A 55467-nucleotide genomic window follows, 5' to 3' on the forward strand; every position below is an offset into this window, starting at 1 on the left:
GTCGAGATGCGGGTCGCCTTCCCCGCGCTGGTCAACCGCTTCCCCACGCTGCGCCTGGCCGTACCGGCCGACGAGGTCGCCCTGCGCCCGGAGACCGCCGACATCTACGGGGTCAAGAGCCTGCCTGTCACCTGGGACGCGTGACCACGAACTGACGACAGGCGAGGGTTCGTACGGGCCGGACGCTTCACCGCCTCCATCGCTCGCGCGATGCTGACCAGCCCCTGTCCCATGTCGTGCCGCGCTCGAACAGGCGGAACATGCTTCATCGGCGGCCTCCCCCTGAGCGGCACCACCCGGTGCGAGCCGGAGCCAGACGATGGCCTGGGGCTGACGGCCGGGTCGCCTTTCGACAGGAACCGCTCGTGCTCCTCGCACCTCGCTCTTGCCGTGCCGATTCAGTTACGCGGACCGTCCCGGTCGATCAGAGCGCACGTCTTCTCCAGCTCTCTGAGTTTCAGCTCTCCAGAAAGGAATCCCAGCATGGCAGACACAACAGGCGGGACACCCGAACAGGGACACGTCGCGCGGCGGACCGTGTTGAGGGGCGTGCTGGGCGCCGGCGCGCTCGCCGGCGCACATGCCGCCCTCCCCGGCCGCGCCTACGCCTCCGTGAGCGGTGGTGGTGGCGATGGCGAGCGCGGTGTCGAGCACGGCTGGGGAAAGGTCGCCGACGTGTTCCGCGCGAACTTCAGAAACCCTGGCGAGGTCGGTGCGGCGTGCAGCGTCTACGTGGGCGGCCGCCCCGTGGTCAACCTGTGGGGCGGCCTCGCCGATCGCGAGGCGAATCGGCCGTGGCGCAGGAACACCATCGTCCAGGTGGCCTCCACCACGAAAGGTGCCACCGCCATCTGTGCCCACATGCTCGTCCAGCGCGGTGAGCTGGATCTGGACGCCCCGGTGGCCCGGTACTGGCCGGAGTTCGGCGCCGCCGGCAAGGAGCAGATCCCGGTGCGCTGGTTACTGTCGCACCAGGCCGGCCTGCCGATCGTCGACGGGCCGCTGACGTTCGAGCAGGCGTGCGCCTGGCACCCGGTCATCCGCGCGCTCGAGGCGCAGAAGCCGCTGTGGCAGCCGGGCACCGAGCACGTGTATCACAGCGTCACGTACGGGTTCCTGGTCGGGGAGGTCGTACGCCGGATCACCGGCAAGTCGCTCGGCACGTTCTTCGCCGAGGAGGTGGTCGCCCCTCTCGGGCTGAGCGCCTGGATCGGGCTGCCCGAGAAGGAAGAGAAGCGGGTGGCCCGGCTCCACGATGCCGCGCCGTTCAGCGTGGAGGAGCTGCTGGCCGGGCTGATCGCGACGACCGGGCTCGATGCGGAGACGGTCACCGCCTGGGTGAACGCCGTGTGGGCTCCGGGTTCGGTCCAGGCCCGCGCCGGCGAGCTCGGCGGCGCCTTGACCAACCCCGAGGTCTACGCCACGCGTGCCTGGCGCGCGGCCGAGTTCCCAGCCGCGAACATGCTCGCGGATGCCCGATCGGTGGCGCGGATGTATGCCGCCACGGTCAGCGACGTCGATGGGGTGCGGCTGCTCGAACCGTCGACGGTCGAGAGGATGACCGTCGTCCAGACCGACAGGACGCCGATGCACGGACTGCCGCCGGGGCTGAACCTCCCGGCCGACCGCTCCTTCTACATGTCGCTCGGGTTCTGGCGGGCCTGCCCGCCGATGCCGCTGACCGGGCCGGGGGCGTTCGGTCACCCGGGCTCCGGCGGATCGATCGGCTTCGCCGACCCCGACGCCGGTGTCGGCTTCGCCTACGTGACGAACCTCTGGAACTATCGGCCCGACGACCCGCGGGCAGCGAACCTGGCCAAGGCCGTCCGCTCCTGCCTCGGATGACGACAGCCCTCGTAGGGGCGGGCATCGGCACTGCTGCCCGGTCCCGTGATCCGGGCGCGAACCGGCCGCCGCAGGCCATCCGGCTCCCTTCCCGACGCACGTGGTCCTCGCCGGCGTCGACCGTGCTCTCGGCTGCTGCCGGCGACGGAGCACGACCTCACAAGCGCTGCTGCAATGGGCGACCGGCGAGTCGGCCTGGACTGAGGTCGGCTTAGGCCGGCAGGCGGGTGTGTTCGGCTCGGCTGGCGGCGATGCGCTGGGCGGCGAGCCCGCGGGCCCGCTCGGTGTCGTGGTCGGTGAGCCGGCCGAGGATCGTCGCGAGCGGCCTGACCTGCCCGTACCCGCCCCAGTGGCCCTCAGGGATCTCGGTGGGGAACACCCAGATCCGGCCGGCATCGCGCGGCCAGGCACCGTTCTCGGCGTCCAGGATCGCCTCGGTGACGTCCGCGATGACGCCCGCCCGCGTCTTCTCGTCGAGCTGCCCCTCAGGGACAGACGGGACGACCTTGTAGTGCGGCGCGTCCGCGGGCGATCCGCCGACGTAGACGGCGACCGGCCGGTGCAGGAAGACCCAGGAGACGGACCGGGTCACCGGGTCGGCGGGGTCGAATCCCTCGTGGCGGATCAGGATCTCGGTGATGTGGTTCAGCAGCGCTGCCTCGGCATCGGGCTGGAGCGCACCGTCGGGGATGTACACGTCGAGCATGGGCATGGCCCGCCTCCTCGGTTTATTTCTTCAACTCAGCGCCCGGAGCCTAGGAAGGCTGAGTGGAAATTGTCAACTCAGATCGGTACGATCCGCCCGTGGAGACACAGCGGATCGACCCCGTGAACTGTTCGGTGGCCCGTGCCCTCGCGATGGTGGGTGAACGCTGGTCGCTGCTGATCGTGCGCGAGGCACTGGACGGCGCACGCCGGTTCGGGGAGTTCCGGGCCCGCCTCGGCGTGGCGAGCAACCTTCTGGCCACCCGGCTCGACACCCTCGTGGCGGCAGGAGTGATGCGACGCGTCCCCTACCAGGAACCCGGCGACCGGCAGCGCTTCGAATATCACCTCACCGAGCAGGGCCAGGACCTGCGGCCCACGCTGGTTGCCCTCCTGGAGTGGGGCGACAAGTATCTCGCCGACCCGCAGGGGCCGTCGGTCATCGTCCGGCACCGACCCGCCGACGATGACACCGCCTGCGAGGAGCCGGTGAGGGTCGTTCTCGAATGCGCTGCGGGGCACACCCGTCTGGCACCGGAAGCCGTCTACCGCGCCCCCGGACCGGGCGCCCGCTTCCTGGACCCCGGAAAACCGAAACCGGCCACGCCAGGGGCAGGAACGTGATCGCCGTGAGGTCCTGACACGGACCCGGGCACCGACATCCGGCCGCCGGGCCAATACGATGACGCACTCGCAGGTCAAGCAGCGGGTGACGGAGTGGGCATGGAACTGATCAGGGTGCTGGTGGCCGAGGACATGCGCATCCTGCGCGAGGCGCTGGTCGGGCTGCTCGCGATGGAGGCCGACATCGAGGTCGTGGCCGAGCTCGGTTCCGGCGACGGCATCGTCGGCGCGGCGCTCGAGCACCGTCCGCACGTGGCCGTCCTCGACATCGAACTCCCCGGGCTGGACGGGATCGCCGCGGCGGCCCAGCTGCACGAGCGGCTGCCCGGCTGCCGGTCACTGGTGCTGACCGGGGTGGGGCGGCCGGGCAACCTGCGCAGGGCGGTCAACGCCGGCGTGGCCGGGTTCATGCTGAAGGACTCCAGGCCGCAGGACCTCGTCGCCGCCGTGCGCACCGTCGCGGCGGGCGGGCGGGTCATCGACCCGCAGCTCGCGTACGCGGCACTGGACGTCCCGGCCGGCCCGCTGACCGACCGCGAGCTGGACGTGCTCAGGCTGACCGCGTCCGGCTCCGAGCCGCGCGACGTGGCCCGGCTGCTCAACCTGTCGTACGGCACGGTGCGCAACTACCTCGCCTCAGCGGTGACCAAGCTCAACGCGCGTAACCGGGTGGACGCCATCCGCATCGCCACCGAGGCCGGCTGGCTCTGAGCAGGGCACCTCGGCGGTCAGCGTGAACCGGCCTCCGTCCCGCTCCACCGACAGGCGCCCGCCCGCCTCCTCCAGGCGCCGGGTCAGGTTGGCCAGGCCCGTACCCTCCCGCGGGGCGGAAGCGGTCGCGCCGTTGTTGGAGACGGTCAGGCGTACGGCGTCGCGCACGGTGATCGCGCACCAGGTGGCCTGCGCATGCCGTACCACGTTGGTCACCGCCTCGCGGAGGACGACGGCCAGGAGGGAGTCGGTCTCGGGCGGCAGCCGTACCGGTGGCAGATCCACCGTGACCTCGACCCCCGAGGCCGCGAGCATCGAGCGGGCCGTCGCCGCCTCCTCCCGCAGGGAGAGCGGCGCGGGGCCGCCGGTGATGGAGCGGACGTCCACCAGCGCCTGCTCGGCGAGTTCGCGCAGCTCGGAGGGGTCGGCCGAGTCCGGGCCCGCGATGAGCAGCTCGCCCTTGAGCACGATCGCGGAGAGCCGGAAGCCGAGCAGGTCGTGCAGGTCGCGGGCGACCCGCAGGCGTTCCTGGAGCACGGCCATCCTGGCCAGGTCGCGGCGGGCCTCCTCCAGCTGGAAGGCGGCGAGGGGCAGCGTGCTCAGCCCGTAGGCCATGGCGGTGAAGCCGATCATGACCATGGCGTATTCGGCGCCCCACAGGGGAACGCCGGTCTGGGCTATCCAGAGGGCCACACCACCCAGGAGCGGACCGAAGCCCAGCGCCCAGGCCCAGGCGGAGCGGACCAGGAACAAGGTGGTGCCCGCGGTCAGGCCGACATAGGAACCGGCGCGCTGCCCGATGATCGCCATGGCCGTGACCATGAGCACGATCTGCGCGCCCAGCGTCCAGCGCCAGGCGCGCGGCCGGGCGCCACGGCGGGGCAGGCCGTTGTAGAGCTGCAGGCCGCTCACCACGGGCAGGAACACGGCCACCGTCACGACCTGGAAAGCCGAGGACGACCCGAGCCTGATCATGTTGACCACGGTGCTGCCCAGGGTGTCCACCTCGAGGATCACCAGAGTGAACCAGGCCAGCCACGGCGCGCCCGCCAGCGGGCCGGACGCCGCGGCCTTCACCGGCGTCACGGGCAGGCGAACCTCCGTCCATCCGGCGCCGGAGGTGAGGCAGCCGCCCAGCTCGGCCGCTTCCTCGCCGAGCTCACCTAGTTCGTTGGGTTCATTGGGTTCGCTGGGTTCGGCGAGCTCGGTGGCCCGCCCTCCCGTACGGCCGGCGCGCAGCACGACGAACCGTGTGTCGGCCTCGAGCTCGACCAGGACCCGCTCCGGCGGATCGGTGCTCAGCCAGGCGAGCATGGTCCTGCGCAGCACCCTGGCCAGCAGGCCGTCGACCGGCAGGGGCAGCCGCGGCCGGTGCGTGGTGACCTCCGCGTCCACCCCGGCCGCCGTGAGCACGGAGCGCGTCGCCTCCAGCTCGGCGGCCAGCGTCCGGTCCCGGTGGTCGTCGGCGATGGATCGCACGTCGGTCAGTGCCTGGCGGGCGGCGCCCACGACCTCGACGAGGTCGGCGCGGTCGAAGCGGTGGACGAGCGCCGACAGCTTGTCGCCCAGCGCGTCGCACAGGTCGCGGGCCACGCGCAGCCGTTCGCGGGCCGCCTCCAACTGGCCGATCTCGGCACGGGCCGCGTCCGTCTGCCTGATCAGGTCATGGAGCCAGCAGACGGCGTACAGCCCGACGCCGGGCCCGAGTGTCGCCAGCGCCGACCAGTAGCTGAGCGAGCCCAGCTCGGGATAGAAAGCGGCCCTGACCGAGAACTCGCCCGCGAGGATCAGGACCACCAGCGGCCAGGCCGTTCTCGCCTTGAGCGTGAGCAGGAGCGAGGCGACGAGCATGGCCATCACCGGCGTCCACGGTGACTGGACCAGGTAGAAGGAGGAGGCCAGCAGCGCCTGAGCCACCAGGTTCCAGCGGGCCGTGGCGGGCGACGCCCGGCGGAACGCGATCGGGACGAACAGCGCTTCCAGGGCGACGACGATGAGCAGGCCAGGGACCAGGGCGACCTGCTCCTTCAGGAGCGACGCCTGCACCAGCTGGCTGACCTTGACGGCCAACTGGACGGCCAGGCAGATCAGGATGAGCGTCCTGGCGAGCCTCAGCTGAGGGGTCACAGGCCGTCCTTCCGTCTCATCCAAATAAATGTGCATTTTGCACGATTCATCAGGGTGAGTTGTAGGTGGGCCGCCGCCCCCTTTCGCGATTCCGCGCGGCTTGGCCGGACGTGAGCACGCGGCCGTCCGCGCCAACGCCGCGCGTGACCCAGAGGAGTACGCCAACCTCGCCATCATGGCGGGCATCCGCATGGGGCACGAGCACAAGCGAAGCGCAGGCCGCTCGTTCGGGCCGCTCACCGCGTCCCTCGTCCGCACCGAGAACGCGATGGTCGCCGGCGACCCCGGCAAGGCCGTCGAGCTGTTCGGCACGTTACCGCGCGGCGTCGGCAAGACGGACTCCAGCACGTGGAACCGGGCTCTGCTGGACGCCGCTCGAGCCAATGCCCGCATCGGTGACGTGGCACGGGCGACGGAGAGGCACGGCTGTCACCGGGGGCTGATCATGGTGGTCGCGGGAACGCCCCATCAGCGGTGACCGGCCAGGTCGAGGAAGGCCCGTACGGCAGGCCCGCAGTCGCTCGGTGACAGGACGGCCAGGGCCAGCGTCCGGGTGAGGCGGGGTTCGAGCGGCCTGGTCACGACTGCTGCGAGCTCGGCGGGCAGGCCGAGCGTGGGCACGATGCTGACGCCCAGGCCCGCGGCCACCATTTCGAGGATGGCCGACTGGCCGCCGGCCTCGTAGGCGATGTCGAGCTGGGCGTCGGCCTGGCGTGCCGCTTCGGTGATGAGTGGGCGGCAGCCTGCCGTGGTGAGGATGAACGGCTGTCCGGTCAGGTCGGCGATGTGGATGGTCTCCTGCCCGGCCAGGTGATGTCCGGCCGGAACCACGGCGACCATCTCGTGGGTGCTGAGCGGGATCGTGTGCAGGCCGGGGGCCGGGAGCGTGACCACGCCGACCTCGGCCGCGCCCCCCTGCAGCCAGCCGCGGACGTCGTGGTCCGCCCCCTCGAACAGGCGCACCTGGACCTGGGGGTAGCGATCGGTGAAGGCCCGCAGCAGGTGGGCGATGAGGGTGCCGGTGGCGCTCGGCAGGCTGGCCAGGCGTAGCGGCCCGGTGACCTCGCCGGCGGCGGCCGCCACCTCCGCGCGGATCAGGTCGAAGTGGCGCAGCGCCTCGCGGGCGCGGAGGTGGGCCCGCCGTCCGGCTTCGGTGAGCGCGATGCCGTCCGCGTGGCGGACGAACAGCGGGGCGCCGAGCTCGCGTTCGAGGCTGGCGATCGCGCGGCTGACAGCGGGCTGGGACATGCCGATCAGGTCCGCCGCCGCGGTGAATCCGCCGTGCTCGGCCACCGCGATCAGCACGCGGAGCTGCGTCAATGTCATGAGGCCATATCCTAAGTGGTATTTGACCCGTGTAGGCCCATTCCCTGATGGTTATGGCCATGTCCACACGCATGATGATCGAAGTTGACGGCCGCATGGCCAGCTATCTGACGGCGGGCGAGCACGGCCCGCAGGTGTTGCTGCTCCACGGCACGTATTGGAGCCGGGTCTGGCTGCCGGTGCTCGACGACCTGGCCGCGGCCGGGTTGCGGCCGGTCGCCGTCGACCTCCCCGGACTGGGCCGCTCGGAAGGGGAACTGACGCTGGAGACGGCCACCGTGCCCGCGCTGGCCGCCTGGGTGACGCGGTTCGCTGCGACGCTGGGCATGGGCGCGCCGGCGGGGGTGGCCGGGCATGACATCGGCGGTGCGATCGCCCAGCAGCTGCTGGCCGGCGGCGAGCTGGCGGTTCCCCGGCTGGCGTTGGTCAATTCGGTGAGCTACGACTCGTGGCCGGTGCCCGGCGTGGCGCGCTACCGCGATCCTGCCGTGGTCGCCGCCACCACCGTGGAGGAGTTGCTCGCCGCCCGGCGCGTGGCCGTTTCCACAGCCTTGGCGCGGCCTGTCTCCGAAGGGGAGATGGCCGACTATCTCGACCCGTGGCGTGATCGGCGAGTGGGTCGGTCCTGGATGGCGCTGGCCGGCGCCGCCGACAGCCGCTACACCTTCGACCTCATGCCCGCTCTGGTCGCCTCCGATGCGCCGAAGCTGCTGGTGTGGGGCGAGGACGACACCTTCCAGAAGGTCGGCTACGCGCAGCGGTTCGCCGATGAGGTGCCGAACACCACGCTGGTGCGGGTGCCCAAGGCCGGTCACATCCCGATGGAGAACGACCCCGCACTGGTCGCCCGCACACTGGCCGCGTTCTTCCTCGCCTGACGGGTTGATCCGTCCGGCGCCCTCCCTCTCGCGGTAGCGCGTGTCTCGCAGTTCGACCTCGTAGCCGCCTTCGTCCAACAGCGACACCGAGGCAAACCAGTCCTGTTCTTCACCGTCGGGCTGAACCACGACGAAATTGTTGTCGGTGTGGTTCAGCTTCTGGAACATCATGAACAGCCCGTCCTCGGAGGGGCTCGCGGTGCTGTCGCCGTTCTCGGCGTCGGCGATACAGCCGGGCATCGGGATCCCTTGCGGTTCAAGCAGTGCGCGGCCACCAGCATGGCAGGCGCCCGCTGGGGATCACAGCCACTCGGCCAGCGCGGCGATAGTGACAGCCGCGGCGAATCGGACGGCGAGCTTGTCATACCTGGTGGCAACGGCGCGGTATCGCTTGAGCCGGTTGATCCCGCACTCCACCGCGTGGCGCAGCTTGTAGTCCTCCTTGTCGAACACCGGCGGCCGGCCACCAGAGCTGCCGCGACGCATGCGCCCGGCGATCTGGTCACGGCGCTCCGGGATCGTGGCCCGGATCCCGCGTCGGCGCAGGTAGGCCCGATTGGCCTTCGAGCAGTACGCCTTGTCCGCGCGCACCCGATCCGGACGGCACCGCGGCCTGCCGGCACCGAGTCGGGGCACCCGGATCGCCTCCAGGACCGGCACGAACTGCCGGGAGTCCCCGCGCTGCCCCGCGGCGACGACCAGCGCGAGCAGCCGCTGACCGTGCTCACACGCAAGGTGAATCTTGCTGGTCAGCCCGCCACAGGACCGCCCCAGACCGTGATCGGCGGGCTCGGCCTGCACCCCGCCAGGCGGCTCCTTCTGCGCCGCGCCGTCCCGGCGGGCATCAGCCCTCGCGCTGCCAGCGCCGGAACAGCCCGTAGACCGTCTGCCGAGGCCCGTACTCCTCCGGCAGGTCACGCCACGGCAGACCGGTGCGGACTCGATACCGGACCCCGTCGATCAGCCTGCGCTGGCACAACGCAGGCCGTCCCGACACTGCCACCGGCAACAACGGCTCCAGCACCCCCACTGCGCATCACTCAAGTCCCCTCGCGCCACACCGAGATCATCCCGGCATAGCGCGATCACCACGACAGGGTTTAAGACGCCCTAGGACCCGAAGTCGATCTCGGCGGTCGGGTGCGCGGCGGTGATCCGGTCGCGGACCTCTTCGGGGAGCAGGTTGTATCCGAGGTGGACCGCCGCCAAGTCGGGGAGCGCGTCGAACTCGGCCGGCAGGTCTCTGAGCTTGTTGAAGGACAGGTCGATGGTCCGCAGTCGGCGGAACGTCCCGATCCCGGCGAGGTGTTCGGGCTTGAGCTCGCGGCCCTCGCCGTCCTCGTGCCACCGGTCGATCCGGAGCTCTTCCAGCCCGGTCAGCGCCATGCCGAACAGCTCCCGCAGGAAGATGTGCGCCGGCTCGCGGACGAGAGCGTGCCTGGTGCGCCACCCGCTGAGGCCGAGGACCCGCAGGGCGGGCAGGCGGCCGAGATCCGGCAGCGGGTCGCGCACCAGGCTGAGGCTGCCGCCGAGGTCGAGGTCTTCGAGCCGGGTCAGCCGAAGCAGGCTGTCGGGGACGGTGTCGAAGAAGTTATGGCTCAGGTCGAGCCGGCGCAGGTTCGGGAAGGTGGTGACGGCCTCGGGGAAAGTCCGCAGGTACAGGTAGCTGCCGCCGGACATGGACACCTCCTCGATGCTGGTCAGGCCGTGCGCGGAGTCGGGGAACACGACGTTGGTCCCGTCGGCGATCAGCTGCCGCAGCGCGACCAGGCCGCCGAAGGTGTCCGGCAGGACGAACCGCGTCACCTCGGGCGGGTTCGCCCTCGGCCAGGTCACCGCGCCGGAGGGGACGGACAGTCGGGAGATGTCGAGTTCCTCCAGGGCGGTGAGCCGGCCAACACCGGCCGGCAGGGTGAACCCGACCTTGTTGCCGGCGACCCGCAGCACTCGTAGCGCGGCCAGGTCGCCGATCGACTCGGGCAGGGCGGTCAGCCCGCACTCGCGCACCGACAGGTGCTCCAGCCGGGTGAGCGTCCCGAGCGTCTCGGGCAGCTCGTCGATCAGGTTGCCGTCCAGGATCAGGGTGCGCAGCCACGGCATCTGGAGCACCTCGGCGGGGAACGCCTGGAGTTTGCGCCCGGTCAGGTCGAGGTGCTCTGCCCGGTCGGCCAGAGCCCGGGACACGTGATCACTCGCCGACTCGGCCGCCGTCCGGGCTCCTGGCCGCAGGACCGGCAGCCCGGCCCGCAGCCGGTCCAGGAACTCGTCGACGTCCAGGCAGCGGTCCTCCGCGTCGACGACCTCGGGCACGAACGCCTCGACGATGCTGTCCCCGACGGCGAAGTCGGCGTCGTCGTCATCGTCGTAATTGTTCACCCAGCGCCCGCCGGGGGCGTACACGTCCATGGCGTGGTCGTAGTCGATCACCCAAGGGGTATCGACGATCCCGGTCCGCAAAGAGCCGTGGTTGTACCAGCCGTAGACCAGGTGGGTGAAGGCGCCGTCGTGGATGTAGATCTCCGCTTCGCCGCCTTCCAGGGTCTCGGCCTCGGTGTGACCGCCGACGTACAGGCCGGGCCGGTCCTCATAGAGCGCGATCGGGCCGTTGACCGTCAGATCGCCGGTGACCACGATCAACTCGACGTTGCCCTCGGCGTCGCCGCCGCGCAGTTCGTTGATGGCGTCCAGGAAATTCCCGTCGAGGGTGAGGTCGCCGTCGAAGAACAGCACCTCGTCGTAGCCGGGCGACGCTCCCGCACCCTCGAACACGGCGGACAATGCGCCGCCCAGGCGGGCATCGGCATCGGCATAGGACAGGGACGCGGGGATGGCGGATATCGGCATGGGGAAGAGCGTAGGTCCGTGTACAGACAATCCGGCGCGCGCGACAGGGTTCTGAAACACGGCCCTAGACCCTAGCGACCTGGTCAGGGGTCGTACGGGGGCTGTTTCCTGATCTCCCGATGCATCCGCTCATTCATCCGCTGCCTCCGCTTCCAGGACTTCCTGTCGACTCCAAACGGCGGGTTCTTGTCGTCGAAGCTCGGCTTCGGAATCCCTCGCCAGCCGGGATGCTCTTCGCTGTCCCCGTCCGAGCCGATCAGGTAGATGATCGCGATGACAACCGCTATGCCCGGCAGAAGTTCCATGGGTGACCCCCTCGCAGCCCTGGCTGCGTCTGTTGTGGCCATCGTGGTTCTGACTTCAGTTCAGAGTGTCGTTGTGCGTCGCGCCTGGCAACCCACCGCTCACGCGACGTTGTGATCCTCCTCATTCGTGGTCGGATTTGTGGAACCCTGCCTGAGCTGCGCTGGAGGGCCGTCCCGTTAGGCTTCCTCGTCCCGAACATGTCCCCAGCCCCAAGGTAGGCAGGTCTGCGCAGATCACCGGGTTTCCGGGAAGCCCCCGTTCTCGGAAGCGGATACGGCTTTTGTGATCACACTGCGCGTGTCATGGACGACGGAGCGCGACGTGGTGCTCCTCATCGCGTACGGCGGACTGGGCTACGACGAAGTGGCGGCGGCGCTCAGGATCGCCTCGGGGACGGTCGCGTCCCGGTTGATCAGGGCCAGGATCTCGCGCGGCCCGTCGTCGGGGAAGTCCCCAGCCGCCACGTAGGCCGATCACGATGATCAGGTACAGCTCTGTCTTGTGCGTCTGTCTTATGCGTCGGCGGGTTCGATGAGCTCGATCTCGAGGGCCGGCACATCGAGGGCTTCCTTGTCGGCAGGGCGTCGAAGCTGTCACCAGGTGCACGCGAAGTGCGTTACCCCTGGTCAGCGTCGATTGCTGTGGTGAATGCGATGGTGGCCCGTACGGTGCGCGTGGCCATCATGGTGGGGGACTAGTGAGTGAGCCCACCGGTGCACGCCGCATGCCGGGGGACCTTCATCTCGTGAGGGTGTCGGCACGCGGCGATCTGTCACAGCCGTGTGCCGTTGACGACCAACGCCACTTCGATGTTGCCGCGCGTGGCATTGGAGTACGGGCAGACCTGATGCGCCACCCGGACCAGGTCGACGGCCTGGGTGGGGTCGGCGATGGACGGCAGGCTGATCTCCAGTTCGACGCCCAGCTTGAAGCCGCCGTTGCCGGCGGGGATGAGCATGACCTTCGAGTCGATTGCCGCGTCGTCGGCGCGTAGGTGCTTGCGCTGGCCCACCAGGGCAAGTGAGGCGGCGAAACAGGCGGCGTAGCCGATGGCGAACAGTTGCTCGGGGTTCACCCCTTCGCCGTCCCCGCCCAGTTCCTTGGGCTGCCTGAGGTCAACCTCCAGCCTGCCGTCGGCGGTGCGTCCGTGACCGTCGGCCCGGCCTCCGACGACGTGGGCCTGTGCGGTGTAAAGGGCGTTCGTCATGATGATCTCCTTCGCGCGTCTGCTACTGGAAAAAGAATCATAAACTTCAAAAACAGGAAGTCAATGGTTATGATCCGGGAAGCTGTCATCGACGAGAGGGATCACATGGCCTCACTGAAGGTCGACTACCTGTTATCGACGCGCGATCAAGCCGTACGCGGCGATCACGACCTGGAGCAGTTGGTCGAACAGGCGCGGCGTGCCGAAGCGCTCGGTTTCGACTCCGTGTGGGCCGGCGACAGTCCTCTCGCCCGGCCCCGCGCCGACCCCTTGCTCCTGTTGTCGGCCGTAGCCGTCGCCACCCGGCGCATCACGCTCGGCACTGCCGTACTGCTGCCCGCGCTCCGTCATCCGATCCTGCTGGCGCACCAACTCGCCACCTTGGACAGGCTCGCCGGCGGGCGCCTGATCGTCGGCATGGGCGGCGGATTTCCCAACCCCGGCACCGAAGCTCAGTTCACCGCGATCGGTGTCGCCTTTGAGCGCCGCATCAGCCAACTGGAGGAATCGATCGAGGCGATGCGTCTCCTGTGGAGCGGCCAGGAGGTCGCCTTCACCGGCCGGCACTTCGACTTTCACGCTGTGACCCTGGCTCCCGCGCCCGCTCATCCAGCAGGCCCGCCGATCTGGCTGGCCGGAGGCGGCGCTGCGGCGCGTGGCCGGCCTCGCCGACGGCTGGCTGCCCTACCCGCCCCAGGCCCAGATCTACGCCCGCGAGCGGGCGGCCATCCAGCAGAGCGCGGCTCGGGCGGTCACTCCCGGCCTGTACGCGACCCTGTGCCTGGATGAGGACCCCGAGCGGGCGCGCCGGCGCCTGCGCGAGAGCGTCGAGCGCTACTACAACGCCCCCCTGGAGGCCGTCGAGGCCGTCAAAGCCATGTTCGCCGGTACGGCCCGCGCGGCCGCCGACTGGCTCACCTCCTACGCCGAGGCCGGCGCTGGCCATGTGGTGATCCGCCTGGCCGCCGACGACCACCACGCGGCCCTGGAGAACTTCGCCGGCCACGTCCTGCCCCTGCTTCGCCAGAAAGGAACAGCATGACCACCTTCGTTCTCGTACACGGCGCCTGGCACGGTCCCTCCGCCTGGGAGCGCCTCACCCCGCACCTGCACCAGGCAGGGGCGCGCACCCTGACCCCCTCCCTCACCCTGGAAGGCGACGTCGGCCTGGACGTCCACGTCGACGAGGTCCTCACCTGCCTGGACGGCGCCACGACCGCCGTTGACGACGTGGTGCTGGTCGGACACAGCTACGCGGGCCTGATCGTCCGGCAGGCCGCCGACCTGCGACCCGACATGGTGAAGCAGGTCATCCTGATCGACGGCTGGGCGGGCGGCGACGGCGCCAGCATGTTCAGCCTGGCCTCCGACGCCTTCGTCAACGCGATCCGCGCCGCCGCCCGGACGAGCGCGGACGGCCGTCACATCCCCGCCCCACCCCCGGCGAGATACGGCATCACCGACCCCGACGACACGCGCTGGCTCGTCCCACGCCTGCGCCCACAACCTCTGCGCACCTTCACCGACGCGACCCGGCTGAGCGGAGCCGTCGACCAGATCCCCGGCACGGCCATCTACTGCCGGCCGCAGGCCTACCCCTTCGACCGGTTCGCCGCGGCGATCGGGTACCGGACCATCGCCATGGACGCCCCGCACAACGTGATGCTCACCCATCCCGCGGCCTTGGCCAAGCTCCTCCTCGACTCCCAGGCGTTCCAATTCAACAACGAGAAGCTGGAGGATTAGAATATTGAAGTGGAACAGCGCACCTACAACCAGTACTGCGCCACCGCGCGCACCCTCGACCTCGTCGGTGAGCGCTGGACGCTGCTGCTGATCCGTGAACTCCTGACCGGGCCCAAACGCTTCGGCGACCTGCAACACAGCCTGCGCGGCCTGGGCACCGGACTGCTGGCAGCACGGATGAAGTATCTGGAACGCGAAGGGCTGATCCACAAGGTCACGCTCCCGCCGCCGGCTCGGACCCCCGCCTACGCCCTCACCCCGGCGGGTGAGGGCCTCGAGCCGGTGGTGCTGGCCCTGGCCCGGTGGGGGCAGACCTGGGCGATGGACGAACCCCGCGACCAGGAGAACTTCCACCCCGGCTGGGCGGTGCTCGGCCTGAAGGCATGCTTCGACGCCGAGGCCGCCACCGGCCTGCGGGCGCTGTACGAGTTCCGCGTGGAGGAGGAAGTCTTCCACGCCCGCATCGACGACGGCACCATCGAAACCGTGCACGGCCCGGCCCAGCACCCTGACGTGATCATCACGACCAGCAGGGAGACTTTCCGCGACATCGCCGCCAGCAGGTCGAGCCTCGATGAAGCGATCAGCAGCGGCGCCGCCTCAGCCTCCGGCGACCGGCAAGCCCTGAGCCGGCTCCCCCACCTGTTCCACCTGCCGCTCCCACGTGCGCGATCCACGGCTCCAGCCTCCACGTCATGAATCGAAGGGCGTCATCACGTCCACGCGTCGTTACGCTCCTCCAATCCGTCGAAATCGGCTGCCTCCCCTCTTCGGGGTGGCTGCCGATCTCGGCCTATTGTCGGTATGGCCTGCCAGCATGGCCCGCGTGACGGCAACTGATCCCTTGGCCCCGTTCCAGTGGCTCAACGTGTCCGAGAGAGCGAGGGCGGCGGCCCGCTGGGCGTGATCTTCAGCGTGGCCTTCTTCCGCGGGCTCGATCCGGCGGAGGTGGTGCGCCGCTTCAGCCGCGGCGAGGATGCCGGCCAGGAGTCGGACTTCGGCGGACTCGACGAGCAGGCCCACGAGTTCGTCGCGGAGACGGATGGCGGGCTTCCAGGCCGGCGAGTGGTGCGGATCTCTCGGGCCAGGCGCTCTGTTGACGCCCTGCCTCAGCCGGTCTTGCGCAGCGCCACCACCGCCATCACGGCGGCCAGCGCGATGCAGGTGGCCACCGCCACCGTCATCCCCGCGCCCCATCCGAACGCGCCGATGGCCAGCGCCACGCCGCCGGTCCCCAGGGACGAGCCGACGTAGCGCGCGGTGTTGTTGGCGCCGGAGCCCATGCTAACCCGGTGGGAGGGCACGCTCTCGACCGCCAGCTGTGTGATCGAGGCGTTGGTCAGGCCGGCCCCGACCCCGCTGACCGCGAGCCCGGCCAGCACGAGGCCACCGGAGAACGCCGACCCCACGCCGAGCAGCCCGGAGAACCCCAGTGCTGTCAGAGCCATGCCGAGTGCCAGACGTGACCGGGTGGCCAGCCGTACCCGCTTGGTCAGCAGGGCGGAAACGAAGGACAACCCCGACCAGAGGCAGAGAAGCAGCGCCGTGTGCAGCGGCGTCAGACCGTGCGCGGTCTGGAGGACGGTCGGCAGATAGCCCATCAAACCCACCACCGCCGCGCCCACGACCAGCGCACCACCCGTCGCCACCAGGAACGGTGGTCGCTTGAACAGGTCGAGATCGATGAGTGGATCCGCACGTCGCCGCTCCACCCGCACGAAGCAGGCAACCAGCGCGACCGCCGCCGCGATCGCCCCGAGCGCGGTCGGGCGCGACCAGCCGAGCCGTCCCTCGGTCACCCCGGCGAGCAGCGTGGCCACCCCCGAACCGAGCAGGATCACCCCGGGCACGTCGAAGCGCCGCGGCTCGGCTGAGCGTGACTCCTCCAACGCGCGCGCCGAGATCACAGTGAGCGCCAGGGCGCAGGCCGCCATCAGCCAGTAGACAATCCGCCAGCTCGCCGCCACGGCCAGCAGCCCCGACACCAGCGGCCCCACCGCGGTGCCGAGCCCGATCATCGCCCCGTAGCGTCCTGTCGCCCAGACCCGCTCGACCCCCGAAGGGTAGGCGTGGCCCACCAGGCCCAAACTGGCCGCCAGCATCGCCGCGCTCGCGCCGCCCTGCACCACCCTGGCCGCCACGAACATCGGCACCGCCGTACTCAGGGCGGCGAGCACGCTGGCCGCGGCGAGCACGGCCGTCCCCATCACCAGCACCCGCTTGCGTCCGTGGTCGTCGGCCAGTCCGCCGGATACCAGCAGGAGCGCCGACAGCCCCAAGGCGATCCCGCCCAGCATCCATACCGGTCCCGTGGCTCCCGCGCCCAGAGCCCGTGCGGTCTGGGGGAGGGTGACCATCGGCACCGTGTAGTTGGTCAGCACGAGCAAGGGCGCCATGGACGCCACAGTGAGTGTCCCCCGCCGCAATGTCGGTTCGGTCATTGAACTCATGCGGTCGCACGCTAGCACGGTTCATTCAATGAACTAAAGTGAGCCCATGGCGCTCGGCAAGAACTACGAAGGCCAGGACTGCTCGCTGGCCAAGGCGTTGGAAGTGGTCGGCGAGCGTTGGACGTTGCTCGTGATCCGTGACGCGATGTACGGCGTGCGCCGCTACGGCGACTTCCTGGCTCACCTTGATATCCCGAGGGCGGTGCTGTCGCAGCGGCTGACCGCGCTGGTCGCGGCCGGCATCCTGGACAAACGCCGCTATCAGGAATCTCCGCCGCGCGAGGAGTACGTGCTGACCCCGATGGGCCGCGAGCTCTGGGTCCCGCTGCTGGCCCTGGCTCAGTGGGGTGGGCGGCACCTGGCAGAGGCCGGCCCCTGCCGGCTCTTCTTCCACCAGACATGCGGCACCCTGCTGGATCAGGTCTCGTTCTGCTCCCATTGCGGTGTGCGCGTCCCAGTCGAGGACGCGGAAGTACGGCCAGGCCCTGGCCTGAAGGGCGTCAGGGGCGACCAGGTCAGCCGTGCCCTGGAGGAACCCCATCAGATGTTGGATCTGATCCCCTGACCAGATGGGGTCAACTCCGAAGGGAGATCACATGAGCTGCGCGGAGATCGAATCCGAGACGGATCTGCGCGACCTGCTTGCTTCTCATGCTCGGCGAGCGCCCGGTAGATGCCAGCCAGGCTCGGGCGGGCGGCCCGTGCGTTTGCCTGTGGGGATGATCAGGTCCGACTGGATGGCTTCGACGGATTCGCCGGTGGCGCGGCGACGGAGCACGGTGTGCAGCAGGTCATCAGCGATTCCTGTCCGTGGTTTTCAGCCCCCGAACTCCGATGCGTGCTCTTCGGCCCAGGCGGCGAAGGTGCGAGCCGGACGACCGAGGATCTTCTCCACGTCGCCCGTGGGGCGGGTCGGCCTGGCCAGGTCCCGGGCGTACCGTGCCATGAGCGCCGTGACGAAGGGCTCGGGCAGGCCGCGGGCGATCAGTCCCTGGGCTGCGGCCTCCGGCGAGATCTCCGTGTAGGTCAGCGGCCTGCCGATGGCCTCGCCGATGATCTCCACCATGTCCGTGTGGGTGAGCGCTTGCGGCCCGGTCAGGTACGTGCGCCGGTTCACCAGGTCGTCGGTCAGCAGGGCGTGGGCCGCCACCGCCGCGATGTCGTGCTCGTGGATCGGCGTCTCGGCGAAGCCTGCGTACGGGCCGCGGACCACGTCGCCCGCCGTGATCTGGCCGCCCCAACTGGTCAGGGCGTTGCCCGCGAAGCTCGACGCGCGCAGGCTCGTCCACTCCAGGCCGCCGGCGACGGCCGCATCCTCCGTCTCCTTGTTGCGGTCGCCGCGGAAACGCGACGGCTGGTGGTCGAGAGGCTCGTCGATGTTGATGGCCGACAGTGCCACCACGCGCCGCACCCTGTGCTCCTTGGCCAGCGCGACGAGCTCCGTCGCCGCGTCGCCCGCGGCCCGCGGGTGGAGGAACAGCGCGGTGACCCCGTCGAGGTGGCGGGCGAGGGTGCCGGGTTGTGCCGGGTCGCCGGTCACCACCTCGGCCGTGGCAGGCAGGGAGGTGGGCCCTGTGGTGCGGGTGACGGCGCGGACCTTGGCCTTCGCGCCGGTGAGCAGGTCGACGAGGGGGCGGCCGATGGTGCCTGTGGCTCCGGTGACGAGGATCATGTCAAATCCTTTCGTATGCCGTATAGTATGGAAACCATAGCATCTAGTTTGAAAGTCATATGATATGAGTTCCGCCACATCTGGGCATGTGGATGACGCGCGCCGCCGCAGGCGGGCCATGGTGGCGATCAAGGAGGCGCTGCGCGAGCTGCGCGGCCAGCTGTCCCTGCTCGACCGGCAGGTGAGCGCGCGGGCGGAGCTGAAGGATGTGGATCTTGACTGCCTCGACCTCATCGGGAGGTGCGGGCCGATCAGTCCGACGGCCTTGGCACGGCAGGCCGGGCTGCATCCCGCCACGCTGACCGGCATCCTGGACCGGCTGGAGAGGGCGGGGTGGGTGGCCCGCGAGCGCGACACCGCCGATCGCCGCGCCGTGCTGATCAAGGCGCTGCCCGAGCGTAACGCGGAGCTGTTCCGGCTCTACTCCGGCATGAACCACGCGATGGACGAGATCTGCGCGGAATACACCGAAGCCGAGCTGGACCTGCTGGTCGGCTTCCTGCGCCGCGCCACCGGCGCCGGCCGCGACGCCACCACCGCGCTGGCCGGCGACTGAGGTGTCCCGGTGGGCCGGGGTGGTGTCGGGCACGGGTGGGTCAGGCGGAGGGCGGCCGGCAGGCGGGGGCCGGGGCGGCGGCGTCTTGGACTGCCGGCAAGGCTGGTCCCGCCGACCGGCATCTGTGGCATTTCGCAAGCTAGGGCCTGTTGCGAAAGGACTCGTAGTGTCTCAGGCGCGGGCAACGTGTCCCTCGCCGGCCGGCCGTCACCTACCCGGGGAAAGGAGGTTTTCCAGCGGCCGTGGCAGTGGATACACCCGCTCTGCGGGGAACAGCCGCTGGGCTTTGGCAGCGTGCCCGGTTTGTGTCAATACCGCGGCCTTGCGGACCTGGGGGGTGAGGTCGGTGAGGCTGACGATCCAGTCGTCGGTGAATGCGCGGATCAGATTGCGGCCGATGCCGACCTGGATGCTGTAGTGGTTCAGTGCCGTTCCGCGCAACGAGCGTTCCGGGTCCCACTGGACATGTACGGCTGCCTGGGTCACAGCTGCCGGATCCGCGGTCGTGAGCACGGCCTGGGACAGAGCGTCCTCCCAGCCCTGCCGGGTCATCCGCACGGCGAGAACGCGCTCTTGACCGGGTTTGCGGGCCCAGTTGCTGCGATGCATGAGCCACAGGAATGAGGGCTTGATCCATGTCATCCTGTGGAATGAGAACGGCGCGACGAAGCGGCCCGCTCGTAGTGCTGCGTCGGCTATGGCAGGCGCGTATGCCTGGTAGACCACGATCGTGTCAGCATCGTAGTCTGCGCGAATCTGGTACTGGGGTGCCATGCGTTGCACCCTGCCATCCGGTGCACTCGCATCGCGAAGCCTTTTCCCCGCCCTCGGCCGAAGCGAATGTGCCGGTCACAGCCACTCGTTGATGGCCGCTACGAGGACGGTCGCCCTAGCGGACCGCGAGCTTGTCGTATCTGGTGGCCACGGCACGGTGCTTTTTGAGGCGGTTGATGCCGCACTCCACCGCCTGCCGAGCCTTGTAATCCTCCGGATCGAACTTCGGCGGACGACCGCCCCTGGATCCGAGTTTCTTGCGGTTGCGGGCCTGGTCGGCCTTGTCCAGGTGATCAGATCCTGAGCGTCTGCACGGCCTGAAGCTGCTCGAAAATGCGATGCCAAGGTGCCGTCCCGCTGCCGGCGCCGGAACAAGTCGTACACCCGACCCCACGGCCCATACTCCTCAGGCATGTCCCGCCACGGGATGCCGGTGCGGACCCGGAACCGTATGCCGTCGATCAACCCCTTTGTCAGCAGGAAGGGGAAGGACCAAGCGATTCGATCCAGGACGCGAAGTCCGCGGACACGACGTCGAAGTCCGCAGGCTCCAGGTCGCCCAGGCCGGAGGAGAACACGGCCGAGTCCGGGTCATCGGCACGCAGGAGGAATCCGCGGCCACCACTGTCATCGCCGACAAGGAGGAATCCTGGTGCATACTGCGCGACTTCGTAAGTGGCGTTGCGTTCACCGATGTCCCCTGCCGAGTACACCGCGACACCGGACTCTGTGTGAAGGCCGTTCCTCACGCTCCACAGTGCCACCAGCGGAGCTGGAAGGCTCATCGCCGTCTCGGCCCGCGCTCGCATCACATCGTCCGGCGTTGCCGCCGCCAGCCTCGAAACCGACCCCGCCACCCTGCACCCCTCCCAACAGACTCCGGCCGCCCTGACAAGCGGCGGCGCAGCCACTCCCACCGGGACCGCTCCCAAGCAAGCCACAACAACCGGCCGACGGCGGCCCCAACATGATCACGATCTACGGCTGAAGTACTACGGAGAACGCACGCTGGACACGTCCTCACCGTCACATGTGTCACTGCAGGCCATAATCGCGGCGAGCCGGGCAGACCACTCGCGTTCGGCGATGACGAGGCCGCCCTCCAGCGTCTCGACGAGCAACGTCCGGCTCAGCGACACCACCGTTGGCTCACGCCGGGCCTCGGTGCCCCACGCGGGACCGCCTCCAGCGCGTACCCGACAGGCGAGGTGCACCCGGTCCCCGTCAGGGAACGCGAACGCTGTCACCGCGTCGGTGCACTCACCCCACTCCAGGAACACACACTGTGCGAGTGCCGCCTCGGCCCCAGGTGAGGCCCCGGTACTGGCGTCGTCGTACATCCAGCTCTCGGCAATGCGGAAGGACTCAGACGGCGAGGTGAACCCCACCGGCGGCGCAGTCGACGTGCGAAAGCGGCTGAGCTCGTCCTTGAGCTTCTTGACCAGTAGTGGCGGATAGAACGCGTTGTCCCACGTGTTCACATGGAGCCCTCCGACGAAGACGTCGACGCACAGCAGCCCCGGGTCCTGTTCGACGTGGAACTCCAAACCGAATCCGGTCCGCGACCCGAACAACATGGCGACCTCCTCAGCCCTGGCGCGACACCCATCACGGCCCAACCCTATTGATCCACTTTCGATACACGGCCTTGAAGCTGCTTCTTAGATCTCCTGACGGTGAGCGCTGGTCTTGTCACTTTTGGCATATGGGTCGTGGCGATCTGACGAACGTCGAGTGGGAACGGCTGGTGCCGTTACTGCCGGCTGGCGGGATGCGCTGTGCCGGCGGCGGGCCGCCGGCCGGGCAGGTCGCTGAGATCGATAGGGGGTCGAACATGGGCCCGTCCTTGCGTGGTTTGCCGAGACGCCGATGCGAGCCCTCTCCGACGACGCCACGCCGGGGGAGGTCCCCCGGTCACCTCCGCTTCTTGGCGCAGTCCGCCGGTTCCTCGGGCCGCTCGTCGGTCCACCCGTCGCCGGGGGCATGCGCCGTGTAGTGCAGCACCGTTCCCTTCGGCAGTCCTTCGCGAGCCTCCAGCAGGACCGTCACCTCCGCGAGGATCCGGCCGGTCTCCGGGTCGAGGATCTGCTGGAACTCGGTCGGCACCTCCTCACCTCCCGGATAGGACATGCCCTTGCCGTCCCAGAAGGAGACCCTGATCCCGGGGCGTCCCAGCGGGTCGGTGGCCTGTCCCCGCACCCGGGTGGTCGGCAGATCGGCCAGGAGGTGAAGCAGCGCCGCTCTGGTGCCCGGCTTGAGCGGAAGGTTCAGCAGGGAGGCCGCCATGGGCAGCGCGTCCTCGAAGGACCTACCGGTCCTGCGGTCGTAGAGCGTCCGCAGGCGATCGCGCAGCCGTGCCGGGTCGGCCGGGAGGCGCTCCACCTCCGCGACGGTGAGCCCGGCGAACCGCCGGTCGGGCAGCAGGCCCTTCGCGCCGACCCCGAGGGTGTACTCGCAGGCGGACGGCTCGGAGCTGAGCTTCAGCCGGACGCAGTCCTCGCCGGGGGTTCCGCCCATGCACGCCTGCTCGACCTCCGCCGGCGAACCGGCCGCCCGCCAGGCCCTCTCGTCGGCCGCGGTGGCCGGGCGCGTGAACAGCCGCCGTGACTCCGTCATGAGCGGCCCGGTGGGGTCACGCGGCTGCCACCAGTCGAACCTCGCCTCCTCCTTGAGCCTGTAGACGGCCCCCGGCGCGCCCACCCTGATCAACGATCCGTTGGTCAGCGTGCGCCGCCAGTAGGCGCCCGTCCGTGCCGGGAGCTTCTCCACCCGATCGGCGATGTCATGGAGCGGCCGCGCGGCCTGGACGTCGTACGCCGCCACCGACCAGGCCCCGGGACGGCTGCCCAGCTCGGCGGCCAGCCGGTCGGCCGTCTCCGGTCCGGACAGCTCGTACGCGCCGTCGCACGAGCCCTGGGGCGGGCAGGCCTTGCGCCCACGCACGACGGGCGCGTCGGGCGGGAAGACCCAGAAGGTGATCTCGTGGTCGCGGCCGAGCCAGCCCGGCTCGTGCGCCTTGTCCGCCAGCATGCTGGGCGCGCCGTCCGGACCACACGTACCGCCGGCGCTGCTCCCACCCTCGTTGCTGAAGAAGATCGAGCCAGGCTTCTGGCAGAAGAGCACAATCGCGATCCTCTCGCTCGTGGGACGGAACCGGAGCGTCGTCTTCGTCGCCGACTGCGGCATCCTCGCCCCTGCGAGACGGTGCAGGCCCTGGTGGACGCGTGGTGCCTGCTGGAAGGCCGGAGGGGCCGCGGGCTGCGGTGCCGGCTCCGGAACGCCGCCCAGGTGCGACACCAGCATGATCACCGCCGTGACGACCGCGATGGTGGTGACGCCGGCGCCCGCCGTCCAGGCCCAGCGCCGGAGCGGGCGGGGCCGTCGAACCGGGTCATCGAGAGCTGCCAGCCGCGCCCGAGCCCTGGCCACGGTCTCGGCCGAGGGCTGCGGCACGTCCGGGATCGCCTGGGCGAGCAGCGTGACCTCATCCATCGTGCGCCTCCTTCAGCGGGTTGATGTCGCCCAGTGCCTTGCGAAGCTGCTTGCGCGCCCGGTTGAGCCGGGACGCGACGGTGCCGTAGGGGATCTCCAGCGCGGCGGCCACCTCCAGATGGGTCAGCCCGCCCAACGCCACCAGCAGCACCACGTCCCTGTCTCCGCGGTTCAGGCCGGCAAGCGCCCCCGCGAGCCTGCCGGTGAGCTCTCCGGCCGCGACACGGGTCAGCGTCGCGTCCTCGTGGTCCTCCGCCTCGCGTTCGGCTGTCCGGCTGAGCGCCTTCCACCTGCGGATCTCGGTACGGCGGTGCCGGGAGATGAGGTTGGTGGCGATGCCGTACAGCCAGGGCCTGACCTCGCCGCGCGAGGAGTCGTACCCTCCTCGGACAGCGACGAGGAAGACCTCGGCCGCCAGGTCGTCGGCGGCGTCCACGGACAGCCTCCGGGCGATGTAGCGGTGGATCTCGGCGAAATGCGCGTCGAAGACGCGATCGAAGTCGGTCCGCAGATGGGTTGAAACGCTCATGCCGACTGTCCCGTCGGTATCGGTGTCTGGCTCACGCACTGGTCTCCATCCGGTCAGGAACGGCGGTCACCCCTGTTTGCCCGACGGCCCGGAATGCTTTCACGAAGCATGTGCCGTCGCGGCACGGCGCCGGCCCGCGCCTGCGAGGGCGGCCCGTCCGGTCCGCCCCCCGGTCCGCCCCCGGCCCGGCCCGACTCGCTCTCGTCGGCCCGGTACGGCCCGCTCTTGCCGAGCCGGGACGGCGATGGGGGCTGGAGCCCGCCTCGGCGTGGGGCACTATGGAGGCGTGACGCAGGTGGTGCAGAACGGGTCGGCGCTCCGCTCCTTCGACAGACTGGTCGAACTGGTCGGCGACGGCGGCGTCGTGATCCTGAGCGGAGCGGGACTGTCCACGGAGTCGGGCATCCCCGACTACCGCGGCGAGACGGGACGGACGCGCAAGGCCGAGCCGATGACCTACCAGACGTTCGTCGGCAGCGCCGCCGCCCGCCGGCGCTACTGGGCCCGCAGCCACGTGGGCTGGCGGCACATCGCCCACGCGACCTCCAACGCGGGTCATCGCGCCGTCGCCGCGCTGCAGGCCCGCGGGCTGGTCGCCGGCATCATCACGCAGAACGTCGACGGCCTGCACCAGGCCGCGGGCGCGAGCCAGGTGGTCGAGTTGCACGGCAGCCTCCACCGCGTGCGGTGCCTGGCGTGCGGCGAGCGCACCCCGCGCGAGCGGCTTCACCAACGGCTGAGCGCTGCCAACCCCGGCTGGGACGACGGCGTGACGGGCACGATCAACCCGGACGGCGACGCGGTGCTCGCCGCCGACAGCATCGACTCGTTCACGATCGTCGACTGTGCCGCCTGCGGCGGCGTGCTCAAGCCGGACGTGATCTTCTTCGGCGAGAACGTGCCGCGACCGCGCGTCGCCGACTGCTTCGAGCTGACCGAGAGCGCGGGCCTGCTGCTGGTCCTCGGCTCCTCGCTGACCGTGATGTCCGGCTACCGGTTCGTCCGGCGGGCCGTCGAGCACGCCGTCCCCGTCGCGATCATCAACCAGGGCCCGACGAGGGGCGACGCGGACGCCCGGGTACGGCTCGACGCCCCGCTCGGGCCGACGCTCACCACGCTGCTGGACGCGCTCGGCCGGTGAGCTGCTGTCAGGTGGCGCCCGCGGTCGGGACGCTGGGCCGGTGAGCTGCTGTCAGGTGGTGCCCGCGGTCGGGACGCTGGGCCGGTGAGCTGCTGTCAGGTGGTGCCCGCGGTCAGGACGCTCGGCCGGTAGCGCGCGATCAGCCCCGTGGCCGATCATCCGGTATCAGGAAATGTCCCTGAAGCTGATCTCTCCGGGGCTGCTGTGCCGTTACGATCCTCAGCAACAGAGGAAGGGCGAGGGCGTGGAGCGCGACGGACAGCCGCCGGCGGTGATCGATCCCAGCACGCCGAGCGTGGCTCGCATGTACGACTACTACCTGGGCGGCAAGGACAACTTCCCCGCCGACAGGGCAGCCGCCGAGAAGATCATCGAGCTCGTGCCGAGCATCACCCGGATCGCCCGCGACAACCGCGACTTCCTCATCAGGGTCGTGCGCGTGCTGGCCGCGGCGGGTGTGCGGCAGTTCATCGACATCGGCGCCGGGCTGCCGACCAGGCAGAACGTCCACGAGGTCGCGCTGGAGGCCGCGCCCGACTCCAGGATCGTCTACGTCGACAACGATCCGATCGTGCTGGTGCACGCCAGGGCGCTGCTCGCCGAGACCCCGCGGACGATCGTGGTGCGGGCGGACCTGCGCGATCCCGCCTCGATCCTCGAGGATCCCTGGGTCCGCGCCCACATCGACTTCAGCCGCCCGGTGGCCGTGCTGCTGTTCGCCATCCTCCACTTCGTCCCCGGCGACAGGGAGGCGGCCGAGATCGTCGCCCGGCTGCGCGCCCCGCTGGTCTCCGGCAGCCATCTGGCGCTGTCGCACAGCTACGCGGGCGACCTGACGGGCGAGACGATCAGGAACGGCCGGTCGGTGTACCGCTCGGCCACCCCCGGATCCATCACGCCCCGCACGACCGAGCAGGTCGGCGCCCTCTTCACGGGCCTCGACCTGTTGGAGCCCGGTGTGGTGCCGATCGACGCCTGGCGCCCCTCGCGGCCCGGCGTCGCGGCCGACTTCGACAAGCCGGGCCTGCTCGGCGCCGTCGCCCGCCTCCCGTAGCGCGCCGGCCCTCTTCACAGGCGTCACCCGCCCCACCGCGCCTCCAGCCGTCTCTTCGGAGGCGTCACCGGCCCCACCGCGCCTCCAGCCGTCGCTTCGCAGGCGTCACCGGCCTCCCACGGGCCGTCAGCCGTCCCTGCGAAGGCCTCGCTCGCCTCGCCGGGCGCGGTCGGCCGTTTCTGTGAGGCGTCGCCCGTCTCCCACGGCGCGGTCGGCCGTCTACGCGGAGGCGTCACCGGCCTCCCACGGTGCACTTCGGCCGCTTCTTCGGAGGCGTCGCCCTCCTTCGTCGGCCAGCGTCTTCGAAGGCGTCGCCCGCCTTTTCGGGCGCGGTCAGCCGGTGGCCGGTTCCTCGGCGGCGGCCGGTGCGCCGAAGCCCGCCGCCACCCGGTGGCCCAGCGCGGGCGGCAGGGCCGGGAGCGCCTGTCTGACCTGCTCGGCGCCCAGCGGCCCGAACCGCCCGGCGTGTTTGAGCGCGAGCTGGGCGGCGCGGCCCTGCACCTCGTAGGAGCTGTGGTGGAAGGCGGTGCCGAGCGCCGCGGCGATCTCGTCCGGCTCGACGGCGCCCTGCCGTACGCTCTGGTCCAGCCAGGTCAGGCCGGTGCGGGCGAGACCGGCCTCGGCCCTGAACACCAGCCCCTCGACGGCCTCGGCCACGTGGCCGGGCTCGTGCCGGGGCAGCCGCCGCAGGTGACGCAGCGCGAGCTCGGCGACGGGCCCCGGCGCGGCGGGCAGCAGCCGCAGGTAGTCGCGGGCCCGCGCGGCCACCTCCGCCTCCTCGGGGGCGAGCAGCTCGTGCAGGCGGACGAAGAAGCGCAGGTCCTGGGCGGTGCCGCCGCGCAGGAAGCGGCGCACGCACCCGTCGAGCAGCACCTGCCTGTCGTCGGGTCTGCGCAGTCGGCGCAGCCACGGCGAGAGGGGTTCGATCCGCTCGTGCCGCAGCACCCTGCCGACCCCTTCGGCCTCGAACATCCGGGGCAGCAGCGCCGGCCACAGCGGATCGGCCCGCGGCCGCACCCCTTCCGACACCCAGGCGACGACCAGCGGATCGTGCTCGGGCGGCGGCGCCCCCGTGCTCCGCAGCAGCGCCAGCGCGAGCGGGGCGGCGACGTCCTGTGGGCCGCTCAGCCCGGCCGCCAGCCGTACGGCGAGGTCGGCCTGCCACGTGGCGGGCCGCTCGCCGAGCAGGCGGAGCAGGGGAGCCGGGTCGGCCGACACCACACGGCCGGAGAACGGCCGCCGGCGCGTCAGGTCGCGCCTGGTCAGCCAGGACGCCACCGCGGAGACGGCGCTGAGTGTGCCGGCCCCCGCCAGCCGCACCAGGTCGGGCCACCTCTCCCACGGCTCGACCGTGTCGTCCCAGACGTCGCTGGACCAGCGCGCCTCGTCCTTGGCCTCGCTGCGGGCGCGCATGACCGCGATGTGGCCGCGCAGCTCGCCGGCGACCCGCTTGCGCTCGCCGCCGTCGAGTGCGAGCAGGCGCCGGACGAGCGCGTCCGCGTTGCCCGCGTCGATGAGGTCGCGGATCTCGGCCCAGGCGGTGGAGGTGGTTCCCATGTCCTGCGTCATGGGTGGGAACCATAGAGATCGTCTCCGACAGAAACGGCGGGCGTGACACCCGTGTGAGGAGGGCCGGGACCGGTGTGAAGAGCGTGTGAAGAACGGGTCAGGCGGGCCGCCTGTTCGGCGCGGCGTTCGACGTCCTCGCCGAGGAGCCACTGCCGGAGGACTCCCGGTTGCCGCCCGCACCGGGTGTGGTGCCGACCCCGCAGGGCGAGCAAGGAGACGGCGCGGAAGGCGGCCCGGGGCCGGGGGGCGGAGCTCGCGCTACCCTTGCGGCAACCGGCCCGAGGAGGTAGACACCGTGACCCTGACCCTCTGCTCCGGCGCCAGGGTGGAACAGTGGTGAGAGCACCGGGACGGCCGCGCAGCCAGGAGGTCGACGCGGCCATCCTCGCCGCCGCGCTCGATCTGCTCATCGAGTGCGGTGCCAGCCTGACCAGCATCGAGCAGGTCGCCCAGCGGGCGGGGGTGACCAGGGCCACGGTCTACCGCAGGTTCGCCGACAAGACCGCGCTGCTGGTCCAGGCGATCGAGGCTCCCGTCCCGACACCGAGAGCACGGCCGACATCAAGGCCTACTTCGAGGCGGTGCTCAGGCAGCTGGGCTACCGGCCCTCCTCCTGAAGGACGCGCTGGGCGACGGCGAAGGCGGCGTTGGCCGCGGGCACACCGCAGTAGACGGCGCTCTGCAGCAGCACCTCGCCGATCTCGTCCGGCGTGAGCCCGTTGCGCAGCGCGCCCCGCACGTGCAGCGCCAGCTCCTCGGTGTGGCCGCGGGCCACCAGCGCGGTGAGCGTGACGCAGCTGCGGGTGCGCATGTCCAGCCCCGGCCTGGTCCAGATCTCGCCCCACGCGTACCGGGTGATGAGGTCCTGGAAGTCGCGGGTGAACGGGGTGGTGCGGGCGATGGCCCGCTCGACGTGCTCGTCGCCGAGTACGGCCCGCCGTACCTCCATGCCGCTCGCCCTGCCCAGGTGGGCCTCCAGCGCGGCGGTGACGGCCTCGGGACGGTCGAGGTTGGCCAGGTGGGCGGCGCGCGGCAGCTCGACCAGGGTGGCGTCGGGCAGCCCGTCGGCCAGTTCCCTGGCGTGCGCGGGCGGGGTCGCCGGATCGGCGCGCCCGGCGATGACCAGGACCGGCACGGCGATCCGCGCCAGCTCGGGCCGCAGGTCGTAGCCGGCCAGCGCGTCGCAGCAGGCGGCGTACGACTCGGGGTCGGTCGCGGCCAGGTCGTCGAGAAGCGCGCGGACGGGCGGGCCGGCGAACCAGCGGGCCGCCGCGCCCTCCAGCAGGGGAGCGGTGCCGTGCTCCCGCACCAGGGCCGCCCGCTCCCGCCAGCCGCCGGGCTCGCCGAACCTGGCCGACGAGCAGACCATGCTCAGCGTCGTCACCCTGCCGGGGTGGTGGAGGGCCAGGTATGCGCCGATCGCGCCGCCGAGCGAGATGCCCGCGTAGTGGAAGCGGTCCCAGCCGTGGTGGTCGGCCAGCCGCAGGACGAGGTCGGCCAGCCCCGCGACGGCGTCCACCCTGGCGGGCTCGCCGGCGCCGTGACCGGGAAGGTCGAAGCGCAGGACGCGGTGGCGGCGGGCGAGGGCGGCCACCTGGGGCTCCCAGACGCGCAGCGACGTGCCGAGAGAGGGACCGAGGATGATCGGGTGTCCGGCCGCGGGGCCGTCGAGCCGGTGGTGCGGCAGTGTCACGAGGTCTCCGGTGCCGGTGGCATGGCGGTACGGCGCGCGGTACGGCGCAGCGCCCTGTCGACGAGTTCGGGCGCCGAGCCGAGATAGGTCGCCGGATCGAGCAGGTCGGGGTCGGCCACCTGCCGCGGTTCCTGGCCCTCGGCCGGCTCCCTGCCGGCCATGGCGGCGACGCGCTCGGAGAGGATGCGGCCGCCGGTCGCCTCCAGATCGGCGCGCATGCGCTCGGGGTGGACGCGCAGGCCCTCGGCCAGCTCGGCGGCGTCGCGCGCGGCCCCGCCGACGACGCGCAGCAGCTCGCGCAGCGGCTGCCACTCGGCGTGCCAGGCCCCGGCCGGCCGCTCGTCCTCGGCGGCCAGCGAGCCGTACAGGACGGCCGCCAGCGGTGGCGCCTGGCGGGCGGCGGCGGCGATCCAGGTGGCGCGCACCGGGTTGTACTTGTGCGGCATGGCCGACGAGCCGCCGCCCGCCCCCTCCGACACCTCGCCGATCTCGGTGCGCGACAGGACCAGCACGTCCGCGGCGAGCTTGCCGAGCGCGCCGGCGGTGAAGGCCAGGGCGCCGCCCAGGTCGGCGACGGGGGTGCGCAGCACGTGCCACGGCAGCGCCGGCTCGGCCAGCCCCACCTCCTCGGCGAAGGCCGCGGCCAGCGCCATCCCGATGTCACCGGCGGGCGGCGCGGAGACGGAGGCGGCGGGGGATGCGGAGGCCGACGCGGCGGGGGACGCGGAGGGGGACAGGGCCAGCGCGTGCGCGTGGAAGGCGGCCATGGTCCCGGCCGCGCCGCCGAGCTGGGCGGGCAGCCCGGCGCGGACGGCCCGCAGGCGGTCGGCGGCGTCCAGCGCGAGCGCGCGCCAGCCCGCCGCCTTCAGCCCGAACGTCGTCGGCACCGCGTGCTGGGTGAGCGTGCGGCCGGGCATCGGCGTGGCGCGGTGCTCGGCGGCCAGCGTGGCGAGCGCGGCAGCCGTACGGGACAGGTCGGCGAGCACGTGCTCCAGCGCTCGGTGGGCGACGAGCATGAGCGCGGTGTCCATGATGTCCTGGCTCGTCGCGCCGAGGTGCACGTACGGCGCGCCCTGCGAACCGGCCGCCGATCTCAGGTCGGCGACCAGCGGGATCACCGGGTTGCCGCCCTCGCGGGCCCGCAGGACGAGCGCGTCCAGGTCGAACCGGCCGGCGCGGGCCGCCTCGGTCACCGCGCGGGCCGCCTCGGCGGGGACGGCGGGCAGCACCGACGCCCAGGCGCGGGCCAGCGCCGCCTCGGCGTCGAGCATCGCCCGCAGCACCGCCGCGTCGCCCGTCGCCGCCTCGGCGGGCGAGCCCGCGCGACCCGCCGACAGCAGCCCCCGATCAGCGGAAGTCAAGGAACACCGTCTCCCGCTCGCCCTGCAGCCGCACGTCGAACACGTAGACCCCCTGCCGCTCCTCCCGCGCCAGCAGCGTCTGCCGCCGCTGCGGCCCGAGCCCGGCCAGCAACCGGTCAGTCTCATCGAAGCGCAGGTAGGCGCGGGTGTACAGGTGGTGGCCGAGCCCGCGTGCGAAGACGCACACCGAGATGTACGGCAGGCCGGGAACCAGCGTGCGCAGCATCCAGTGGCCGTCGGCGTCGGTGGCGACCCGGCCGAAGCCGGTGAAGTCGAGCCCGTGCCTGCCGACGATCGCCCCGGTGACCGGATCGCGGCGCAGCGTGCCCGGCGCGCCGCGCAACCCGCCCGTGGGGTCGGCCTGCCAGAACTCCAGCAGCGCGTCGGGCACCGGCTCGCCCGCGCCGTCGTACACGTGGCCGTGGACGACGATGCCGCCGCTCGCCAGGTCGCCGCCGCCGGCGAACGGCAGCGCGTAGCCGTAGAAGGGGCCGACGGTCTGCGAGGGCGTGGGATGCGTCATGACTCCGTCCAGGTGGCAGAGGGACCGTCGAGCACGATGTCCCACCGGTAGCCGAGCGACCACTCCGGCACCGACAGGTCGTGGTCGTAGGCGGCGATCAGCCGCCGGCGCGCCCGCTCGTCCAGCACCGAGTTGAAGATCGGGTCGTAGGGGAACAGCGGGTCGCCGGGGAAGTACATCTGGGTGATCAGGCGCTGGGTGAAGGCCGTGCCGAACACCGAGAAGTGGATGTGCGCCGGCCGCCACGCGTTGACGTGATTGCGCCACGGGTAGGCGCCCGGCTTGATCGTGGTGAACGCGTACCGGCCGTCGTCGTCGGTCAGGCAGCGGCCCACGCCGGTGAAGTTGGGGTCCAGCGGGGCCGGATGGTCGTCGCGCTGGTGCGCGTAGCGGCCCGAGGCGTTGGCCTGCCACACCTCGACGAGCTGGCCGCGCACGGGACGGCCGGCCCGATCCAGCACCCGCCCGGTGATGGTGATGCGCTCGCCGAGCGGCTCGCCGCGGTGCTGGCGGGTCAGGTCGGCGTCCAGCGCGGTCACGTCGGTGACGCCGAAGACCGGCCCGGCCAGCTCGGCGGCTTCTGGGTCGTCGACCACGACCAGCGGCTGCCGCGGATGGCGCAGGGCGCTGCTGCGGTAGGGGGCGAAGTCGCGGGCGGCGTGGTGCAGCTCGGCGCCCTCCTTGAGATACGCCTCGTGCAGTTCGGCGATCTCCGCGGAGATCTGCTCTTGCGTCATGGGGGCTCCTCAGCGTTCCAGGACGACGGCCAGGCCCTGGCCGACGCCGATGCACAGGGCGGCGAGGCCGATGCCCGATCCCGCGGCGGCCAGCTGGTGCGCGACCGCGCCGGTGATCCTCGCGCCTGAGGCGCCCAGCGGGTGGCCGACGGCGATGGCGCCGCCGCGCGGATTGACGACCTCGGGGTCGAGCTCGGGCAGCTCGGCCAGGCAGCCGAGCACCTGGGCGGCGAACGCCTCGTTCAGCTCGACGACGGACGGCTCGCGGCCGCGCAGCGCCTTCCGCATCGCCTCGACCGGCGCCAGGCCGAAGTACTGGGGTTCGATCGCGCTGACCGCGCTCCCGGTGATCCTGGCCAGCGGTTCCCGGCCGATACGGGCCAGCCCCTGCCGATCGCACAGCAGCAGGGCGGCCGCGCCGTCGTTGAGCGGCGAGGAGTTACCCGCCGTGACCGTGCCGTCGTGCCGGAAGGCGGGCTTCAGCCTGGCCAGCGCCTCCATCGAGGTGTCGTCGCGGATCGACTCGTCACGTGTCACGTCGCCGACGGGCACGATCTCCCGCGTGAAGTCGGCCCGCGCCGCCTTCCGGTGGCTGGCCAGCGCGTAGGCGTCCTGGGCCGCCCTGGTGATCCCGTGCTTGTCGGCGATCAGCTCGGCGCCCTCCCCGAGCGGCACGGTCCATTCGGGCGCCATGCGCGGGTTGACCAGGCGCCAGCCGAGCGTGGTGGAGACCAGCTCCTGGTTGCCCGCGGGAAAGGCGCGCGACGGCTTGGGCAGCACCCAGGGGGCGCGGCTCATCGACTCCACACCGCCCGCCACCACCACCGACGCCTCACCGAGCGCGATGGCGCGGTAGGCCTGGATCACCGCCTCCATGCCCGAGCCGCACAGCCGGTTCACCGTCGCGCCCGGCACCCCGACCGGCAGGCCCGCCAGCAGGACGGCCATGCGGGCCACGTTGCGGTTGTCCTCTCCCGCGCCGTTGGCGTTGCCGAACACGACGTCGGCGATCGCGGCCGGGTCGAGGGCGGGGGAGCGGGCCAGCAACTCCCTGACGACGTGCGCCGCCAGGTCGTCGGGGCGGACGCCGGACAGCGCGCCGCCGTACTTGCCGATGGGCGTGCGGACCGCGTCGACGACGTAGACCTCGTTCACAGCCACGACGCTAGGGCGCCGGCCGCCTGACCGCACGCACCCGCTTCCGGTGAGCGGAAGCTGCCGCGCGCCCTCAGCCGCCATCGATCCGCAGGCGGAGCCGGCCGTCCTCCTCCCGCACCCGGGCATCGAGGACCGTGGGCCGGCCGTACGCGCCGACGGGGGTCACGGCGGCGCGGCAGAAGCCATGGGCGTGCCCTTCCCCGACGGCCTCGGGGGTCAGGTCTTGACCGCCCCGGCGGTGAGGCCGCCGGTGATGAAGCGCTGCAGGAACTGGAAGAGGACCAGCACCGGCAGTGCCCCGATCAGCGCGCCGGCCGAGAAGACGCCCCAGCTCTGCCCCAGCTGGTAGGAGACGAGCTGGTAGAGGCCGACGGCGAGCGTCTGCTGGTCGGGGTCGGTCAGCACCAGGCCGGCGATCACGAAGTCGTTCATGGTCGCCACGAACGAGAACAGCGCCACGACGACCAGGATGGGGCGCACCAGCGGCAGCAGGACCAGGAAGAAGACCTGGGCGTGGGAGGCGCCGTCGATCTGCGCCGAGTCGTCCAGGTCCTTGGGCACCGAGTCGAAGAAGCCCTTCATCAGGTAGGTGTTCACCCCGAGCGCACCCCCGAGGTAGACCATGACCAGGCCGAGCCTGCTCCCGAGGCCGAGCGGCGGGAACACCTCCTTGACGGCCGACAGCAGCAGGAAGATCGCGACATAGGCCAGGACCTGGGGGAACAGCTGGATGAACACCAGCCCGAGCAGCCCTGCCCTGCGCCCCCTGAACCGGAAGCGCGAGAAGGCGTAGGCGGCGCACGCCCCGAGGAACACCGACCCCGCCGCCGTGATCAGCCCGATCGCCATGGAGTTGGCGAACCAGCGGGGGAAGGGATGCAGCTCGTCGGTGAACAGCGTGGCGTAGTGATCCCACGTCACCGCCGCGAACAGGTCGTTCGACCCGGTCAGCGTGCCGCTGGGGTTGAGCGAGGCCGCGACCACGAAGACCAGCGGGAACAGCGCGACCGCCACGGCCGGCAGCCCGGCCAGATGCCTCCACGCTCTCATGCCGCCTCCAGCCGCCGTGCCCTGCGGAACCCGGCCAGCGAGACGGCGGCGATCACCATGAAGATCACGATGGAGACCGCGCACGCCAGGCCGTAGTTCCTGGAGGCGCCGCCGAAGGCCAGCTTGTACACCAGCGAGATCAGCAGGTCGGTCGATCCCACGTCGACCGGCGCGTTCGCGTCCCTCGGCCCGCCGCCGGTGAGCATGTAGATCACGTTGAAGTTGTTGAAGTTGAAGGCGAACGTCGCCACCAGCACAGGGGCGGTCGATGCCAGCAGCAACGGCAGCTTGATCGTCCGTAGCACCCGCCACGGCCCCGCCCCGTCCATCTGCGCGGCCTCCGACAGCGTGGGCGGGATCGCCTGCAGGGCGCCGGTGCAGATGAGGAACATGTAGGGGAAGGCGATCCATACGTTCACCAGCAGCACGCTCAGCTTGGCCAGCCACGGGTCGGACAGCCAGGGGACGCGGGCGCCGCCGAGCAGCACGTCGTTGACGAAGCCGTGGTCGGTGTTGAGGAGTCCCTGCCAGAGCAGCGCCGCCATGAACGCGGGGAACGCGTAGGGGAAGATCAGCAGCGAGCGGTAGATCCGGTGCCCGTCCAGGAGCAGCGCGAGCGCGAGCCCGAGGCCGAAACTGAGCGCCACCGACAGGGTCGCGAACACGAACGTCCAGGCGAGCACCTCCAGGAACGGCCCCCTGATCCCGGAGTCGGTCAGCACGCGGGTGAAGTTCTCATGGCCGACGAAGACCTTCCAGCCGGGGCTCAGGGCGCGCCCGTCGGCGGCGGTGAACGCGCCGCGCCCCGTGTCGCGGTACACGGTGGTCCCGTCGGTGATGCTTCCGGTGGCCGCGTCGTAGGTGAGCGTGGCCCGGTACAGCGTGGCCGTCATGCCGTCGGCGGTCTTGAGCGTGCCGCCGTCCGCCGGCTCGCGCAGCGCCGTGATCTCCGCCTGCCTGGCGACGATCTCGCCGTACGTCAGCGGCCGCCATCCGGCCGCCGGCCGGCCCTGCACCAGGAGTCCGAGGCGCCCGTCCCGCTCCATGACCCTGATCGGGTACGGCACGGCCCCCGCCACCTTCACCTCGCTGCCGGCCAGGATCGCCGCGACCGCGTCCGCCTTGCTCCCGTTGTGGCCGTCGCCGTAGTTGGTGAACGCCGCGTAGCCGGTGTAGAGGACCACGTACACCTGGTACACGAGAAGCAGCACGACGCCGGGCGCCAGGTACTTGGCGGGCACGGCCCGCCTGCTCAGGTAGATCCAGTTGATCGCCGCCGTCCCCGCCAGCAGGCCCGCGAACATCCACCACGACCGTTGCGCGCCGAGCGCCACCAGCCCGTACAGGGCCAGCGCGTCAGCGACCGCGAGCGGCAGCAGCCTCAGCGCGCGCTTCACGAGGAGCCGATCTTGGCGCGGATCTTGTCCCCGGCCTTCCTGGTCAGCTCCGCGGGGTCGCCCTCGCCGGCGATGATCGCCAGCTGGGACAGCCCCCAGTCGGCCCACACCGCGTCCATCTGGGGGACGTTGGGCGTGGGCACGCCTTCGGCGGCGGCCTTGGCGAACCCCGTCATGACCAGGTCGCCCGCGAGCTCGTCGCGCACCGACGTCATCGCGGGCGGGCGCCCTCCGGCCGCGTGCAGCGCCTTCTGCGCCTCCGGTGTGGCCAGGTAGTTGAGGAGCAGGTCGTTGGCCAGGATCGGGTTGGCGCTCTTGGCGCTGATGTAGAACCCCTGCACGCCCACGAACGGCCTGGCCGGCTCGTCTCCCGCCGGAGGCAGGGCATCCACCGAGAACGGCACGCCCGCCTTGACGACGGCCGGCGCGTCCCACGGCCCCGTGACCAGGAAAGGCGTCTCACCCCTGAGGAAGGCACTGGTCGCGATGTCCCCGGTCAGCGAGGTGGACACCGCCTTCCGCTGGGCCAGCTTCCGCAGGTACGCGGCGAACCGCAGCCCGCCCGCGTTGTCGATCTCCAGGTCGCCGCCCTCACCGAAGACCCGCGAGCCGAAGGAGGTCTGCAGGGCGTAGAGGTGGAACGGCGAGCCCGCCTTCGGATCGACGGGCAGGCCGACCGGGTGGACGGCCCTCCCCGCGGCCACCAGCGCCTTCCCCTTGGCCACCAGCTCGTCGAAGGTCCGTGGGGCGACGGGGACCAGCGTGTTGTTGCGCAGGACCGCCACGCTCTCGACCGCGTACGGCAGGCCGTAGGTCTGCCCCTGGTAGGTCATGCCGTCCAGCGCCACCTTCGAGAAGAGCGAGGCCTTGGCTGAGAGGTCGAGCGGGCTGACGACGCCGTTCTGGACGAGCTTGCCCAGCCAGTCGTGCGGGCCGACGATCACGTCAGGCCCCTGGCCCGAGGGCGCCTGCGAGACGAAGTCGTCACGCAGGTTCCCCATCGCCTTCTGCACGATCTTGACCTTGACACCGCGCTCCTTCTCGAACCGGGCGGCGATCCGCGTCAGCGGGGCGGCCCTGTCGTCGTCGGCCCACACGGTCAGTGTCGGTGTGGCCGCGGGCTTGTGCTCGGCCGCGCGTTCGTCCTGCGCGCAGCCGGCCAGAGCGCATCCGGACAGCAGGAGGGCGGTGAGGATGGGAAGGGTACGCATCGGGGTTCTCCTCAGGATCCGGCGTGCGGATCGACCTGGGCGGGATCGCTCCAGCCCGCGACGCGCACCCACACGCGCCGGTCACCGTCGTGCCGTAGGGGGGTTCGGATGGGCAGGCCGTCGGCGCCCAACCCGTCGCGGCGCCAGCCCCGGCCGACGGTGCCGTTGAGGCCGACGCCGCGGGGCAGCCGCCACGCGCCGTGGTGGACGCCGGGCGCGACCTGGGTGGTGACCAGGCCGGAGAAGTAGACGGGGGAGTCGGCAGGGGTGTCCACCGGGACGACGACGGTGACGTCGAGCAGCGCGTCGGGCGCGCCGTCGACGACCGTGACCCGCTCGGTCACCTGCAGCTCGCCTGTCCTGACGACGACCTCGGCGGTGCCGGCCCCGGCGCCGGTCAGCAGGCCGTGGCCCGCGGGCACCAGCACGTGAGACGGCCGCCACGTCACCTCCGCGCTCAACACCGAGTAGACGCAGCCGTCCGCCCGCACGCCGACGGGCGCGACGTCGACCGCCTGGCCCACGGCGACCGGGCCGTCCGCGCCGTTCGTGCCGTCCGCGACGTCCGCGACGGACAGCGTCACGGGCGGCCCTTCCGTTCCGAACAGGTGCAGCAGCGCACTGCCCGCGCGCGCCGCCCAGGCGTCCTCGTGGTGCGGCGCGGCCGGCTCGTGGTGGTAGCGCAGCTCCGTGTCGGGCTCGTACCCCACGTCGATGAGATGCTCGACCAGCTCGCGGACCGGCCTGACCATGATCAGGCCCTCCATGCCGCCGATGTCGATCCAGATCCTGCGCGGCCCGCGCCCCGGGAAACGGCGGAAGACCGGGGTCTCCTCGAGCGTCGTCGGATCCACGAAGACGAGGAACGGCGACAGCACGGCCGACAGCCCGAACACGTCGGGACGGCGGAAGGCCAGGTGGTAGCTGACCAGGCCGCCCATGGAGGAGCCCATCACCGCGGTGGCGCCCGGATCGTCGGTGACCGCGTAGCGTCCGCGCACCAGCGGCAGCAGCTCCGTGACGAGGAAGCGCTCGTACAGCTCGCCGCGGCAGATCCCGTTCGGGTCACGCGGGTAGGGCACCTCGTGGGAGTACTCGTTGCCGCGCTGGTCACCGGCGTTGGCGACGGCCACGGCGACCAGCGGCGGCAGCAGTCCCGCGCCGATGAGCCCGTCGAGCGTCTCGTCCACCCGCCAGCTCGGCGCGAGGCCCGCTCCCGCGAACACGTGCTGCCCGTCGTGCAGGACGACGAGCGGGTACGGCCCGGCCGCAGGGTCGTAGCCGGGCGGCAGGTAGACGAACACGTCCCTCGAGTTGCCGAGCGCCTCGGAACGCACACCGGTCAGAATCTCGATCATCGGGCGACCTCCCAGACGTGGAAGGCCGGTCCATCGGCGGGCATCGGCTCACCGGGACGCAGGTCGGGGCCGCCGGTGAGGCAGGACAGCGCGGCAGGGGCCGCAGCCGGCGCGTGGTTCGCCCTGCTGACCTGGACGAGTATCGTCTCGCCCGGCAGTGCCCGCTCGAAGAGCAGGACGTCGTCGTCGGCGCGCAGCCATCGCAGGCCGCCACGGCGCAGCGCCTGCCTGCTCCTGCGCAGTGCCACCAGCTCCCTGTACGTCGCGTAGGTCCGCCGGTCCCAGGTCTCGCCATCCCACGGGAAGGGTCGGCGGCCGTCCTCCAGATGGACCCCTTCCACGCCGACCTCGTCACCGGCGAAGACCATGGGCAGGCCGGGCAGCGTGAACAGGAGCGCGGCGCCGAGAAGCTGGCGGTCGCGGCCCGCGATCGACCGGAACCTGGCCGTGTCGTGGGAGTCGAGCAGCGTGAGGTTGTGGGTGTAGGAGCGCCACGGGATCCGGGCGGCGTGGTCGCGCATCACCTCGACGACGTCCTGCCCGCCGTACAGGGGGATGGGGCCGGGGGTGCCCCAGAACTCGGTGGCACGTTCCAGCGCCAGCCACGACCAGACAGGCCGGGCGAACCCGGCGTAGGACATGGTGCCGTGCCAGCCGCCGCCGCGCAGCGCGGCGGCGGCGTCGAACTGGTGCTCGGCCAGCAGCAGCCTGCCCTCTCCCAGCGCCGCCCTGGTGTCCGCGGCCACCCGGTCGTTGAGTTCGACGCCGCCGTGGCGGCCCGCCGACTGGGCGACGTCCACGCGCCATCCGTCGAGCCCGAACTCGTCGGGGTAGCGGGCGATCACCCTGTCCAGGCGCCGGCGCAGCTCGGCCGAGCGGTGGTCGAACTTGGGCAGCGTCTTCACCCCGGCGAACGTGGCGTAGTCGTCGCCGTCGACATAGTAGAAGTCGCGCTCGGGGCTGCCCGGGTCACCCATGGCGCTGACGAACCAGTCGTGCGCGTCGCCCGAATGGTTGAGCGTGATGTCGCCGATCACCCGCATGCCGCGGGCGTGCGCCCGCGCGGTGAGCGCCTTGAGCGCCTCGTCCCCGCCGAGCAGCGGATCCACCCGGTCGAAGGTGGTGGCGTCGTAGCGGTGGTTGGACCTGGCGGGGAAGAAGGGCGTCAGGTAGATCAGGTCGGCGCCGAGCTCGGCGATGTGGTCCAGGCGGTCGGCCACCCCCCACAGGTCGCCGCCGTAGATCTGCTGCAGCGCCTCGGGCCTGCCGTAGGGGATCGGCTCGTCCCAGTCCGCGGGCCTGGCCCACCCGGGCAGCGGGCCGTACGGCCGGCCGGAGCGGGCGAACCGGTCGGGGAAGATCTGGTAGATCACCGCGTCCGCCGCCCAGGCGGGCGGCGGCGGGTAGGCGGTGAGCGTGAAGTCGGCCGCGTCGGTGACCTCGGTACGGCGCAGCCCCGACGCGTTCAGCCAGAGCGGCCCGCGGGCCGTGCGCAGCAGGAAGCGGTAGCCGCACTCCGGGTTGACGATCTCGACCGGCACCCGCCACCACGTCTCGTCCTCGCAGGCGCGGTCGATCTTCGCCTCGGTGAACCTGGGCTCGCCGTCAGGGGCGGTGCGCACGTACACCTGCTCGGCACCCAGCGCCGCGGCGGTGCGCACGAACACCTCCACCCGCTCGCCCAGCCCCGGAGAAGGGTCGGACACGTAGAGCGGCGAACCGTCGTGGTGCGCGCTCGTGTTGCAAAGTGTTTCGGGTTGCCACATGCTGTCAGTGCTCCGCAATTCGCTCATCACCTGCGTTTCTGGCCGGGAGCCTAGGTCGCTCCCGAATACCGCCGCAACAGCTGGCAACATGTTTCAATGCTTTCTGGAGGGTCGATGTCAAGGCTGTCGGTCCGGACGATCGCCAAGCGTGTCGGGGTCAGCGCGGCCACGGTCAGCCGCGTGCTCAACGACCGCCCGGGTGTGGCCGAGGAGACCCGCGACCGCGTGCTGCGCGCCATGCGCGAGCAAGGCATGGTCGCGCCGGCGCCCGTCTCCGACCCCTTCGTGGGCATCATCGTCCCCGAGCTGGACAACCCCGTCTTCCCGCTGCTGGCCGGCGCGATCGAGACGAAGCTCGGCGCTCTCGGCGTGACGGCGATGATCGGCAGCTCCACCAAGAAGGGGCCGACGGAGCTGGACTACATCGCCTCCCTGGTACGGCAGCGCATCCAGGGTCTGGTCCTGATCTCAGGACGGCACGCCAACCCTTCGGCCGACCACGGCTTCTACTGGCAGCTGCACCAGCGGCACCTGCCGATGGTTCTGGTCGGCGGGCACGTCCCCGACCTGCCGGTCTCCACCGTGACCACCGACGAGGCGGCCGGCGCCGCGATGGCCGTCGCCCACCTGCGATCCCTCGGCCACACCCGCATCGGCCTGGCCGGCGGCCAGGGCTACCTGCGGCCCTCGCAGAACCGGCTGAACGGCTACCGCAGGGAGATGCGCAAGTGGTTCGGCTCCGTCGACGACGCGCTCTACGCCGAGACCGACTACTCGCTGACAGGCGGGCACGCCGCCGCCCAACGGCTCCTGGCGGCCGGCGCGACCGCGATCGTCGCAGGCAGCGACCTCATGGCGCTCGGCGCGCTCGCCGCGGCCCGCCAGGCGGGTCTGTCCGTGCCGGGCGACCTCTCGGTGATCGGGTACGACGACTCCTACCTCGCCTCGCACAGCAACCCGCCCCTGTCGACCGTCCATCAGCCCATCGAGCAGATGGCCGGCGCCGCGGCCAACGCGCTGTGGGAGCGCCTGCAGGGCTACCACACGCCCCACGTCGACCACGTCTTCCCGCCCACCCTCATCGCCCGGGGCTCGACCGGCCGCGTCAGGAGTTGACCCACCCTGGCGGCGTCCGGGCTTCCGAGCCGGGCACCGCTCAGGCCTGCCGTGGGCTGCCGGCCTTCCGGCCGGTGTCGGTCACGCCCCGCGGAGCTCGGCGACGACGGCGACCGCCTGGTCGAGCAGCTCGGCTGGGCAGCCCCAGTAGTCGTAGACGCCGCCGCGCTCCCGGTTGCTTCCGCACACCACGAACACCCCCGTCCCCAGGCTCGCCTTGAGACGGGTGGCCAGCCAGCCGACGAAGCCGCTGTTGTCCAGCCCGGCGGGGAAGTGGAAGGAGAAGATCCCGAACCGCTCGACGTCCTCCCGGTCGCGGGTGAGCGGTATCAGGCGGCTCCAGCTGTCCTCGTCGCGGACCACGGCCAGCGTGTCGCCGGTGAGCGCGGGCGGACGGTCGGCGGGTGACTCCTCGAAGAACCAGACGCCCTCGTGCACGACGAGTTCGGCGCCGGCGATCACCCGGCGCAGGCGTTCCTCTGTCTGCTCGGGGGTCTCCGTGCTGACACTGACCATCGGCGGCCTCTTCTCCGTTGGGGTCGTCGATGAGCGGCAACACCGGGGTGCGCGCCGGTTGTTCCGGCGCGCCGCGACCTCACGGCGTGCGGCGGGCGATCCCGGCCAGCTGCTCCAGCTGCTCCAGCTGGTCGTGGAGCGTGGTGGCCGCGAAACGGCACACCAGGTGCTCGGCGCCGGCCGCCACGTAGCCGGCCAGCGTGGCGGCCACGTGCTCGGCCGGGCCCGCGACCATGGCCTGGATCGTCCGCGCCGTCTCGTACGGCACGCCGTAGGTGGCCCTGCAGAAGGCGTCGAGCTCACGCTCGCCGGCGGCCTCGCCGATCAGCACCGTGACGAACAACGCCGGGGTGACCGCCTCGACGGGCCGCCCCGCCGCGCCCGCCGCGTGCCGTACACCCTCGAGGCCCGCCCGGTAGGCGGCGGGGTCGGGCGGGTAGGGCAGCCACCCGTCGTAGAGCCGCCCGGCGCGTTCCAGCGCCGACGGTGTCGCGCCGGCCAGCCAGATCGGCGGCCCGCCCGGCCGGAACGACGGCGTCGGCTCGGGCAGCTCGTCGAAGCGCAGCACCTTGCCGTGGAAGGCGCGCTCGCCCGCCCACAGCGCCCGCCACAGGGCGACCGTCTCGTCCAGCCGCTCGAAGCGCCGCGGCCACGGCACCTCCGAGACCGCGTACTCGATCTCCGACCGGCCGGGGAAGCCGGCGCCCACGGTGACGACCAGCCGCCCGGCCGACAGGTGGTCGACGGCGGCCAGCTCCTGGGCGGCCGTGACCGGGCGGCGGAAGGCCGGCAGCAGCGCCGCGGTGCCGAGGGTGACCCGCTCGGTCGCCGGGGCCAGCGCGGCCAGCATGGCCAGCGGCTCGATGCGGGCGCCGAGCAGGGTGTCGTTGGCCCAGAGGGAGTCGAAGCCGAGCCGCTCGGCGCGGACGCCGAAGTCCACCAGCCCTCGGGCGTCGGTCCACTGGTTCTTGTCGGTGGGGAGCAGGACTCCCAGTCGCGTGTTCACGCAGGGAATCGTGCCGCCGCGAGGGAATGACGACAATTCCCTTGAAGGAATGGGTGGCATCCGCACAATGGGAGCGTGGACTTCTCCCAGACCCTGCGCACGACCCGCCGCCGCCACGGCCTCAGCCAGCTCGACCTCGCCCTGCGGACGGGCACGACCCAGCGCCACCTCAGCTTCATGGAGAGCGGCCGGTCCCGGCCCGGCAGGAGCATGGTCGTCCGGCTCGGCGAGTCGATGGAGCTGCCGCTCAGGGAGCGCAACGACCTCCTGCTCGCGGCCGGGTACGCGCCCGTCTACCCGCAGACCCCGCTTGACGACCCGGGCCTGGCCCACGTGCGGACCGCGCTCGGCCACATCCTGACCGGACACCTGCCCTACCCCGCGATCGTCGTCGACGCCCGTCACGAGCTGGTACTGGCCAACGACGCCTTCGGCCTGCTCACCGAGGGCGTCGCCGGCCACCTGCTGCGCCCCCCGGTCAACGTGCTGCGCCTGTCCCTGCATCCGGAGGGCCTGGCGCCGCGGATCGCCAACCTGGCCCAGTGGGCCCAGCACATCCTCGACCGCATCCCGCGCGACGAGCTGTACGACGAGCTGTCCGGCTACGTGCCGCACGAGCCGCCGGGGCCCGACCACGTCGGCTTCGCCGTGCCCGTACGGCTGCGCTCGCCGCGCGGGGAACTGCGGCTCACCACCACGATCACGACGTTCGCGACCGCGCTCGACGTGACCGTGGCGGAGCTGAAGCTGGAGGCGTTCTTGCCCGCCGACGCCGAAACGGCGGCGCTGCTGGCGGCTGACCCCGGCGATCAGGACGGGAACATGTAGTCGGTGACGATGCGGCCGTCCTCGTCCAGCATGAGGACCTCGAGGCCGCCGCCCGTCACCGCGCCTCCGCCGCCGACGTTCACCGATTCCCAGTGGAAGGTGACGACGTCGCGCAGCCGTACGGCGTCGCCCTTGGCCCTGAAGACGAACTGCCCGCCGGCGACGAACCGCTCGTAGCTGCGGGTCACCCGGGTCTCGATCGCCTCGTGGCCGCGCGCTTCGAGCGTCGTGGCGTCGAAGCCCAGGTCGTAGCCGATCTGCCGGATCTCCTGCGGCGGCTGGAGCACGTGCTCGCCGTCTTCGGCCCACAGTTCCTGGACGGCCTTGCGGCGCAGCTCGGCGTCCGGCTCGAGCCAGAGCGCGATGTAGCGGTCGGCCAGCTCCTGGGCACGGATATCGGTCACTGCTTCTCCTCGTGTCGGTGTTCCCCTCGATCCTGCGGATCGCGGGGAACACCGACAATTCCTCACAGGGAATCGCGGACGTTCAGCCGCCCGGTGTGCAGGTAGCCGGCCCGCCCGCCGTCGCCGTCGCCGACGAACGCGACGGCCGCGTGCACCCCGCCCCTGGCCTCCGCGAACACGAACGTGTCGCCGCGCAGCCTGGCCAGCTCGAAGGTCTGCGGCGCGCCGTGCTCGGCCATCACGCCGAGCGGCGTGACGGTCACCCACAGCCGGCCCTCGGCGTCGCCGGTGACCTCCCACGCCGTCACGTCCGAGACGTAGCGCCCGGCGTAGCGGTCGACGTCGAAGGGGAGCGGCGGCACGGGCGGCTTCACCGGCGGCGGCGCGCTCACCCCGGCCAGGCGGCCGAGCACGGGTGTCAGCAGCTCGGCCACCAGCGGGTCGGGGTCGCCGCCGTTGGTCAGCAGCACCGCGGCCACCCCCGCCTCCGGCACGAGCTTCAGCGTGGCGGCCTGGCCGGGGGTGGAGCCGTCGTGCCCGACGACCGTGCCGCCCGCCCATTCCTGCAGTTCCCAGCCGAGCCCCCAGCTGGAGGGCCGGCCGAGGTCGGGAAGGGCGACCTGCGGCTCCCGCATCATCCTGGACAGCTTCGCGGGCAGCACCTGCGCGCCGTCGGCCAGATGCGCGCGGGCGAAGGTCAGCAGATCTCCCGCGGTCATCGCCAGGCTCGCCCCCGCCGGGTCGTTCGAGCGCATCAGCGACCAGGTCGAGACCGGCTCGCCGGCGGCGTGCCCGACCGCCGTGCCGTACAGGATGGCCTCGTCGGCGCTGGTGGCGGTGTGCGTCAGGCCCAGCGGGCCGATCAGGTGCGCGCGCAGCGCCGCGTTGAACGGCAGGCCGCGCAGGACCTCGACGACACGTCCGAGGACGACGTACCCAGCGTTGTTGTAGGACCAGATCGCGCCGGGCGGCGACAGCTGCGGCACCTCGCCGAGCAGCGCGACCAGCTTCTCGATCGCGTCGTCACCCCGGCCGGTGTCGACGAAGACATCCCCCTCGAACCCGCCGGTGTGCGCCAGCAACTGCCGGATCGTCACCGGCTCGGGCAGCACGAGCGCGGGCAGCACCGACTGCGCGGTCTGGTCGAGGTCGAGCCGCCCCTCGCCGACGAGCTGGAGCACCAGGGTCGCCGTCCACGCCTTGGTGACCGAGCCGATCTGGAACAGCGAGCCGGTCGTGACGGGCTGGCCCGTGCGGGTGTTGAGGACTCCCGTCGCGGCCGCGGCCACCTCCTGGCCGTCGGTGAAGGCGAGCACCGCGCCGGTGACGCCGTGCTCGCCGGCCAGCGCGTCGAGGTCGGCCTGCAGGTCGGGGAGCAGGTCAGGAAGGGCGGTGCTCATGCGGCGGCTCCGAAGGTCGGGTCGATGCGGTATCCGGCGGGCGGCTCCGCGCCGATCAGGTGGCGGGTAAGGAAGTCCCAGGTACGGCGCAGCACGTGCGCCTCGGCGTGCAGGTAGCCGTGGGCGGCGTTGGGCACCATGAGCATCTCGAAGTCGGCATCGGCCTCGACCAGCGCGTTGACCAGCCGCAGCGACAGGCCGGGGTGGCAGTTGTCGTCCATCTCGCCGAAGACGATCAGCAGCTTGCCGGCGAGCGCGCCGGCGTGCGGCAGCATCGAGCCCGCGGCGTAGTCCTGGGGCGGCGGCCCCTGGTAGGTCTCGCCCCAGATGGCGTAGTAGCCGTCGTGCTCGTAGTCGCCCGCCGAGGCGACGCCCACGCGGAAGAAACCGGGATGGGTCAGCATCGCCCTGGCCGTGGCCGCGCCGCCGCCTGAGTGCCCGGTGATCCCCACCCGCTCCAGATCGAGGTAAGGCCGCTCGGCGGCGAGCTGGGTGATCGCCGCCACGTGGTCCTCCAGCCCGGCCGTCACCGCCGGGTCGCCGTGGGAGACGTCCTGGAAGGCCTTGCCCCGGTACGGCGTGCCGCGCCCGTCGAGCACCACGACCGCCATGCCGAGCGCGGCCAGCGACGGCGCGCCGCCCGCCGGGTCGAGCAGCCACGGGTCGAGCGTGTAGCCCCGCAGGGTGGTGCGCAGCTGCCGGGTGATCTGCGGCCCGTTGTAGATCGAGTCCAGGATGGGGTACCGCTTGCCCGGGTCGAAGTCGCCCGGCAGGAACAGCAGCCCGTGGACGTCGGTGACGCCGTCGGCGGCCTTGGCGGTGAACCGTTCGGGCGCCCGCCAGCCGGCCTTCTCCAGCAGGCTCAGGTCGGCCTGCTCCAGCTCCATGACGAGCGCTCCGGCGGCGTCGCGCAGCACGGTGACGCTCGGCGTGCCGGGCGTGGCGTAGGTGTCGACCAGCCAGCGGCCGTCGGGGGAGACGTGGACCTGGTGGTCGGCGTCCTCGGGGGTGAGCACGGTGACCCCGCCCCCGTCCAGGTCCGCCCGGCACAGGCGGCGGTCGTAGGGGTTCGACCCGTGCCCGCCCGACAGGAACAGCACCTGCCTGGCCGTCCAGTCGACCTCGAGCAGCTCGCGGACGAGCCATTCGCCGGTGGTGACGGCGCTGGCGAGCTCGCCGCCCCGGTACAGGTAGAGGTGGCCCCAGCCCGACCGGTCGGAGTACCACAGCACCTCGTCGCCGCGGGTGCGCACGAGGGTCGGCACGACGATCGTCGGGGCGGTGGCCATCACCGTCTCGGCGTGCTCCTCGAGGACGACCTGCGCCCGGCCGGTCCTGGCGTCGATGCGGTGGAGCACGGCGCCCCGGTTGCCGCGGGTGCAGTGCAGCAGCCACAGCGTGTCGTCGTCCTCCCACCAGATCCGGTCGAGGTTGAGCGGGGCGTCGTGAGTGAAGGGCAGCGGCTCGAGCGCGACGTCGACCCGCTCGCCCGTCTCCGCGTCGAAGATCGCGTGCGTGACCGTCGGCAGCGGGTCGCCGGGCATCTCGTAGTGCATCGTGTGCGCCAGCGGGCGGCCGCCGCCCGGGGGGCACGACTGCGTGATCGTCAGCGTGGGCACGTGCCGCTGGTCGACGCGGTGGGTGACGAACCGGCGGCCGTCGGGCGCCCAGACCAGCAGCGGGGGAGTGGTCATGCCCTGCTGGGTGGCGACGATCGGCATCCGGTTCTGGTCGCTCGGCAGGCCGTAGGCATGGCCAGGCTCGCCGTCACCGGTGACGCGCGTACCGTTCACCAGCAGGTCGCCGGCCTCGCAGGTCACCGTGAAGCGGCCGTCGGGCGAGGTCTGGGCACCGGTGAGCTCGGGCGGGAGCACCGGCTCGCCGGCCGGGGCCGGCGCCGGGCCCTCCACCCGCTCCTTCCGCTCGGGGAAGACCCTGACCTGGCGGGGGCCTTCGGGGGTGGTCACCAGGTACCAGAAGGAGTCCTCCTCCCAGACGGGCGTCACGGCCGAGCGGTGCACGAGCTTCGCCTCCCGCGAGACGTGCAGCGCCTCGGCGCGGCGATAGGCGTCGATCATGTGGTTTCTCCGATCGCATGGTCGATGAGGGCGTCGAGATCGCCCATGAGGGTCTTGCGGATGGTCGCGATGAACCACGACCCGAGGACCGCGGGGACGAGCAGCAACAGCAGCGCGCCGCGCAGGTCGAGGAAGGCGGTCGCCAGGGCCAGCAGCCCCGCGCCCACCAGGCCGCCGGCCGCGATGATCAGGCCGAGCGCGGCCATGGCGTGCGGGCGGTCGGCGGGCCGTACGACCGAGAGGGCGCCGATGAACAGGCACGGCCCGATCACCGCGAGGAAGGCCTGGCCCAGCGCCAGCAGGGCCAGCATCACCCACAGCACGGGCACGACCGCGGACAGGGCGAACGCCGTGGCCGCCGCGGCCAGCGCCGCGCCCGACAGCGCCATGAACCGCGCAGGACCCGCCCGGTAGGCCGCCTCCGCCCTGGCCCCGAAGGCGGCCAGCGCCGCGATCGACACCGCCGCGGCGGCGCCGGTGAACAGCCCGCGCTGGCCGGGCGTGAGCGCGTACTCCTGCTCCAGCAGGGTCGAGACCACCACCCCGTACGGCGCGGCCAGCGCCCCTACCGCGGTGAAGCCGACGCACATCCGGCGGACGGTCGGGATGCGCAGAGTCCGCACGAACGCCGCCCCGAAGCCGCCGAACTCCGGCGTCGCCGCGTCCGCGGCCGGTACGGCGTTGCCCGACCTGGCCTGAAGCTCGGCCACGTCCCAGCGGCCCAGCACCGGCTCGCGCAGCCGCAGCGCGTACAGACAGGCCGCCAGCGACAGCCCGCCGAGCGTCGCGAACACCGCCCGCCAGTCCATGCCGAGCCACGACACCAGCCCCGCCACGACCAGCGGTGCCAGGACGCCGGCCAGCGGCGACGAGGCCGAGTACAGCGACATGATCCGCATGCGGGCGGGCGGCGGGTAGGCGTCCACGAGCAGCGGCGGATGCAGCACCGCCACCGTGCCGGTGGTGGCCCCGTTGACCAGCATGAGCGCGGCCAGCGAGACGGGCCCGGCCACCGACCCGGTGAACAGCGTGGTCAGGCTCCAGGCGAACCCGGTGCCCACCGCCAGCCGTACCCGATGGGGGTAGCGGCGCAGCAGCGCCGCCACCGCGAACGGGGCGAGCCCCGTCGCCACGCCCTGGGCGGCCACGATTCCCGACAGCGAGCCCGCGTCCATCCCGAGCGAGGCGGCGATCTCGGGCGCGAGCACGCCGAACACCTGGGTCTGGAAGTTGTCCACCACGGCCAGCACGGTCAGCGCGACCAGGAACGACAGGCCGACGCCGTGCTCCCTGAGCGTGCGCAGCAGGGGAGCGGTGTCGCCCTCCTTGCCGGTGACGCCCAGGATCGCGCGTGCGTCCTGCCTGGTCAGGGAGGCGTGTTCGCCTGGAAGATCGTTCACGTATCGAGGATCACGCGACACGGCAGGCCCGCACGAGCGCCGAAGGGGGGCTGCCCCGTGGGGATCGTAGGCGCCGGCATCCTACTTTCGTCGGATCCGGCCGGCCTGCGCGGATCGGTAGCGTGGCGGTATGAACGCGCGGGTCAGAAGGCTGTCGGGGGACGTCGCGCTCGCCGCGGCCGTGGGTGTGGTGGGCGTCGGCAGCGATCTGGCCATCAGCGGCGCGGTGCCGATGGCGCTGGTGCCCGACGTGCCCTGGCAGGGGCTGTGGGTGCAGGCCGTGGCCGCGGCGGCGCTGCTGGGCCGTCGGCACTTCCCCCTCGCCGTCGCGCTGGCGATGATCCCGCTCGGCTTCATCGAGGTGCCGGTGGCGATGCCGTTCGCGCTGTACTCGCTCGGCGCCCACCGCGGCGACCGGCGGCTGCTCGTGGCCGTGGCCGGGCTGGCACTGCTCGTCCTGACCCACCTGTGGGAGGCGCCCGACCTCGCCACGGCCCTGAACCTCGTCGCGATCTGCGGCCTGGTGGTGATCCCCGCGACGCTGCTCGGCCTCTACGCCGACACCCAGCGGCGGCTCAACACCGCGCTGGCCGAACGGGCCGAACGCGCCGAACGCGAGCAGCGGCTGCTGGTCGAGCAGGCCAGGCTGGAGGAACGCACGCGGCTGGCCCGCGAGATGCACGACGTGGTCACCCACCACGTCAGCCTCATGGTGCTGCAGGCCGGCTCCCTGCGGATGGCCGCGCCCTCGCCCGAGGTGCGCGCGGCCGCCGAGGAACTGCGCGCCACCGGCCGGCGCGCGCTCGGCGAATTGCGCGAGGTCGTCGGGGTGCTGCACGACCGGCAGCCGGCCGACCTCGCCCCGCCGCCGACCCTGCTCGACGTGTCCCGCCTGGTCGCCGAGTCGGGGCTGCCGGTGTCGCTGAGCCAGGACGAGCAGATCGAGCTGTCGGCACCGCTCGGCCGTACCGCCTACCGGGTGGTGCAGGAGGCGCTGACGAACGCGCGCAAGCACGCGCCGGGCGCGCCGGTCTCCGTCTGGCTGAGCCCCCGGGACGGCGGGGTCCGCGTCGAGGTGCGCAACCACCCGGCCGACCCGGCGCGCGCCGAGCCGATGCGCCTCGGCCTGCCGTCGTCCGGCACCGGGCTGCTCGGCCTGCGGCAGCGGGTGGAACTGGTCGGCGGCGCGTTCGCCGCGGGGCCGACCGAGACAGGCGGATTCGAGGTGCTGGCGACACTGCCGGCCAAACTGCCGGGAAATCTCCCGGGAAACCTGCCGGCAGAACTGCCGGGAAAGGGGAGGGGAAGCGCCCGATGATCAGGGTCCTGCTCGTGGACGACGAGCGGATGGTGTGCGCCCACCTGCGGGCGATCCTGTCCCGCGCCGCCGACCTCGAGGTGGTCGGCGAGGCGCACGACGGCGCCGAGGCCGTCGAGGCGATCGTCCGGCTGGCGCCGGACGTCGTGCTGATGGACATCAGGATGCCCGGCGTCGACGGCCTGACCGCGACCGAGCGCGCCTGCCGGCTCCCGCGCCCGCCGAAGATCATCATGCTGACCACGTTCGACCTGGACGAGTACGCGGTCCGGGCGCTGCGCGCGGGCGCGGTCGGCTTCCTGCTCAAGGACACCGACCCCGAGGACCTGACCGGCATCGTCAGGGTCGCCGCCGACGGGCACGCCGTCGTCTCGCCCGACCTGACCAGGCGGTTGGTGGCGGCCTTCGCCCCCGGCGAGCCCGCCAGACGGGCCGCCAGGCGACTGGTGGACGGCCTGACCGAGCGCGAGACCGAGGTGCTGGTCTGCCTGGCCGAAGGGCTGTCCAACTCCCAGACGGGCAGCCGGCTCTACCTCAGCGAGACGACGGTCAAGGGTTACGTGTCACGGCTGCTCGGCAAGCTCGGCTGCGCCAACCGCACCCAGGCCGCGCTGCTGGCCCACGACGCCGGGCTGGTCAGCCGAGCCTGAGCTCACCCGATCCGGCGGGCTGGCCAGCCGGGCCTGAGCTCACGCGATCGGGCGGGCTGGTCAGCCGAGGCTGAGCTCACGCGATCCGGCGGGCGGCGAAACCGCCGCTGACCAGGCGCGCCGCCCGGCCGTCCCGGACCACGAACGCCAGATCCCAGCCCCGCCCGCCGGACAGATCCTGCTCGGGCAGGAACCGGTGCTCGTCCAGCGGCAGCAGCGCCACCGGCGGGCTGACGGCGCCCGAGGCCACGTCCTCCAGCGTGACCGTCAGCACCCCCTCCACCGAGGTCACCTCGTAGCGCAGGTCGCAGGCGGCGTACCGGCCCTCGTACGGGCCCGCGTCGGCGGTGAGCCGCGTCACCGGCTCCACGTCGGCGGGACCGGCTCCCAGCAGTTCGGCGGTCACGGCGGCCGCCAGCGGGTAACCCGCATGCGGGCTGTTGCACACCACCGCGACGACCACGCCGGTGGACGGCACCCACAGCAGCGTCGAGGAACCGCCCAGATTGGTCCCGCTGTGGCCGAGCACGGTCGCCCCGCCGAAATCGCGCTGGTAGGGCCCCAGACACCAGCGGTCGGCGAACCGCCTGGTCGGCAGCGACACCTGCGGCACCTGCATGGCGGCGCACGCCTCCGCCGACAGCACGCCGGCCCCCGCCCGCACGAACAGCTCGCCGAACCTGGCCAGATCGGCGGCCGTCGAGCACAGCGTGCTCCCCGCGGGCCCCGAGGCGCGCGAGAACGTCCACGGCCGCACCACCGAACCGTCGGGCGCGTGCCCGACCGCGACCCGGTGATACGGCAGCTCCTCCCACAACGTCAGGCACTCGCGCAGCCCCAGCGGCTCGAACACCCTGCGCCGCAACGCCTCGTCCCAGCTCGACCCGGTCAGCCGGGCGACCAGCGCGCCCGAGACGACGGTGGAGGCGTTGCTGTAGGAGTAGCCGTCGCCCGGGGCGAACAGCATCCGCATCCCGGACAGCGTCGCCAGGTAGTCGGCCGGGTCGTCGTAGAACCCGTTGTCGATCCCGCTGGTCATGGACAGCAGGTGACGCGCCGTCACCGACGCGGTGGCGGCGGCGTCGGACAGCCGCAGTTCCGGCAGATGGCGCACCACCGGCGTGTCCAGGTCCAGCACGCCCTCGTCGACCAGCGTCATCACCAGCACCGCGGTGTGCAGCTTGGTCGTCGAACCGATCTGGATCAGCGTGCGGGCGTCCATCGGCGTGCCCAGCTCGGCGTTGGCGACCCCGGTGGCGGCCTCACGCAACTCGCCGTCGGCGAGCACGGCGACCTGCGCGCCGGTGACACCCAGCCGGCGGGCGGCCTCGGTCAGCATCTCTTCCATGGCGACCGAGTCTCAGCCGCCGTCCCGTGCCTGATCAAGGCGATGACGGGCGAAGCCGACCTTCGGCACGGCAGGACCGTACTTTGGTGGGGCCTTCGAGCGGCGGCCTGCTGCCGAAGGCCTGTCTCCGGAGTTCCGCCCGGGGTTCGCCCGCATGCGCGGCTGCCCCTCCCTTCAGCAGCCGGGCCGGTTTCAGAAAGCACGCCAGGTTGAAAGCCGAGCCAGTTCGAGAAGCCGAGCCTGTTCCAGCGGCCGGGCCGGTTTGAGAAAGCACGCCAGGTTGAAAAGCCGCGCCTGTTTCAGCGGCCGGGCCGGTTTCAGAGATCGCCCGGTTTTGGAGACCGAGCTGGTTTCAGAAGCCGAACTGGGCGAAAGGCCGGCCGTCGCCGATCGCCGCCAGCGCGGCCGCCGGGTAGGCCACCATGCCGTCGGGCAGCCGGTCGAGCGGATGCCACTCCAGCGCGCCGCACTTGCCCGGCTCGGCGTTGTACGGCTCGCCGTGCCACCGCTCGGCGCGGAAGAACAGCCCCACCCGATCGGGCGCACGATGCATGGCGTGGACGAAGGTCAGATCGCCGGGATCGACGATGACACCGACCTCCTCCCGCGCCTCCCTGGCCGCCGCCTCGACCGCCGACTCGCCGGCCTCGAGGTGGCCCGAGGGCAGATGCCAGCGGCCGTCGGCGTAGCCGGTGTTGGCCCTGCGCCCCAGCAGCACCTTCCCGTCACGGACGAACAGCACGTGCACGTCCACGATCGCTTTGAACCTGGCCCGCTTCACCTGGTGGGGAAGCGTCGCACCGCGGCCGCCGAGCGCCTGGGCCCACTTGACCGCCACCGCCGCGACCTGGATCAGCTCCGCGCGCAGCCGGTCGGGGTCGCTCTCGGCGAAGGCCTCCAGCACCTCCTCGTGCAGGATGTGCCGCCAGGTCACCGCACCGGCCCGCTTGGCCGTCTCCAGGTCGGCCTTCGCCCGGTCGGCGGCGGCCGTGCGTTCGGGACCCGTGCCGTCGGCGGGGTCCTGGACGCCGAACATGACGTCCTGCGCGACCCGCTCGGCGGCCACGTCGGCCAGCACCTCGGCGAGCGAGCCCGGCCGCCCGTAGTCGCCGTCCACCGCCTCGCCCCGCACCTCGGCGAGGGGACTCGGTCGGTGGTCATCGCCGTCCGCGTGCTCGCCCTGCGCCTCGGTGCGGGAAGTCCGCCGGTCGTCATGGCCCTCCGCGTGCTCGTTCCGCACCTCCACATGCACGCTCCGCACCTCGGCGGGCGAGCGCGGCGGGTCGTCATCGCCGCCGGCCGCGCCGCCCAGCGGGAACGACGCCTCCTGCCGCCACGCCGTACCGTCGTAGGCCAGGAGCACGACCTCGCTCACGCGGGAGACGAACGGCAGCCGCGCGACCAGGTCCGCCTCGATCTCAGCGCAGGCGTCGGGTGGCGGGCCGTCGGCGACCGTCAGGTGCGGGACGACGTCCGGATAGCGCCCGCCGTACGGCGGCACCTCGGGCCAGCGCCGCCACACGGCCAGGGTGAGCGCGCGCAACGGCTCGTCCGGCTCAGGGGCGAGATAGAGCACTCCCGGAAACCGGCCGGTGGCGTGAAAGGTGATCTCGAACGGGGCGAAAGCGGCGAACAGCCGCCCGAGCTCGGCCTCCACCCGCGCGTCCACGAGGTCGCGGGGCAGGAACGGGGTGAGCACGGTCACGTGCGCCGGCACGCCGTAGGCCGCGGAGGGGTCGTGGCGCTCCCGCCAGCGCCCGACGACGGGTTCGGCCGCCGGAACCGTGACCACCAATGCCGTCTCGCCTATCCGAAAGCGCTCCACACGACGATCTTCGCATGTCAGGCGACCGTGTGGCCGCCCTTGACCGCGATCCGCTCGCCGGTGACGAAGCGGGCGGCGGGGGAGTGAAGGAACGCGTCGGGGCCCCGGCGAGGAGGCCCGCGACCGCCGACTCGTCGGTGACGTCCGCCGGAAACGCCGCGGCACGCCACCCCCGCCCGGATCTCGCCGACCATGGCTCAGCCCGCTCGGCCCCCAACAGTGTTTGTCGGTGACCGCCCGGCTGTCGGTGACCGTCGAGCCGTTGCTGACCGCCCGGCCGTCGGCGACCGTCGAGCCGTTGCCGATCGCCGAGTCGCTGGCGGCCAGTTGCCGCGCGATGGCGGCGCCCAAGCCGCGGGAAGCGCCGGTGACGAGCGGGACAGGCCGAGCGGGACAGAGAGAGGGCGCGGGACGATCACCGGCGAATCATGTGCCGACGTCTCGGCTACCCTGGGGGCGCGATGAACGAGCTTCACCTGACCCGCTACCCGGACAACCCGCGCGACCAGCTGCGCGCCTGGGACGCCGCCGACGAGTACCTGCTGCGGCACCTCGGCGGCGACGTCCACGGCAGCCTGGTCGTGGTCGGCGACAGGTGGGGCGCGCTCACCACGGCGCTGGCCGCCCACCGGCCCACCCAGATCACCGACTCCTACCTCACCCAGGAAGCCACCAGGGCCAACCTGGGGCGCAACGGCGTCGACCCCGACCAGGTACGCCTGCTGTCCACCAGGGACACCCCGCCCAGCCGGATCGACGTGCTGCTGGTCCGCGTGCCCAAGAGTCTCGCGCTCCTGGAGGACCAGTTGCACCGCCTGGCCCCCTCCGTCCACGCGGACACCGTCGTCGTCGGCGCCGGCATGGTCACCGAGATCCACACCTCCACGCTGAAGACCTTCGAGCGCCTCCTCGGCCCCACCAGGACCTCGCTGGCCGAGCGGAAGGCCAGACTCATCTTCTGCACGCCAGACCCCGCGCTGCCCAGGCCCCCGAGCCCGTGGCCGCTGAGCTACGCCCTCCCCGACGACGTCGGCGATCTCTCGCGGCGCACGGTCACCAACCACGCGGGCATCTTCTGCGCCGACCGCCTCGACATCGGCACCAGGTTCTTCCTGCGCAACCTGCCGGAGAGCCGGGGGCCGGAACGGATCGTCGACCTCGGCTGCGGCAACGGCGTGGTCGGCCTGGCCATGGCGCTGCGCAACCCGGCGGCCGAGGTGCTGTTCGTCGACGAGTCGTACCAGGCGGTCGCCTCCGCGGAGGCGACCTTCGCCGCCAACGCCTCCTCGCCCGCCCGCTTCGTTGTCTCCGACGCCCTCACGGGGGCCGAGGCAGGCTCGGCCGACCTCGTGCTCACCAATCCGCCCTTCCACAGCCACCGTGCGACCACCGACGGCACCGCCTGGCGGATGTTCACCGGATCCCGTACGGCGCTGCGCCGCGGCGGCGAGCTATGGGTGATCGGCAACCGGCACCTCGGCTACCACGTGAAGCTGCGCCGGCTGTTCGGCAACTGTGAGGTCGTGGCCAGCGATCCCAAGTTCGTCGTCCTGCGGTCGGTCAAGCGCTGAGGCGACGCCCGCCCGCGTGATCGGCCTGCCCTGCCGCTCGCCCGGCAGGCCCCCCGACCTGCGGGTCACCTGGCACGCCCTGCCGACCTGCGGGTCACCCGGCAGGCCTCGCCGATCTGCCGCTCACCCGGCAGGCCGCTGACCTGGCTGTTCGTCTGGTTGGCCCGCTGTTCTGGGCGCTCGTCCGGTCCGGCGTC

General features: G+C 71.9%; 51 protein-coding genes and 4 pseudogenes. 21 read left to right on the forward strand and 34 right to left on the reverse strand.

The window, feature by feature from the left end; genetic code table 11:
• A pseudogene (locus ACWENQ_RS32285) lies at window positions 1–144 on the forward strand (cytochrome P450); the annotation flags it as partial.
• Window positions 145–483: 339 nt separating this feature from the next.
• Window positions 484–1845: a serine hydrolase domain-containing protein gene (locus tag ACWENQ_RS32290; protein WP_452417576.1), complete on the forward strand. Its 1362-nt coding sequence runs from the start codon at window positions 484–486 to the stop codon at window positions 1843–1845.
• A gap of 211 nt (window positions 1846–2056) precedes the next feature.
• Here ACWENQ_RS32290 and ACWENQ_RS32295 read toward each other — a convergent pair whose 3' ends face one another.
• Window positions 2057–2557, reverse strand: a complete 501-nt coding sequence (locus ACWENQ_RS32295) for a hypothetical protein (RefSeq protein ID WP_449928289.1) — start codon at window positions 2555–2557, stop codon at window positions 2057–2059.
• A 92-nt stretch (window positions 2558–2649) separates the two neighbouring features.
• Here ACWENQ_RS32295 and ACWENQ_RS32300 point away from each other — a divergent pair, with 92 nt between their 5' ends.
• Together ACWENQ_RS32300 and ACWENQ_RS32305 are read left to right on the forward strand one after the other, a co-directional pair.
• Window positions 2650–3174, forward strand: coding sequence for a winged helix-turn-helix transcriptional regulator (locus tag ACWENQ_RS32300; protein ID WP_449928287.1), 525 nt, complete (start codon window positions 2650–2652; stop codon window positions 3172–3174).
• Between the two features lie 105 nt (window positions 3175–3279).
• Window positions 3280–3885: a response regulator transcription factor gene (locus tag ACWENQ_RS32305; protein WP_449928300.1), complete on the forward strand. Its 606-nt coding sequence runs from the start codon at window positions 3280–3282 to the stop codon at window positions 3883–3885.
• Here ACWENQ_RS32305 and ACWENQ_RS32310 read toward each other — a convergent pair.
• Window positions 3811–6012 carry a histidine kinase gene (locus ACWENQ_RS32310; protein ID WP_452417577.1) on the reverse strand — a complete coding sequence of 734 codons (2202 nt, stop codon included), beginning with the start codon at window positions 6010–6012 and terminating at the stop codon, window positions 3811–3813. The two genes, ACWENQ_RS32305 and ACWENQ_RS32310, sit on opposite strands and share 75 nt — an antisense overlap.
• Window positions 6013–6112: 100 nt before the next feature.
• Here ACWENQ_RS32310 and ACWENQ_RS32315 point away from each other — a divergent pair, with 100 nt between their 5' ends.
• Window positions 6113–6490, forward strand: a complete 378-nt coding sequence (locus ACWENQ_RS32315) for a hypothetical protein (RefSeq protein ID WP_452417579.1) — start codon at window positions 6113–6115, stop codon at window positions 6488–6490.
• Here the strand turns inward: ACWENQ_RS32315 and ACWENQ_RS32320 are convergent.
• The gene (locus ACWENQ_RS32320) at window positions 6481–7338 is read right to left on the reverse strand and encodes a LysR family transcriptional regulator (RefSeq protein WP_452417580.1); all 858 of its coding nucleotides are present in this window, start codon (window positions 7336–7338) and stop codon (window positions 6481–6483) included. The genes ACWENQ_RS32315 and ACWENQ_RS32320 overlap by 10 nt on opposite strands.
• A 59-nt stretch (window positions 7339–7397) precedes the next feature.
• Here ACWENQ_RS32320 and ACWENQ_RS32325 point away from each other — a divergent pair, with 59 nt between their 5' ends.
• Window positions 7398–8216 (forward strand): alpha/beta fold hydrolase, encoded by an 819-nt coding sequence (locus ACWENQ_RS32325; RefSeq protein ID WP_449928279.1) that lies wholly within the window; start codon window positions 7398–7400, stop codon window positions 8214–8216.
• A 300-nt stretch (window positions 8217–8516) separates the two neighbouring features.
• Here ACWENQ_RS32325 and ACWENQ_RS32330 read toward each other — a convergent pair.
• From ACWENQ_RS32330 to ACWENQ_RS32340, 3 genes and pseudogenes are all read right to left on the reverse strand, one after another.
• A pseudogene (locus ACWENQ_RS32330) lies at window positions 8517–9275 on the reverse strand (IS5 family transposase).
• Window positions 9276–9326: 51 nt separating this feature from the next.
• Complete coding sequence (locus ACWENQ_RS32335) at window positions 9327–11060, reverse strand: leucine-rich repeat domain-containing protein (protein WP_452417582.1); 1734 nt, start codon at window positions 11058–11060, stop codon at window positions 9327–9329.
• Window positions 11061–11143: 83 nt separating this feature from the next.
• Window positions 11144–11365 carry a hypothetical protein gene (locus ACWENQ_RS32340; RefSeq protein ID WP_452417584.1) on the reverse strand — a complete coding sequence of 74 codons (222 nt, stop codon included), beginning with the start codon at window positions 11363–11365 and terminating at the stop codon, window positions 11144–11146.
• Window positions 11366–11663: 298 nt separating this feature from the next.
• Between ACWENQ_RS32340 and ACWENQ_RS32345 the strand changes: the two genes are divergently transcribed.
• On the forward strand, window positions 11664–11834 hold the full coding sequence (locus ACWENQ_RS32345) for a sigma factor-like helix-turn-helix DNA-binding protein (protein ID WP_452417586.1): 171 nt from the start codon (window positions 11664–11666) through the stop codon (window positions 11832–11834).
• Window positions 11835–12138: 304 nt separating this feature from the next.
• Here the strand turns inward: ACWENQ_RS32345 and ACWENQ_RS32350 are convergent, their stop codons facing one another.
• Complete coding sequence (locus ACWENQ_RS32350; RefSeq protein ID WP_452417588.1) at window positions 12139–12573, reverse strand: organic hydroperoxide resistance protein; 435 nt, start codon at window positions 12571–12573, stop codon at window positions 12139–12141.
• Between the two features lie 105 nt (window positions 12574–12678).
• Between ACWENQ_RS32350 and ACWENQ_RS32355 the strand changes: the two are divergent.
• From ACWENQ_RS32355 to ACWENQ_RS32370, 4 genes and pseudogenes are all read left to right on the forward strand, one after another.
• Window positions 12679–13167, forward strand: a pseudogene (locus tag ACWENQ_RS32355) (LLM class flavin-dependent oxidoreductase); the annotation flags it as partial.
• A gap of 61 nt (window positions 13168–13228) precedes the next feature.
• The gene (locus ACWENQ_RS32360; protein WP_452417590.1) at window positions 13229–13615 is read left to right on the forward strand and encodes a hypothetical protein; all 387 of its coding nucleotides are present in this window, start codon (window positions 13229–13231) and stop codon (window positions 13613–13615) included.
• Window positions 13612–14319 carry an alpha/beta fold hydrolase gene (locus ACWENQ_RS32365; protein ID WP_452417592.1) on the forward strand — a complete coding sequence of 236 codons (708 nt, stop codon included), beginning with the start codon at window positions 13612–13614 and terminating at the stop codon, window positions 14317–14319. Before ACWENQ_RS32360 ends, ACWENQ_RS32365 begins: the two co-directional genes overlap by 4 nt.
• Window positions 14320–14328: 9 nt before the next feature.
• Complete coding sequence (locus tag ACWENQ_RS32370) at window positions 14329–15018, forward strand: winged helix-turn-helix transcriptional regulator (RefSeq protein WP_452417594.1); 690 nt, start codon at window positions 14329–14331, stop codon at window positions 15016–15018.
• Between the two features lie 410 nt (window positions 15019–15428).
• Here ACWENQ_RS32370 and ACWENQ_RS32375 read toward each other — a convergent pair whose 3' ends face one another.
• The gene (locus ACWENQ_RS32375) at window positions 15429–16715 is read right to left on the reverse strand and encodes an MFS transporter (RefSeq protein WP_452417595.1); all 1287 of its coding nucleotides are present in this window, start codon (window positions 16713–16715) and stop codon (window positions 15429–15431) included.
• A gap of 100 nt (window positions 16716–16815) precedes the next feature.
• Here ACWENQ_RS32375 and ACWENQ_RS32380 point away from each other — a divergent pair, with 100 nt between their 5' ends.
• Window positions 16816–17334 carry a winged helix-turn-helix transcriptional regulator gene (locus ACWENQ_RS32380; protein ID WP_354912842.1) on the forward strand — a complete coding sequence of 173 codons (519 nt, stop codon included), beginning with the start codon at window positions 16816–16818 and terminating at the stop codon, window positions 17332–17334.
• 252 nt (window positions 17335–17586) lie between these two features.
• Here ACWENQ_RS32380 and ACWENQ_RS32385 read toward each other — a convergent pair whose 3' ends face one another.
• Window positions 17587–18441: an NAD(P)H-binding protein gene (locus tag ACWENQ_RS32385; RefSeq protein WP_452417597.1), complete on the reverse strand. Its 855-nt coding sequence runs from the start codon at window positions 18439–18441 to the stop codon at window positions 17587–17589.
• Window positions 18442–18529: 88 nt separating this feature from the next.
• Here ACWENQ_RS32385 and ACWENQ_RS32390 point away from each other — a divergent pair, with 88 nt between their 5' ends.
• Window positions 18530–18997, forward strand: a complete 468-nt coding sequence (locus tag ACWENQ_RS32390) for a MarR family transcriptional regulator (protein WP_452417599.1) — start codon at window positions 18530–18532, stop codon at window positions 18995–18997.
• A 207-nt stretch (window positions 18998–19204) separates the two neighbouring features.
• Here the strand turns inward: ACWENQ_RS32390 and ACWENQ_RS32395 are convergent, their stop codons facing one another.
• The 6 genes and pseudogenes from ACWENQ_RS32395 to ACWENQ_RS32420 all read right to left on the reverse strand — a co-directional run bounded on the left by ACWENQ_RS32395 (window position 19205) and on the right by ACWENQ_RS32420 (window position 23792).
• Window positions 19205–19771 (reverse strand): DUF4291 domain-containing protein, encoded by a 567-nt coding sequence (locus ACWENQ_RS32395; protein ID WP_452417600.1) that lies wholly within the window; start codon window positions 19769–19771, stop codon window positions 19205–19207.
• A 351-nt stretch (window positions 19772–20122) separates the two neighbouring features.
• Window positions 20123–20236: pseudogene (locus tag ACWENQ_RS32400) on the reverse strand (transposase); the annotation flags it as partial.
• A gap of 8 nt (window positions 20237–20244) precedes the next feature.
• On the reverse strand, window positions 20245–20628 hold the full coding sequence (locus ACWENQ_RS32405) for a hypothetical protein (RefSeq protein WP_452417602.1): 384 nt from the start codon (window positions 20626–20628) through the stop codon (window positions 20245–20247).
• A 135-nt stretch (window positions 20629–20763) separates the two neighbouring features.
• Complete coding sequence (locus ACWENQ_RS32410) at window positions 20764–21348, reverse strand: hypothetical protein (RefSeq protein WP_452417604.1); 585 nt, start codon at window positions 21346–21348, stop codon at window positions 20764–20766.
• 337 nt (window positions 21349–21685) lie between these two features.
• A complete protein-coding gene (locus ACWENQ_RS32415) occupies window positions 21686–23263 on the reverse strand; it encodes a hypothetical protein (RefSeq protein ID WP_452417605.1) in 1578 nt (525 codons plus the stop codon).
• Window positions 23256–23792 (reverse strand): RNA polymerase sigma factor, encoded by a 537-nt coding sequence (locus ACWENQ_RS32420; protein ID WP_452417607.1) that lies wholly within the window; start codon window positions 23790–23792, stop codon window positions 23256–23258. Before ACWENQ_RS32420 ends, ACWENQ_RS32415 begins: the two co-directional genes overlap by 8 nt.
• A gap of 286 nt (window positions 23793–24078) precedes the next feature.
• Between ACWENQ_RS32420 and ACWENQ_RS32425 the strand changes: the two genes are divergently transcribed.
• Both ACWENQ_RS32425 and ACWENQ_RS32430 read left to right on the forward strand, forming a co-directional pair.
• A complete protein-coding gene (locus tag ACWENQ_RS32425) occupies window positions 24079–24933 on the forward strand; it encodes an NAD-dependent protein deacetylase (RefSeq protein ID WP_452417608.1) in 855 nt (284 codons plus the stop codon).
• A gap of 172 nt (window positions 24934–25105) precedes the next feature.
• Window positions 25106–25987: an SAM-dependent methyltransferase gene (locus ACWENQ_RS32430; RefSeq protein ID WP_452417610.1), complete on the forward strand. Its 882-nt coding sequence runs from the start codon at window positions 25106–25108 to the stop codon at window positions 25985–25987.
• A gap of 333 nt (window positions 25988–26320) precedes the next feature.
• Here the strand turns inward: ACWENQ_RS32430 and ACWENQ_RS32435 are convergent, their stop codons facing one another.
• Window positions 26321–27556: a hypothetical protein gene (locus ACWENQ_RS32435; RefSeq protein WP_452417612.1), complete on the reverse strand. Its 1236-nt coding sequence runs from the start codon at window positions 27554–27556 to the stop codon at window positions 26321–26323.
• Window positions 27557–27892: 336 nt separating this feature from the next.
• Between ACWENQ_RS32435 and ACWENQ_RS32440 the strand changes: the two genes are divergently transcribed.
• On the forward strand, window positions 27893–28270 hold the full coding sequence (locus ACWENQ_RS32440) for a TetR/AcrR family transcriptional regulator (protein ID WP_452417613.1): 378 nt from the start codon (window positions 27893–27895) through the stop codon (window positions 28268–28270).
• Here the strand turns inward: ACWENQ_RS32440 and pcaDC are convergent.
• The 10 genes from pcaDC to ACWENQ_RS32490 form a co-directional block, all read right to left on the reverse strand.
• Window positions 28155–29243 (reverse strand): bifunctional 3-oxoadipate enol-lactonase/4-carboxymuconolactone decarboxylase PcaDC, encoded by a 1089-nt coding sequence (pcaDC, locus tag ACWENQ_RS32445; RefSeq protein ID WP_452417804.1) that lies wholly within the window; start codon window positions 29241–29243, stop codon window positions 28155–28157. The genes ACWENQ_RS32440 and pcaDC overlap by 116 nt on opposite strands.
• A gap of 2 nt (window positions 29244–29245) precedes the next feature.
• Complete coding sequence (gene pcaB, locus ACWENQ_RS32450) at window positions 29246–30610, reverse strand: 3-carboxy-cis,cis-muconate cycloisomerase (RefSeq protein WP_452417614.1); 1365 nt, start codon at window positions 30608–30610, stop codon at window positions 29246–29248.
• The gene (gene pcaG, locus ACWENQ_RS32455; protein WP_452417616.1) at window positions 30597–31133 is read right to left on the reverse strand and encodes a protocatechuate 3,4-dioxygenase subunit alpha; all 537 of its coding nucleotides are present in this window, start codon (window positions 31131–31133) and stop codon (window positions 30597–30599) included. Before pcaG ends, pcaB begins: the two co-directional genes overlap by 14 nt.
• On the reverse strand, window positions 31130–31870 hold the full coding sequence (gene pcaH / locus ACWENQ_RS32460; protein WP_449928221.1) for a protocatechuate 3,4-dioxygenase subunit beta: 741 nt from the start codon (window positions 31868–31870) through the stop codon (window positions 31130–31132). Before pcaH ends, pcaG begins: the two co-directional genes overlap by 4 nt.
• Window positions 31871–31879: 9 nt before the next feature.
• Window positions 31880–33025, reverse strand: a complete 1146-nt coding sequence (locus ACWENQ_RS32465; RefSeq protein ID WP_452417618.1) for a thiolase family protein — start codon at window positions 33023–33025, stop codon at window positions 31880–31882.
• 219 nt (window positions 33026–33244) lie between these two features.
• Window positions 33245–34078 carry a sugar ABC transporter permease gene (locus ACWENQ_RS32470; RefSeq protein WP_354912791.1) on the reverse strand — a complete coding sequence of 278 codons (834 nt, stop codon included), beginning with the start codon at window positions 34076–34078 and terminating at the stop codon, window positions 33245–33247.
• A complete protein-coding gene (locus tag ACWENQ_RS32475) occupies window positions 34075–35475 on the reverse strand; it encodes an ABC transporter permease subunit (RefSeq protein ID WP_452417620.1) in 1401 nt (466 codons plus the stop codon). Before ACWENQ_RS32475 ends, ACWENQ_RS32470 begins: the two co-directional genes overlap by 4 nt.
• The gene (locus ACWENQ_RS32480) at window positions 35472–36686 is read right to left on the reverse strand and encodes a sugar ABC transporter substrate-binding protein (protein WP_452417622.1); all 1215 of its coding nucleotides are present in this window, start codon (window positions 36684–36686) and stop codon (window positions 35472–35474) included. Before ACWENQ_RS32480 ends, ACWENQ_RS32475 begins: the two co-directional genes overlap by 4 nt.
• Before the next feature lie 11 nt (window positions 36687–36697).
• Window positions 36698–38044, reverse strand: coding sequence for an alpha/beta hydrolase (locus ACWENQ_RS32485; RefSeq protein WP_452417624.1), 1347 nt, complete (start codon window positions 38042–38044; stop codon window positions 36698–36700).
• Window positions 38041–39810: a glycoside hydrolase family 13 protein gene (locus tag ACWENQ_RS32490; protein WP_452417626.1), complete on the reverse strand. Its 1770-nt coding sequence runs from the start codon at window positions 39808–39810 to the stop codon at window positions 38041–38043. The genes ACWENQ_RS32485 and ACWENQ_RS32490 overlap by 4 nt, the downstream gene beginning before the upstream one ends.
• Before the next feature lie 114 nt (window positions 39811–39924).
• Between ACWENQ_RS32490 and ACWENQ_RS32495 the strand changes: the two genes are divergently transcribed.
• The gene (locus tag ACWENQ_RS32495; RefSeq protein ID WP_354912781.1) at window positions 39925–40926 is read left to right on the forward strand and encodes a LacI family DNA-binding transcriptional regulator; all 1002 of its coding nucleotides are present in this window, start codon (window positions 39925–39927) and stop codon (window positions 40924–40926) included.
• Window positions 40927–41007: 81 nt separating this feature from the next.
• On the opposite strand, the gene ACWENQ_RS32500 is transcribed toward ACWENQ_RS32495, so the two are convergent.
• Window positions 41008–41442: a DUF6196 family protein gene (locus tag ACWENQ_RS32500; RefSeq protein ID WP_354912779.1), complete on the reverse strand. Its 435-nt coding sequence runs from the start codon at window positions 41440–41442 to the stop codon at window positions 41008–41010.
• A 79-nt stretch (window positions 41443–41521) separates the two neighbouring features.
• The gene (locus ACWENQ_RS32505) at window positions 41522–42448 is read right to left on the reverse strand and encodes an LLM class flavin-dependent oxidoreductase (protein ID WP_452417628.1); all 927 of its coding nucleotides are present in this window, start codon (window positions 42446–42448) and stop codon (window positions 41522–41524) included.
• Window positions 42449–42523: 75 nt separating this feature from the next.
• On the opposite strand from ACWENQ_RS32505, the gene ACWENQ_RS32510 reads away from it, so the two are divergent.
• A complete protein-coding gene (locus ACWENQ_RS32510) occupies window positions 42524–43276 on the forward strand; it encodes a helix-turn-helix domain-containing protein (protein WP_449928205.1) in 753 nt (250 codons plus the stop codon).
• Here the strand turns inward: ACWENQ_RS32510 and ACWENQ_RS32515 are convergent.
• The 4 genes from ACWENQ_RS32515 to ACWENQ_RS32530 all read right to left on the reverse strand — a co-directional run bounded on the left by ACWENQ_RS32515 (window position 43258) and on the right by ACWENQ_RS32530 (window position 48558).
• Complete coding sequence (locus ACWENQ_RS32515) at window positions 43258–43680, reverse strand: hypothetical protein (protein WP_354912774.1); 423 nt, start codon at window positions 43678–43680, stop codon at window positions 43258–43260. The two genes, ACWENQ_RS32510 and ACWENQ_RS32515, sit on opposite strands and share 19 nt — an antisense overlap.
• Window positions 43681–43742: 62 nt before the next feature.
• Entirely contained in the window at window positions 43743–45080 is a 1338-nt protein-coding gene (locus tag ACWENQ_RS32520; RefSeq protein WP_452417629.1) for a serine hydrolase domain-containing protein, read from the reverse strand.
• A complete protein-coding gene (locus ACWENQ_RS32525; RefSeq protein WP_449928199.1) occupies window positions 45077–47158 on the reverse strand; it encodes a DPP IV N-terminal domain-containing protein in 2082 nt (693 codons plus the stop codon). The genes ACWENQ_RS32520 and ACWENQ_RS32525 overlap by 4 nt, the downstream gene beginning before the upstream one ends.
• Window positions 47155–48558, reverse strand: a complete 1404-nt coding sequence (locus ACWENQ_RS32530) for an MFS transporter (protein WP_452417630.1) — start codon at window positions 48556–48558, stop codon at window positions 47155–47157. The genes ACWENQ_RS32525 and ACWENQ_RS32530 overlap by 4 nt, the downstream gene beginning before the upstream one ends.
• A 130-nt stretch (window positions 48559–48688) precedes the next feature.
• Between ACWENQ_RS32530 and ACWENQ_RS32535 the strand changes: the two genes are divergently transcribed.
• Together ACWENQ_RS32535 and ACWENQ_RS32540 are read left to right on the forward strand one after the other, a co-directional pair.
• Window positions 48689–49876 carry a sensor histidine kinase gene (locus ACWENQ_RS32535; RefSeq protein WP_452417632.1) on the forward strand — a complete coding sequence of 396 codons (1188 nt, stop codon included), beginning with the start codon at window positions 48689–48691 and terminating at the stop codon, window positions 49874–49876.
• Entirely contained in the window at window positions 49873–50526 is a 654-nt protein-coding gene (locus tag ACWENQ_RS32540) for a response regulator (protein WP_449928193.1), read from the forward strand. The genes ACWENQ_RS32535 and ACWENQ_RS32540 overlap by 4 nt, the downstream gene beginning before the upstream one ends.
• 76 nt (window positions 50527–50602) lie before the next feature.
• Here ACWENQ_RS32540 and ACWENQ_RS32545 read toward each other — a convergent pair whose 3' ends face one another.
• Both ACWENQ_RS32545 and ACWENQ_RS32550 read right to left on the reverse strand, forming a co-directional pair.
• On the reverse strand, window positions 50603–51874 hold the full coding sequence (locus tag ACWENQ_RS32545) for a serine hydrolase domain-containing protein (protein WP_449928191.1): 1272 nt from the start codon (window positions 51872–51874) through the stop codon (window positions 50603–50605).
• Between the two features lie 352 nt (window positions 51875–52226).
• A complete protein-coding gene (locus ACWENQ_RS32550; RefSeq protein WP_449928189.1) occupies window positions 52227–53699 on the reverse strand; it encodes a 2'-5' RNA ligase family protein in 1473 nt (490 codons plus the stop codon).
• A 461-nt stretch (window positions 53700–54160) separates the two neighbouring features.
• Between ACWENQ_RS32550 and ACWENQ_RS32555 the strand changes: the two genes are divergently transcribed.
• Complete coding sequence (locus tag ACWENQ_RS32555; protein WP_449928187.1) at window positions 54161–55270, forward strand: methyltransferase; 1110 nt, start codon at window positions 54161–54163, stop codon at window positions 55268–55270.
• Window positions 55271–55467 lie beyond the last annotated feature (197 nt).

This window comes from Nonomuraea sp. NPDC004354 (assembly GCF_053602555.1).

Bases quoted from the DNA above. Each gene is read 5' to 3' on its own strand.
- ACWENQ_RS32350 (WP_452417588.1), bottom strand. From the start codon at position 12,573: ATGACGAACGCCCTTTACACCGCACAGGCCCACGTCGTCGGAGGCCGG.
- ACWENQ_RS32540 (WP_449928193.1), top strand. From the start codon at position 49,873: ATGATCAGGGTCCTGCTCGTGGACGACGAGCGGATGGTGTGCGCCCAC.
- ACWENQ_RS32420 (WP_452417607.1), bottom strand. From the start codon at position 23,792: ATGAGCGTTTCAACCCATCTGCGGACCGACTTCGATCGCGTCTTCGAC.
- ACWENQ_RS32320 (WP_452417580.1), bottom strand. From the start codon at position 7,338: ATGACATTGACGCAGCTCCGCGTGCTGATCGCGGTGGCCGAGCACGGC.
- ACWENQ_RS32430 (WP_452417610.1), top strand. From the start codon at position 25,106: ATGTCCCTGAAGCTGATCTCTCCGGGGCTGCTGTGCCGTTACGATCCT.
- ACWENQ_RS32340 (WP_452417584.1), bottom strand. From the start codon at position 11,365: ATGGAACTTCTGCCGGGCATAGCGGTTGTCATCGCGATCATCTACCTG.
- ACWENQ_RS32375 (WP_452417595.1), bottom strand. From the start codon at position 16,715: ATGGCGCCCTTGCTCGTGCTGACCAACTACACGGTGCCGATGGTCACC.
- ACWENQ_RS32535 (WP_452417632.1), top strand. From the start codon at position 48,689: ATGAACGCGCGGGTCAGAAGGCTGTCGGGGGACGTCGCGCTCGCCGCG.
- ACWENQ_RS32295 (WP_449928289.1), bottom strand. From the start codon at position 2,557: ATGCCCATGCTCGACGTGTACATCCCCGACGGTGCGCTCCAGCCCGAT.
- ACWENQ_RS32325 (WP_449928279.1), top strand. From the start codon at position 7,398: ATGTCCACACGCATGATGATCGAAGTTGACGGCCGCATGGCCAGCTAT.
- ACWENQ_RS32410 (WP_452417604.1), bottom strand. From the start codon at position 21,348: ATGTTGTTCGGGTCGCGGACCGGATTCGGTTTGGAGTTCCACGTCGAA.
- ACWENQ_RS32380 (WP_354912842.1), top strand. From the start codon at position 16,816: ATGGCGCTCGGCAAGAACTACGAAGGCCAGGACTGCTCGCTGGCCAAG.
- ACWENQ_RS32435 (WP_452417612.1), bottom strand. From the start codon at position 27,556: ATGACGCAGGACATGGGAACCACCTCCACCGCCTGGGCCGAGATCCGC.
- ACWENQ_RS32365 (WP_452417592.1), top strand. From the start codon at position 13,612: ATGACCACCTTCGTTCTCGTACACGGCGCCTGGCACGGTCCCTCCGCC.
- ACWENQ_RS32335 (WP_452417582.1), bottom strand. From the start codon at position 11,060: ATGCCGATATCCGCCATCCCCGCGTCCCTGTCCTATGCCGATGCCGAT.
- ACWENQ_RS32485 (WP_452417624.1), bottom strand. From the start codon at position 38,044: ATGATCGAGATTCTGACCGGTGTGCGTTCCGAGGCGCTCGGCAACTCG.
- ACWENQ_RS32545 (WP_449928191.1), bottom strand. From the start codon at position 51,874: ATGGAAGAGATGCTGACCGAGGCCGCCCGCCGGCTGGGTGTCACCGGC.
- ACWENQ_RS32490 (WP_452417626.1), bottom strand. From the start codon at position 39,810: ATGTGGCAACCCGAAACACTTTGCAACACGAGCGCGCACCACGACGGT.
- ACWENQ_RS32500 (WP_354912779.1), bottom strand. From the start codon at position 41,442: ATGGTCAGTGTCAGCACGGAGACCCCCGAGCAGACAGAGGAACGCCTG.
- ACWENQ_RS32290 (WP_452417576.1), top strand. From the start codon at position 484: ATGGCAGACACAACAGGCGGGACACCCGAACAGGGACACGTCGCGCGG.
- ACWENQ_RS32555 (WP_449928187.1), top strand. From the start codon at position 54,161: ATGAACGAGCTTCACCTGACCCGCTACCCGGACAACCCGCGCGACCAG.
- ACWENQ_RS32525 (WP_449928199.1), bottom strand. From the start codon at position 47,158: ATGATCGACGCCTATCGCCGCGCCGAGGCGCTGCACGTCTCGCGGGAG.
- ACWENQ_RS32520 (WP_452417629.1), bottom strand. From the start codon at position 45,080: ATGAGCACCGCCCTTCCTGACCTGCTCCCCGACCTGCAGGCCGACCTC.
- pcaH (WP_449928221.1), bottom strand. From the start codon at position 31,870: ATGACGCAAGAGCAGATCTCCGCGGAGATCGCCGAACTGCACGAGGCG.
- ACWENQ_RS32395 (WP_452417600.1), bottom strand. From the start codon at position 19,771: ATGGCACCCCAGTACCAGATTCGCGCAGACTACGATGCTGACACGATC.
- pcaG (WP_452417616.1), bottom strand. From the start codon at position 31,133: ATGACGCATCCCACGCCCTCGCAGACCGTCGGCCCCTTCTACGGCTAC.
- ACWENQ_RS32495 (WP_354912781.1), top strand. From the start codon at position 39,925: ATGTCAAGGCTGTCGGTCCGGACGATCGCCAAGCGTGTCGGGGTCAGC.
- ACWENQ_RS32415 (WP_452417605.1), bottom strand. From the start codon at position 23,263: ATGGATGAGGTCACGCTGCTCGCCCAGGCGATCCCGGACGTGCCGCAG.
- ACWENQ_RS32470 (WP_354912791.1), bottom strand. From the start codon at position 34,078: ATGAGAGCGTGGAGGCATCTGGCCGGGCTGCCGGCCGTGGCGGTCGCG.
- ACWENQ_RS32480 (WP_452417622.1), bottom strand. From the start codon at position 36,686: ATGCGTACCCTTCCCATCCTCACCGCCCTCCTGCTGTCCGGATGCGCT.
- ACWENQ_RS32385 (WP_452417597.1), bottom strand. From the start codon at position 18,441: ATGATCCTCGTCACCGGAGCCACAGGCACCATCGGCCGCCCCCTCGTC.